General features: G+C 70.7%; 50 protein-coding genes and 2 pseudogenes (1 of these 52 only partly in view). 13 read left to right on the top strand and 39 right to left on the bottom strand.

The window, feature by feature from the left end:
• Positions 1-318 precede the first annotated feature (318 nt).
• Together BT364_RS41790 and BT364_RS28775 are read left to right on the top strand one after the other, a co-directional pair.
• Positions 319-1,230 carry a DNA-binding protein gene (locus BT364_RS41790; protein ID WP_072488156.1) on the top strand — a complete coding sequence of 304 codons (912 nt, stop codon included), beginning with the start codon at positions 319-321 and terminating at the stop codon, positions 1,228-1,230.
• A complete protein-coding gene (locus tag BT364_RS28775; protein WP_072488155.1) occupies positions 1,227-1,874 on the top strand; it encodes an HAD family hydrolase in 648 nt (215 codons plus the stop codon). The genes BT364_RS41790 and BT364_RS28775 overlap by 4 nt, the downstream gene beginning before the upstream one ends.
• A 46-nt stretch (positions 1,875-1,920) precedes the next feature.
• Here the strand turns inward: BT364_RS28775 and BT364_RS28770 are convergent, their stop codons facing one another.
• The 5 genes from BT364_RS28770 to BT364_RS28750 all read right to left on the bottom strand — a co-directional run bounded on the left by BT364_RS28770 (position 1,921) and on the right by BT364_RS28750 (position 9,965).
• Positions 1,921-2,544, bottom strand: coding sequence for a hypothetical protein (locus BT364_RS28770; protein WP_072488154.1), 624 nt, complete (start codon positions 2,542-2,544; stop codon positions 1,921-1,923).
• A gap of 308 nt (positions 2,545-2,852) precedes the next feature.
• Entirely contained in the window at positions 2,853-3,497 is a 645-nt protein-coding gene (locus BT364_RS41785) for an RlpA-like double-psi beta-barrel domain-containing protein (RefSeq protein WP_177328264.1), read from the bottom strand.
• Between the two features lie 278 nt (positions 3,498-3,775).
• A complete protein-coding gene (locus BT364_RS41780; protein ID WP_072488152.1) occupies positions 3,776-7,282 on the bottom strand; it encodes a hypothetical protein in 3,507 nt (1,168 codons plus the stop codon).
• 182 nt (positions 7,283-7,464) lie between these two features.
• Positions 7,465-8,946: a peptidoglycan D,D-transpeptidase FtsI family protein gene (locus tag BT364_RS28755; RefSeq protein WP_072488151.1), complete on the bottom strand. Its 1,482-nt coding sequence runs from the start codon at positions 8,944-8,946 to the stop codon at positions 7,465-7,467.
• Positions 8,947-9,119: 173 nt separating this feature from the next.
• Positions 9,120-9,965 carry an LLM class F420-dependent oxidoreductase gene (locus tag BT364_RS28750; RefSeq protein ID WP_072488150.1) on the bottom strand — a complete coding sequence of 282 codons (846 nt, stop codon included), beginning with the start codon at positions 9,963-9,965 and terminating at the stop codon, positions 9,120-9,122.
• A 240-nt stretch (positions 9,966-10,205) separates the two neighbouring features.
• Here BT364_RS28750 and BT364_RS43385 point away from each other — a divergent pair.
• Positions 10,206-10,580, top strand: a pseudogene (locus tag BT364_RS43385) (CehA/McbA family metallohydrolase); the annotation flags it as partial.
• A gap of 25 nt (positions 10,581-10,605) precedes the next feature.
• Here the strand turns inward: BT364_RS43385 and BT364_RS28740 are convergent.
• The gene (locus BT364_RS28740) at positions 10,606-11,355 is read right to left on the bottom strand and encodes a hypothetical protein (protein ID WP_072488149.1); all 750 of its coding nucleotides are present in this window, start codon (positions 11,353-11,355) and stop codon (positions 10,606-10,608) included.
• A 358-nt stretch (positions 11,356-11,713) separates the two neighbouring features.
• Here BT364_RS28740 and BT364_RS28735 point away from each other — a divergent pair, with 358 nt between their 5' ends.
• Complete coding sequence (locus BT364_RS28735) at positions 11,714-13,561, top strand: hypothetical protein (RefSeq protein WP_256260260.1); 1,848 nt, start codon at positions 11,714-11,716, stop codon at positions 13,559-13,561.
• A gap of 38 nt (positions 13,562-13,599) precedes the next feature.
• On the opposite strand, the gene BT364_RS28730 is transcribed toward BT364_RS28735, so the two are convergent.
• Positions 13,600-14,583, bottom strand: coding sequence for a DMT family transporter (locus BT364_RS28730; RefSeq protein WP_072488147.1), 984 nt, complete (start codon positions 14,581-14,583; stop codon positions 13,600-13,602).
• Positions 14,580-15,191, bottom strand: a complete 612-nt coding sequence (locus BT364_RS28725; protein ID WP_072488146.1) for a TetR/AcrR family transcriptional regulator — start codon at positions 15,189-15,191, stop codon at positions 14,580-14,582. Before BT364_RS28725 ends, BT364_RS28730 begins: the two co-directional genes overlap by 4 nt.
• Positions 15,192-15,421: 230 nt before the next feature.
• Between BT364_RS28725 and BT364_RS28720 the strand changes: the two genes are divergently transcribed.
• Together BT364_RS28720 and BT364_RS28715 are read left to right on the top strand one after the other, a co-directional pair.
• Complete coding sequence (locus BT364_RS28720; RefSeq protein ID WP_072488145.1) at positions 15,422-16,027, top strand: DNA polymerase ligase N-terminal domain-containing protein; 606 nt, start codon at positions 15,422-15,424, stop codon at positions 16,025-16,027.
• Positions 16,024-16,737, top strand: a complete 714-nt coding sequence (locus tag BT364_RS28715) for an HhH-GDP family DNA glycosylase (RefSeq protein WP_072488144.1) — start codon at positions 16,024-16,026, stop codon at positions 16,735-16,737. The genes BT364_RS28720 and BT364_RS28715 overlap by 4 nt, the downstream gene beginning before the upstream one ends.
• A 37-nt stretch (positions 16,738-16,774) precedes the next feature.
• On the opposite strand, the gene BT364_RS28710 is transcribed toward BT364_RS28715, so the two are convergent.
• From BT364_RS28710 to BT364_RS28630, 17 genes and pseudogenes are all read right to left on the bottom strand, one after another.
• Positions 16,775-17,944, bottom strand: a complete 1,170-nt coding sequence (locus BT364_RS28710) for a macrolide family glycosyltransferase (protein WP_072488143.1) — start codon at positions 17,942-17,944, stop codon at positions 16,775-16,777.
• A 226-nt stretch (positions 17,945-18,170) separates the two neighbouring features.
• Positions 18,171-19,736, bottom strand: coding sequence for an APC family permease (locus BT364_RS28705; RefSeq protein WP_072488142.1), 1,566 nt, complete (start codon positions 19,734-19,736; stop codon positions 18,171-18,173).
• A gap of 247 nt (positions 19,737-19,983) precedes the next feature.
• Positions 19,984-21,447, bottom strand: coding sequence for an aldehyde dehydrogenase family protein (locus BT364_RS28700; protein ID WP_072488141.1), 1,464 nt, complete (start codon positions 21,445-21,447; stop codon positions 19,984-19,986).
• Positions 21,444-23,183 carry an N-acyl-D-amino-acid deacylase family protein gene (locus BT364_RS28695; protein ID WP_072488140.1) on the bottom strand — a complete coding sequence of 580 codons (1,740 nt, stop codon included), beginning with the start codon at positions 23,181-23,183 and terminating at the stop codon, positions 21,444-21,446. The genes BT364_RS28700 and BT364_RS28695 overlap by 4 nt, the downstream gene beginning before the upstream one ends.
• Positions 23,184-23,346: 163 nt before the next feature.
• Positions 23,347-24,468, bottom strand: a complete 1,122-nt coding sequence (locus tag BT364_RS28690; RefSeq protein ID WP_072488139.1) for an LLM class flavin-dependent oxidoreductase — start codon at positions 24,466-24,468, stop codon at positions 23,347-23,349.
• A 108-nt stretch (positions 24,469-24,576) separates the two neighbouring features.
• The gene (locus BT364_RS28685; protein ID WP_072488138.1) at positions 24,577-25,374 is read right to left on the bottom strand and encodes an SDR family NAD(P)-dependent oxidoreductase; all 798 of its coding nucleotides are present in this window, start codon (positions 25,372-25,374) and stop codon (positions 24,577-24,579) included.
• A gap of 10 nt (positions 25,375-25,384) precedes the next feature.
• Positions 25,385-26,329 (bottom strand): LLM class F420-dependent oxidoreductase, encoded by a 945-nt coding sequence (locus BT364_RS28680; protein WP_072488137.1) that lies wholly within the window; start codon positions 26,327-26,329, stop codon positions 25,385-25,387.
• 233 nt (positions 26,330-26,562) lie between these two features.
• On the bottom strand, positions 26,563-26,988 hold the full coding sequence (locus BT364_RS28675) for a hypothetical protein (protein ID WP_072488136.1): 426 nt from the start codon (positions 26,986-26,988) through the stop codon (positions 26,563-26,565).
• A 133-nt stretch (positions 26,989-27,121) separates the two neighbouring features.
• Entirely contained in the window at positions 27,122-27,997 is an 876-nt protein-coding gene (locus BT364_RS28670) for an isocitrate lyase/PEP mutase family protein (RefSeq protein WP_072488135.1), read from the bottom strand.
• 487 nt (positions 27,998-28,484) lie between these two features.
• On the bottom strand, positions 28,485-29,447 hold the full coding sequence (locus BT364_RS28665; protein ID WP_072488134.1) for a phosphotransferase family protein: 963 nt from the start codon (positions 29,445-29,447) through the stop codon (positions 28,485-28,487).
• 222 nt (positions 29,448-29,669) lie between these two features.
• A pseudogene (locus BT364_RS28660) lies at positions 29,670-29,912 on the bottom strand (acetyl-CoA C-acetyltransferase); the annotation flags it as partial.
• A gap of 88 nt (positions 29,913-30,000) precedes the next feature.
• A complete protein-coding gene (locus tag BT364_RS28655) occupies positions 30,001-30,630 on the bottom strand; it encodes a TetR/AcrR family transcriptional regulator (RefSeq protein WP_072488182.1) in 630 nt (209 codons plus the stop codon).
• 162 nt (positions 30,631-30,792) lie between these two features.
• On the bottom strand, positions 30,793-32,139 hold the full coding sequence (locus tag BT364_RS28650) for a dicarboxylate/amino acid:cation symporter (protein WP_072488133.1): 1,347 nt from the start codon (positions 32,137-32,139) through the stop codon (positions 30,793-30,795).
• Between the two features lie 436 nt (positions 32,140-32,575).
• Entirely contained in the window at positions 32,576-32,830 is a 255-nt protein-coding gene (locus BT364_RS28645; RefSeq protein WP_072488181.1) for a DUF4229 domain-containing protein, read from the bottom strand.
• Between the two features lie 151 nt (positions 32,831-32,981).
• The gene (locus BT364_RS28640) at positions 32,982-33,509 is read right to left on the bottom strand and encodes a GNAT family N-acetyltransferase (protein ID WP_177328262.1); all 528 of its coding nucleotides are present in this window, start codon (positions 33,507-33,509) and stop codon (positions 32,982-32,984) included.
• Positions 33,510-33,621: 112 nt separating this feature from the next.
• Positions 33,622-34,785, bottom strand: coding sequence for an aminofutalosine synthase MqnE (mqnE, locus tag BT364_RS28635; RefSeq protein WP_072488132.1), 1,164 nt, complete (start codon positions 34,783-34,785; stop codon positions 33,622-33,624).
• Between the two features lie 96 nt (positions 34,786-34,881).
• Positions 34,882-35,337 carry an Lrp/AsnC family transcriptional regulator gene (locus BT364_RS28630; protein WP_072488131.1) on the bottom strand — a complete coding sequence of 152 codons (456 nt, stop codon included), beginning with the start codon at positions 35,335-35,337 and terminating at the stop codon, positions 34,882-34,884.
• Between the two features lie 132 nt (positions 35,338-35,469).
• Here BT364_RS28630 and BT364_RS43380 point away from each other — a divergent pair, with 132 nt between their 5' ends.
• Positions 35,470-35,604, top strand: a complete 135-nt coding sequence (locus BT364_RS43380) for a hypothetical protein (protein ID WP_256260259.1) — start codon at positions 35,470-35,472, stop codon at positions 35,602-35,604.
• An 8-nt stretch (positions 35,605-35,612) separates the two neighbouring features.
• On the opposite strand, the gene BT364_RS28625 is transcribed toward BT364_RS43380, so the two are convergent.
• Positions 35,613-36,287 (bottom strand): UbiX family flavin prenyltransferase, encoded by a 675-nt coding sequence (locus tag BT364_RS28625; RefSeq protein ID WP_072488130.1) that lies wholly within the window; start codon positions 36,285-36,287, stop codon positions 35,613-35,615.
• 138 nt (positions 36,288-36,425) lie between these two features.
• Between BT364_RS28625 and BT364_RS28620 the strand changes: the two genes are divergently transcribed.
• Complete coding sequence (locus tag BT364_RS28620; protein ID WP_072488129.1) at positions 36,426-37,061, top strand: rhomboid family intramembrane serine protease; 636 nt, start codon at positions 36,426-36,428, stop codon at positions 37,059-37,061.
• Between the two features lie 28 nt (positions 37,062-37,089).
• Here the strand turns inward: BT364_RS28620 and BT364_RS28615 are convergent, their stop codons facing one another.
• The 9 genes from BT364_RS28615 to BT364_RS28575 all read right to left on the bottom strand — a co-directional run bounded on the left by BT364_RS28615 (position 37,090) and on the right by BT364_RS28575 (position 46,513).
• The gene (locus BT364_RS28615; RefSeq protein WP_072488179.1) at positions 37,090-37,746 is read right to left on the bottom strand and encodes a DUF4232 domain-containing protein; all 657 of its coding nucleotides are present in this window, start codon (positions 37,744-37,746) and stop codon (positions 37,090-37,092) included.
• Between the two features lie 481 nt (positions 37,747-38,227).
• Complete coding sequence (gene mqnP / locus BT364_RS28610) at positions 38,228-39,145, bottom strand: menaquinone biosynthesis prenyltransferase MqnP (RefSeq protein ID WP_072488128.1); 918 nt, start codon at positions 39,143-39,145, stop codon at positions 38,228-38,230.
• Positions 39,142-40,599 (bottom strand): menaquinone biosynthesis decarboxylase, encoded by a 1,458-nt coding sequence (locus tag BT364_RS28605; RefSeq protein WP_072488178.1) that lies wholly within the window; start codon positions 40,597-40,599, stop codon positions 39,142-39,144. Before BT364_RS28605 ends, mqnP begins: the two co-directional genes overlap by 4 nt.
• 203 nt (positions 40,600-40,802) lie before the next feature.
• The gene (locus tag BT364_RS28600; RefSeq protein ID WP_072488127.1) at positions 40,803-41,678 is read right to left on the bottom strand and encodes a glycosyltransferase family 2 protein; all 876 of its coding nucleotides are present in this window, start codon (positions 41,676-41,678) and stop codon (positions 40,803-40,805) included.
• Positions 41,679-41,698: 20 nt separating this feature from the next.
• On the bottom strand, positions 41,699-42,565 hold the full coding sequence (locus BT364_RS28595) for a nucleoside phosphorylase (protein WP_072488126.1): 867 nt from the start codon (positions 42,563-42,565) through the stop codon (positions 41,699-41,701).
• Complete coding sequence (locus tag BT364_RS28590; RefSeq protein ID WP_072488125.1) at positions 42,562-44,361, bottom strand: B12-binding domain-containing radical SAM protein; 1,800 nt, start codon at positions 44,359-44,361, stop codon at positions 42,562-42,564. Before BT364_RS28590 ends, BT364_RS28595 begins: the two co-directional genes overlap by 4 nt.
• A gap of 13 nt (positions 44,362-44,374) precedes the next feature.
• Positions 44,375-45,583 carry a DegT/DnrJ/EryC1/StrS family aminotransferase gene (locus BT364_RS28585; RefSeq protein ID WP_072488124.1) on the bottom strand — a complete coding sequence of 403 codons (1,209 nt, stop codon included), beginning with the start codon at positions 45,581-45,583 and terminating at the stop codon, positions 44,375-44,377.
• Positions 45,583-46,104, bottom strand: coding sequence for an RpiB/LacA/LacB family sugar-phosphate isomerase (locus BT364_RS28580; RefSeq protein ID WP_072488123.1), 522 nt, complete (start codon positions 46,102-46,104; stop codon positions 45,583-45,585). The genes BT364_RS28585 and BT364_RS28580 overlap by 1 nt, the downstream gene beginning before the upstream one ends.
• Before the next feature lie 106 nt (positions 46,105-46,210).
• Positions 46,211-46,513, bottom strand: coding sequence for a hypothetical protein (locus BT364_RS28575; protein WP_072488122.1), 303 nt, complete (start codon positions 46,511-46,513; stop codon positions 46,211-46,213).
• 261 nt (positions 46,514-46,774) lie between these two features.
• Here BT364_RS28575 and BT364_RS28570 point away from each other — a divergent pair, with 261 nt between their 5' ends.
• The 5 genes from BT364_RS28570 (at position 46,775) to BT364_RS28545 (ending at position 53,104) form a co-directional block, all read left to right on the top strand.
• Positions 46,775-48,100 (top strand): NsdA family TPR-like regulatory protein, encoded by a 1,326-nt coding sequence (locus BT364_RS28570; RefSeq protein ID WP_256260258.1) that lies wholly within the window; start codon positions 46,775-46,777, stop codon positions 48,098-48,100.
• A gap of 363 nt (positions 48,101-48,463) precedes the next feature.
• Positions 48,464-48,859, top strand: a complete 396-nt coding sequence (locus BT364_RS28560) for a PLD nuclease N-terminal domain-containing protein (RefSeq protein ID WP_072488121.1) — start codon at positions 48,464-48,466, stop codon at positions 48,857-48,859.
• A 26-nt stretch (positions 48,860-48,885) separates the two neighbouring features.
• On the top strand, positions 48,886-49,314 hold the full coding sequence (locus BT364_RS28555) for a nucleoside deaminase (RefSeq protein ID WP_072488176.1): 429 nt from the start codon (positions 48,886-48,888) through the stop codon (positions 49,312-49,314).
• A gap of 117 nt (positions 49,315-49,431) precedes the next feature.
• On the top strand, positions 49,432-51,546 hold the full coding sequence (locus BT364_RS28550; protein WP_072488120.1) for a hypothetical protein: 2,115 nt from the start codon (positions 49,432-49,434) through the stop codon (positions 51,544-51,546).
• Positions 51,539-53,104 carry a type 1 periplasmic-binding domain-containing protein gene (locus tag BT364_RS28545; RefSeq protein WP_072488119.1) on the top strand — a complete coding sequence of 522 codons (1,566 nt, stop codon included), beginning with the start codon at positions 51,539-51,541 and terminating at the stop codon, positions 53,102-53,104. The genes BT364_RS28550 and BT364_RS28545 overlap by 8 nt, the downstream gene beginning before the upstream one ends.
• A 6-nt stretch (positions 53,105-53,110) precedes the next feature.
• Here the strand turns inward: BT364_RS28545 and BT364_RS28540 are convergent, their stop codons facing one another.
• The 4 genes in view from BT364_RS28540 to BT364_RS28525 are tightly spaced (at most 50 nt apart) and all read right to left on the bottom strand, a layout consistent with a single transcriptional unit that may run on beyond the window.
• The gene (locus BT364_RS28540) at positions 53,111-53,638 is read right to left on the bottom strand and encodes an SRPBCC domain-containing protein (protein ID WP_072488118.1); all 528 of its coding nucleotides are present in this window, start codon (positions 53,636-53,638) and stop codon (positions 53,111-53,113) included.
• 50 nt (positions 53,639-53,688) lie between these two features.
• Positions 53,689-54,783 (bottom strand): c-type cytochrome biogenesis protein CcsB, encoded by a 1,095-nt coding sequence (gene ccsB, locus BT364_RS28535; protein ID WP_072488117.1) that lies wholly within the window; start codon positions 54,781-54,783, stop codon positions 53,689-53,691.
• The gene (resB, locus tag BT364_RS28530) at positions 54,780-56,570 is read right to left on the bottom strand and encodes a cytochrome c biogenesis protein ResB (protein ID WP_072488116.1); all 1,791 of its coding nucleotides are present in this window, start codon (positions 56,568-56,570) and stop codon (positions 54,780-54,782) included. Before resB ends, ccsB begins: the two co-directional genes overlap by 4 nt.
• Before the next feature lie 5 nt (positions 56,571-56,575).
• Positions 56,576-56,998: the 3' portion of a cytochrome c biogenesis CcdA family protein gene (locus BT364_RS28525; protein WP_072488115.1), read on the bottom strand. It continues 342 nt past the right edge of the window; the window shows 423 of its 765 coding nt (coding positions 343-765); its start codon lies beyond the right edge, outside the window — the gene reads right to left on this strand; it ends in the stop codon at positions 56,576-56,578.

Below are 56,998 nucleotides of genomic sequence, written 5' to 3'. Positions count from 1 at the left end.
CTGGTGCGGCGGGCGTCCGCCGGGTCGTGACAGCCGCGACCCGGTGGACCGCGACGCGGCTGGCCGGGACGTGGTGGGCAGCGACGTAAAAGCTTTTAAGTCTTTGTCTTGAGGACGTGCGAAAAACCGAACCCGACCCGTCTCTGTAACCTGCGGGTACCTGTCACTCGCACGGGTGACATCGGCCAACTCAGCTGGATTTCGGGGCAGCTTGCGGGCATATGCTCACGCCAACACAGCCCCAACGCATGTCGGCCCCCGGCCGGGAGTGAAGATCCCGAACGAGGGCCTGACCACCAAGGAAGAAGCACCTTCCCGATGGATACACAGCAGGTTAGCGTGCCCGCACGCTCCGCGCCCTCCGTTCGCGAGGGCGGCTCGCCGGTGTCCGGCGTCCTCCACGTCAACACCCGCCAGACCAGCCGGTTCACGATCATCGGCAACCACCTCGCCCAGCACCGCGAACTGTCCCTGCTGGCGATCGGACTGTCCACGTACATCCAGTCACTGCCCAGCGGCGCCCGCATCGGCATCAAGAAGCTCGCCGAACGCTTCCCCGACAGCGAGGCCCGTATCGCCGCCGCGTTACGCGAACTGGAGGCCCACGGCTACCTGAGCCGTACCCGCGAGCGGCTGCCCAACGGCCGGGTCGTCACGCGTACTTGCTCCTACAATCAGCCGACCGGCACCGCGCAACGCCACCCGGCCCCGGCCCCGCCCCCGGCACCCAAGCCACGCCGCCAGGCACCCGCACCCGCCCCCGTGGCCGCAACGCCCGCACCCCCGCCCCCACCGACGCCCACACCCCCACCCCCACCCCCGCCGCTCCCCCAGCCCCGCAACCCGCTCCCCCAGTACCTCCGCGCCGCCACCGCGCTGCTCACCGATCTCCACCGGCACACGGCCGAGATCACCCTCACGGAGAAGGACGTCGTCCTCCTCGCCCCCGCCGCCGCCACCTGGTTCGAGCGCGGCGCCACGCCCGCCGCCCTCCGGCACGCTCTCACCCACGATCTGCCCCAGCCCCTCAAGCGCCCCGCCAAGCTGCTCCGGTACCGGCTCACCGCTCTCCTCCCGCCCCCGCCGACCCCGGATCACCCCACGGTCCTGCTCCAGAACTGCGACCGCTGCGACCGGGCCTTCCGCTCCCCCACCCCGGGCGACTGTCGCGACTGCCGAGAAGAATCGGCCGACGATCCGCACGCCCCGTTCCCTATCCTGAGCGGATGATCACTGCTCCTGAACTCGTCATATTCGACTGCGACGGCGTACTCGTCGACAGCGAGCGCATCGCCGTACGCATCCAGGTCCAGGTGGGCGCCGAGCTCGGGTGGCCGCTGACGGCGGAGGAGGTCGTCGAGAAGTTCGTGGGGCGGTCGAACAAGTCCATCGGCGAGCTGGTCGATGCCCGGCTGCCCGGCGCTTCCGCCGCCTGGCAGCAGCGCTTCGAGGACCTCCACCGCGACGCGGTCGAGACCGAACTCGTCGCGGTGGACGGGATCCACGAAGCGCTGGCCGCCCTCACGCTCCCCGCCTGCGTGGCGTCCAGCGGCAGCCACGACAAGATGCGCCACACCCTGGGCCACACCGGGCTCTACGCGCACTTCGAGGGACGCATCTTCAGCGCCACCGAGGTCGCACGCGGAAAGCCCGCCCCCGATCTCTTTCTTCACGCGGCCCGGCGGATGGGGGTCGACCCCGCCGCCTGTGCGGTCGTCGAGGACAGCAAGTACGGTGTGCAGGCCGCCCGTTCGGCCGGGATGCGGGCATTCGGCTTCGCGGGCGGGCTGACTCCGGCGCACTGGCTGGAAGGCCCGGACACCGTGGTCTTCGACGACATGCGCAAGCTGCCGTCGCTGCTGTCCGGGAGCTGAGAGTTCCCGGCCCGCCGCTTCCCGTGTCTCGCGGTGCTCCGGGCCGTCACCACTCCTCGTCGTGGCCGATCACCCGGAAGCTGCCCACGACGCCGTTGTCGATGAACCCGCCGCCTCGAACGGTAGGGGTCACGACACCGTAGGTGCTGCCGTAGGGGCCGACCGTGGCGACCGGAGAACCGCCGTCACAGGCGAACCCCCGAAAGACCTCGACCGCATGCCGGCTGTCGTTGTAGATGCTGAAGCTGCTCGATCCCAGCCCGCTGGCCGCAGGGACGCAGCCTCCCGGATAGGCGGAGTACTCCCGTTCGTTGAAGTAGATCCTCTCCTCCTTCTTCCGGTCGTAGCCGCGGTCGCGCCCGCCCCGGTCCGAGCCCTCGTCGTCGCGCCCGCCCCGGCCGCCGTCCTCGTCGTCGCGCCCGCCGCGGTCGGAGCCCTCGTCGTCGCCGCCCTTGTCCCCCTTGCTCTCCGTTCCGCTCTCACTGCCGAGGGGGGCCGGTGCGGGGGCGGCCTGCCGGGCGGGCGGGGCGGCCCGGTGGGCGGGCTGCTCGGCCCGCTCGGTGGCCGGTTCGGCCTGGGTGGATCTGTCGGTCGAGGCATAGGTGATGCCGGTGGCAAGGACCGCTGTGCTGACTACGGCGGCGGCCACCGTGAAGGTACGCGAGGGCATGTCACTTCTCTCCGTCTCAGAGACGTCGGCCGGACGGCCGACCTGCGGCGAACGTACCGACGGGCCCCATACCTGTCATTTCGGGCAAGTCCAGGGCGTGACGCCACAGGTCCGGTCGGGTACAAAGAAGCCATTCCGTGCATATCCATACCGATGCCGCTGTGCCGCTGATTGCTTCCCCGGCGGCGCGACCGGCCGCGGCGAAGCCCGAGAGCTTCCGGCCACCCCGAAATCCGCACGGCGGGACCCGGCCGACCGGGCCCCGCCGCGTGAGACCTACCGAAAACCTCTACTCAGGAGCGAGCCGACTACTCCACGAAACGCCAGGTGACGTCGATCGTCCCCTGGTCGAGGGAGGCCAGCGCCTCGTATGCGCCTGGCGTCAGATCGAGGCCGTACATGTCCGAAGTACTTGGGCTCGCGTCAAGGACCGTCGCGGTTATGGACTTTCCGTTGTGCGTGACCACGACCTTCCTGCCGCACTGAGGAGACTCGGATGATCCGGATCCGAACATGCGGTGGTCGAGCGCAACAACGAAATCGCTGTCCCTGATGGCTTGGCCGCACGCCCCCGGCACCCCGTTGGCGCTGAAGAAACTCGCTGCTCCGCTGTAGCTCTGCGACGGCTGTTCCGGTGACTCGCCCTGCTCCGGAGGCGGTGTCGTCGTCTGGCCCGGCTCCGGGGGCGGTTCCGTTGTCCTGCTCTGATCCGGGGGCGGCGTCGTGGTGCTGCCCGGCTCCGGAGGTGATGCCGTTGTGCTGCCCGGTTCCGGGGCGAGCGTGGAACGGGGTGACTCGGTCAGGGTGGGGGCGGGTTCCGGTTGCCCTGAAGCGCTCGATGCCGGGACGGGGGTCTCGGTGTCCTCCGAGGCGGAGGCGGTGGCGACGATCACGGCGGCGGAGCCGACGGCCAGCAGTGTGGCCGCCGCGATTTTGGCGATCTTTGCTCTCAACGTGCCCTCTCTGAATGTCACATTCCGGACGACGCGTATGCGAAGCATTCGCGGCGGGGGATGCCATGAACTTTCCTCGCAACCACGCCGCTGCGATCGTCTGCCCACGGGGGCCGACGATCGCAGCGGCCACATGATGACCAATCCCGCTGATGCTCCACTGATGCCCCACTGACGTTCGGCAACAGGCCGCGAACGCCGGGCGCCCGTACGCGCAAGGGCCGGGCGCCGCACCGTCTGGTGCGGGTCGCCCGGCCCTTGCGTTCAGCTCGACTACGTCAGCGGGCAACCGCCTTGGTCGCCTTGCTGGTGGCGGTACCACTGGCGTGGCCGGTGCGGCGGGCGGTCACCTTCACGGTGATCTTCTTGCCGCGCTGGGCGGACTTGAGCGTCAGCGAGGACTTGGTCGCGCCGGAGATCGCCTTGCCGTTCGCGTACCACTGGTAGCCGTACGAGGTCGGGGTGGGCGTCCAGGTGCCGTGGGCGGCCTTGAGGGTGCGGCCCACCTTCGCGGTGCCGGAGATCGTGGGCTGCTTGGTGGCCTTGGGCGCACTGCCCTTGGCGACCCTCACCGAGGCGGGCGTCGCGAAACCGTCGGCGTGACCGGTGCGGTGGGCCGTGACGGTGATGGTGAGGTACTTGCCGAGCAGCGACGCCGGGACGGTGTACGTCGACGCCGTCGCGCCCTTGATGGCCTTGCCGTCGGCCTTCCACTGGTAGCCGTAGGAGGTGGCGACGGGCATCCAACTGCCGTTCGTGGTGGTCAGCTTGGCGCCGACCTTCATGGTGCCGGTGATGTTCGGGGTGGTCGTCACCCTGGGCGCCGCGCCCTTGGCGACCGTGAGCGCCGCCGAGGTGGCCGGGACGTCCGCCGTGCCGGTGCGGCGGGCCGTGACGGTGACGCCGATCTTCTTGCCGAGCAGCGAGACCGGGACGGTGTACGCGGCGGCGGTGGCCCCGGTGATCGGCTGCCCGTCGGCGTTCCACTGGTAGGCGTACGAGGTCGGGGCGGGGGCCCAGGTGCCGGGGGCCGCGGTGAGGCGGTCGCCGACGCGGGCGGTGGTGCCGATGGTCGGCGGTGCGCTGTTGCGGAGCGGGGCCGAGGTGACGGTGAAGTCGCCCCGCGAGTACTCCCCGCCGTTGTGGGTGATGACGCTCGCGCTCCAGGCGCCCTCGGCCGCGCCGGTCAGGTCCAGCTCGGCGGTCAGGGTGCGGCGGTCGGGCGAGACGGAGACCGTGGTCCCGGTGATCTCCCGGCCGGAGTTCCGCAGCACGAGGCGGTGGTCCTTGTGCAGGGCCGTGCCGGTGACCGTGACCGTCGTCCTCGCACCGGAGGCGCCGGTGGCCGGGGTGAGCTTCGTGACGGTCACCCGCTCCATGCCGCAGAGCCCCGGGCAGACCGCCTCGGCCTTGTACGAGGTCCGCGAGGCCTTCTCCGGCAGGGAGAGGACCAGGATGCTCGGAGTGAGCTCCCTGGAGTAGCTCTCGATCACCCTGCACGAGTAGCCGCTGGAGGTGGAGTACGTGCAGCCGTTGTCGAGGCTCGGGTCGTACAGCGCGGGCACCGCCGTATCGGTGGCACCGGTCGTGTCGCTGATGTCCATCGTGAAGCGGTCGCTGTACGCGGTGGGCAGCGCGGCGCAGACGGCGGTGTGCTCCTCGTCGAGGGTGCCGGTGACCGGGCCGTAGCCGTACGCGATGCTCGCGACCTTCTCGCACTCGGCGGCCGGTCCGTCCGGGCCCGCGATGCGCAGGGCGTCGAAGCGGTACGAGTCGGGGGCCTTCAGCGTCGCGGGGACGGTGACCAGGACCTGGTAGTGGGTGGAGCCGGTGACGGCGCACGCCTGGTTCTTGTTGCAGTGCGGGGTGCCGTCGGCGCCGTACACCACCACGTTGGCGGTGCCGAGCGGGTCGCGGACGTCGATGTGCAGGGTGTCCTTGGCGTCGGCGGTGGTGACCTGGCGGCAGCGCAGCTCGCCGGGGGCGCCCATGGTGCCGCCGGCGGAGGGGCCGCCGGGCTTCGTCGCCGGGTTCGCGGTGCAGCCCTTGGCGGTCGCGGTGACGTCGCGGCGGGCCAGGATGTACTCGGCGGGGGTGTCGCGGCCGGTGACCAGCACGGTGTGGGCGACACCCGGGGTCAGCGCGCAGGTCGTCCAGCTGGAGACGGAGGCGCGGGCCGAGCAGATCTGCTTGCCCTGGACGTCCAGGACGGTGAACTGGGCGAGGGCCGTGGTGCCGGGTTCCGCCTGGAGCTGGATGTTCTCCTGGGTGCTGTGGTCGTTCGCCGGAATGCTCAGGCAGCGCGAGAAGACGCCGTCACCGGTGGTGACGCGGGCGGTGGGGCCGGTCGCGGTGAAGTCGCCCGCCGGGAGGGCCGGGCAGTCGGCCGCCGCGTCGGTGCGGTGCAGGACGAGGGTGTACGGGCCGGTCGGCTTCGACTCGCTGTCGGTGGAGACCAGGGCCCGGAACGGGGCCTTGCCGGTGAGTCCGCAGGTCCCGTCGGTGAGGCGGGACGGGTCGCAGCGCTGGATGCCGTCGGCGTCGACGAGGGTCACGTCCGGGTGGGGCGCGGGCCCGTAGAGAGCCTCGAGCACCGCCAGCCGGGCGCCCTCGGGGAGCGGCAGGGACAGGCAGTCGATCTCGCCGCCGACGGTGAACTCGGAGCGGTGCACGCCGAGTTCGACCGGCTCGCAGCCGGTGGTGGCGGAGTGGTCGATGACGAGGGTGGGGGCGTCGGTGAAGACGGTGTAGTCACCGGCGGCGGGGAGGGTGCAGACGTCCCAGGTGGCGCAGGCGGTCTTTCCGTCCCGGTCGTACACGGCGAGCACGGACCGTACGCCGTCGTGGACGGCGTACGCGTCGTAGCGTCCGGCGGCCGGGGCGGTGAAGGTCCGGCATCCGTGGGCCGGATCGGCGGCGGTGGGGCCGGAGTTGTATCCGTTCAGCGCGGGGCGGGTGCAGCCGGCCGGGTCGGAGATTCGGCGGACGGCGAGGGTGTACTCGGCGGGGAAGCCGTGCTCGGCCTCGCTGACCTGCGAGAGGACCCGGTACGGGCCGTCGCCGGGCAGTACGCAGCCCTCGCTGTTGTCCTCGTTGAAGTGCGGGCAGATCCGGGCGCCGGTCTCGTCGGTGATCCACGACAGGCTCTGGCCGTATGCGGACGGCCTGATCTTGTTGGTGATCCGCTCACCCGGCTTGCCCGCGAACGGCTGGCACTGGATGGCCGTCGGCCCGGCCGCCGAGCCGACGACGGGTGCGGTGTCCCAGGACGTGCCGATCTCGGGCGCGCAGCCCTCGGTGGTGGCGAGGGGGACGACGGCGACAGTGGGCCTGCTCGGCTCGGACCAGTCGTTGAACAGCCGGAGCGTGAAGTCGCCCGAGCGGGGCAGTCGGCACCAGCCGGCGCCCCACTCGGGGTCGTAGCAGTCGATCTCCGTCCCGCCGTCGTAGACATGGGTGTACGTGCCGGCGTTGGCGCCGCCGACGAGCACGACCTTGTGCAGCCCGGCGGCCCCGGCCGTGAACGTGAAGCAGGCCGTGCCGTCGCCCGGGATCGTCGGCTTGCCCTCCGCCGGGGCGGCCTCACCGAAGCCGGAGAGCGGCAGGGCGGCACAGTCCTCGTCGGCCGGGGCATCGGCCGCCGTCGCTGCGGGGGCGTACGCCTGCGCGGCGCTCGCGGGTATCAGCAGCGAGAGCAGGACCGACAGCGCGAGCAACAGCGTGGCGTACGCCGCCGATCTGCCTGATCTCCCGGATCTCGCCGCCGTGCGTGGATGGTTGGGCATTCCGCTCCCCCGGACCGGTGAAGTGTGCGCTTCTGCCGGGGGCTTCACGAACGACGCGCAAGCGCGGGAACGCGGGACGGCCCGGGACACAAGCGAGATGTGCGCGACTCGTAAAGATGAGCGCACGTGATCATCGCACACGCGTCCCGGGCCACCCGAGGAATTTCGGTTCCGGTCACGGGCTACTTGCCCAGTACCGCCTTCATCACGCTCTTCGCGATCGGCGCACCCAGCCGGCCACCGGAGATGTCGGACCGGGAGATGTCCATGGCCGTCGGGTCGATGAACACCGCGACCGCCACCGACTTGTCGCCGGACTTGCCGTACGAGACGAACCAGCCGTACGGCACCTCGTCCTTCACGTTGACACCGCGCTGCGCCGTCCCGGTCTTGCCGCCGACCGTGACACCGTCGATGAGGGCGCGCTGGGCGCTGCCCTCCTTGGCCGTGAACTCCATCATTTCCTGGACCTTCTTCGCCGTCTCCTCGGACACGGCCTGGCTCTTGAGCGTCGGCTCATTCTTCTCCAGGACCGACAGGTCGGGGCCGCGCAGCTCGTCCACGATGTACGGCTGCATCAGCTTGCCGTCGTTGGCGAGGGCGGCCGTCACCATCGCCATCTGCATCGGCGTGCTGGTGAGGCTGCCCTGCCCCATGCCCGTCAGCGCGGTCCCGGGCTTGTCCAGTTCCTTCGGGTAGAGGCTCTTGGTGGCGAGCATGTCGCCGAACTCCTCGGAGTAGACATCGGCGTTGAAGCCGAACTTCTCCGCGGTCTCCCGCATCTTCTCGGCACCGACCTTGGACGCCGCGTCGAGGAAGACGTTGTTGCAGGAGTACTGCATCGCGGTCTTCATGGACGCCTTGTTGCACACCGCGTCGCCGGCCTCGCTGCCGATCTTGTTCGTGGAGAGCGGCAGGGGGTACGGGGAGACGGCGTCGGACCGCGCGTCGACATCGGTGACCACGCCGTTCTCCAGGGCCGCGGCCGCCGTGAGGATCTTGAACGTCGAGCCGGGCGGGAAGGTCTCCCGCAGCGGGCGGTTGGCCAGCGGCTTGCTCTTGTCCTTGACGAGCGCCTGGAACTTGTCCCCCTCCTTGAACGAGTTCCCGGCGAAGACGGACGGATCGTACGAGGGGGTGGAGACGAGGGCCAGGACCTTCCCCGTGCTCGGTTCCAGCGCGACGACCGCGCCCCGCGCGCCGAGGTCGGTCAGTCCCTTGTAACCGGCCTTCTGCGCCTTCGGGTCGATCGTGGTGATCACATCGCCGCCGCGCCGCTGCTCGCCGGTGATGATGTCCTTGGCGTGCCGGAACGCGAAGCGGTCGTCCTGGCCGCTGAGGATGCTGTCGTACGTCTTCTCCAGGAGGGACATGCCCTGCGACTGGGAGGCGTATCCGGTGACGGGGGCGTACATCGGGCCCTGCTTGAAGGTCCGCTTGTACTTGAAGTCCGTCCCGTCGACCGCCTTGGAACCGGTGATCGCGTCGCTGCCCACGACGATGTCGCCGCGCGGGGTGGCGAACTGGGTGATCTTCACCCGGCGGTTCTTCTCATGAGTGGCCAGGGGCTCGCTCTGGACGTACTGGAGCCAGTTCGCCCGCAGCAGCAGCGCCATCACCAGCAGCCCGCAGAATATGGCTATGTGCCGCAACGGCCTGTTCATCCTCGATCCACTCCCGTACTCACCCGCATGTGATCCTTAACTGAGGAAGATGCCGACTACGGGCAAATGGTTGCACCCGCAATCAACCGGGCCGTGGCCGGGGTCGTGGCCGTGCCCGTGCCCGTGCCCGTGGCCGTGCCCGTGCCCGTGCCCGTGCCCGCCGGGGCGGTCGTTCAGAGGTACTGCGCATAGCCGTCCAACGCGCGCAGGACCTCCGGTTCGTCCGCCGGGGGCAGCTGCAGCACGACCTCCTCGATGCCCAGGTCCGCGTAGTGCACCAGCTTGCCCGCGCTCGGGAGGACCGCGTACGGGACGACCTGGAGGTGCTTCGGGTCGCGGCCCGCCGCCTCCCAGGCTTCACGGAGCTTCGGTACGGACTCGGTCAGGCCCCGGCCGCCGATGGGGAGCCAGCCGTCGGCGTACTGCGCGATGTGGGCGAACAGCTTGGGGCCCGCCGCGCCGCCGATCAGGGTGCGCGGGCCGTTCACCGGGCCGCGGGGCTCCTGGACCGGCTTCGGGTACGCGTGGCTGGCCCGGACCGAGCCGAACTCTCCTTCGTACGCCGTGGGTTCGTCCGCCCACAGGGCGCGCATCACGGCCATCCGGTCGCGGACGAGGTCGCGGCGGGCCGGCCAGTCCACGCCGTGGTCCGCGGCCTCCTCGACGTTCCAGCCGTAGCCGACGCCCAGGGTGAACCGGCCGCCGGAGAGGTGGTCGAGGGTCGCGGTCTGCTTGGCCAGGCCGATCGGGTCGTGCTGGGCGACGAGCGTGATGCCGGTGCCCAGTGCGAGGCGCTCGGTGACGGCGGCGGCCTGGGCGAGGGCGACGAAGGGGTCGAGGGTGCGGGCGTACTCGGGCGGGAGTTCGCCGCCCATCGGGTAGGGGGTGTCCCTGCTCGTCGGGATGTGGGTGTGCTCGGGCAGGTAGAGCCCGCCGAAGCCGCGCTGTTCGAGCTCGCGGGCGAGCCGCAGCGGCGTGATCGTCTCATCGGTGAGGAAGATCGTTGTGGCGATCCGCATATGAGGACACCTCCGTCGTGATCCGGTGACAGGCCCTGGGGCCCCAACGTATGCCGTGCGGTGCGGAAAGCCGAGCATGCGGGAGGTCAGGGGGACGGGGGAAGCGGGGAGTTGAGGGACCGGCCCGTTCAGGTATCCCGGCGTTCTTCCATGGTTCACCGCCGGCCGTCAGGGTTTCGGGTGCGCGTCGTTCCTTGCCGCACGCGCTGTGCCGCACGCGACACCCGGGGAGCCCTTCGCATGTCCGCATCGCATTCCGCTCACGGCCACCCGATGGCCAGGCGCGGCCTTCTCGTCGGGACGGCCGCCACCGCTCTGACGTTGGGCACTGTGAGCTTCGCCGACGCCACCGCCCCGAACCGGGGCAACGACGGGACGGACCGGACCAGGACCGTGCGCGGCACCCTGCCGGCCGGGTCGCCCGACTTCGTGTACCTGCCGGTCGAAGTACCGTGCGGAGTGCGGGAGATCGCCGTCTCGTACGCGTACGAGAAGACTCCCGTACCGGCCGGGACGCAGAGCAACGCCCTCGACATCGGCATCTTCGACGAGCGCGGCACCGCACTGGGCGGGCACGGGTTCCGGGGGTGGTCCGGCGGGGCGCGCGGCAGCTTCTCCTGGAGGGGTAGCGGCAGGCCGCTCAGGCGCTGGGCAGGGTGCGCAGGCGTATGCCGTGGCGGGCCCGCAGCCGGCCGATCTCCCAGGCCGCGACGGCGGTGGTGGCCAGCGCACCGCCCAGCGACAGCCACAGGGGGCTGTCGTAGCCGTTCTTCACGATGTGGACCGGGAACAGCTCTCCCACGAGCAGCAGCTCCCACGAGAGCACCACGGTCAGCAGCGCGGGCAGCGCCTGATGGATCTCCATGGTGCGGAACATGTAGCGGGCGACGCACGGCACCGACATGCTCACGAATCCGATGGCCCGCAGAAGCAGCGGGAGCCCGGCCAGGAAGGTCAGTCCGCCCACCAGCACGCTTGTGTGGTGGCCGAGCCAGAACGGGCCGATCGCGGTGGCCACGAGCAGCAGCCAGTGGCCCAGGAACATCCCGACCGCGATGGACGGCCCGCGCAGGCGCCCCGTCATCCGCCGCCGGTCCGCGCCGCTCACGAAGGCGAGGAAGGCCGCGACGACCAGGGGCACCGTCACCAGCAGCAGGAAGGGGGCCGCCAGCAGTCTGACCACGCCGGACGCGGCCCAGTTGGCCAGCCAGTCGACGAGCGGGATGTCGCGGGCCCCTACTTGGGGGATCTCCACGAGCATCGCGATCGAGACCCCGAACCAGAACCGGGTCAGCTGGATGCCCTGGATGAGGCGGTCGTCCAGGATCCGTTCCTCCGGCGGCTTCAGGTAGCGCTCGACGATCTCCCGGTCCCGCTCCATCAGCGCCACAGCTGTCCTCCGTCCCCCGCGGAGCCCACTGTCCCCGCGTCCCCCTGTCCCCCGCGCCGCAGGACCTCCGGCGCCGGTGAAGGCGAACAGTGTGTCAGGAAGTCCCCTGCCGAAAAAGGCAGTTGGACAGGTGGCTCGGCAGGACGCCGAGGGAACGCGGCCGCGGGCCGTCCGTGTGTCTCCCATGCCCGGCCGCGGTGAGAAGTTATGGCGCGAGCGGGTCCGTGAGGCGACAATGCCCATCAGAGGTCGTACACGCCGCGCGCCGGGGGAGCGATTCAGGTTGGCAACCGGAGGGTTATCGGCGGGCGGGCCGCCGCCGCAGGCAGCGGGTTCCGAGGTCACACGGCAACTCTGCATGGCGATGCACACCCGCCCGGCGGCCTCCGTCGCGCCCTGGGCCGGGCGGCGACTGTCCCAGCTGGCCGGGGAGATGCTGCGCGACCCGGCACGCTCGGTTCCCTCGTACGGCTTCGACCTGGTGCCGGTCCTCACGCACGCGGTGCGCGCTTTTCGGCGGCGGCTGCTCCGCCGGGTCGCGGTGGCGGCGGTGTTCGGCCTGGTCGCGGTCTGGCAACCGTTGCCGCCCCTGATCCTGCTGGCCACGCTCTGCCTCGCCCGGCTGCTGGGCTCCAACTGGCCACCGCTGACACTGCTCTGCCTGTGGCTTGCCTTCCGGGCACCGAACTTGCTGTTCGTGCTGGTGGGGCCGCAGGATCAGAAGAACAAGTACGAGATTTTGGTACAGAATGCGCCTTTGCTCGTGCTCGGGTCCGCTCTGGCCCTGGTGTACGTCGCCGACGCGGTGGTAGCCCGGTCGGCGCGCGATCGGGCAGGCCGGGAGGGTGGTGCCCGGGAACGGTCGCCCTCCATCGGCCCGAGGGCCCGCAGACGCGTGGAGCGGGTCGGTCTCCAGCAGAACGGCACCGCCTTGCCGTACGACGGCCAGGGCCGGTTCATCGGCGCGGGCCGAGAATCCCGGGGCGCGGTGGAGATCCGCGTGCCGTTGCGTCCAGGGCGCTCCGGCCGGCCCGTCGTGGCGCTGCGCGAGACAGAACTGCTGGCAGGCATCGAGGCCGCGATGAGCACCGTCGGCCGGGGCGCGGGCAGGCCCGACGACCTCACGGAGACCGAGCCACTGCCCGGTTTCTCCGTGGCCCAGGTGCTCGCCCTGCCGGCCGCCCTGTGGCTGGAGCGCGGCCGGGGCGGGGCCGGGGCATCGGAGACGGCGGGTGGGCTGGGCCGGCCCGAGCGGCTGTATCTGCGGGCACAGTGCGTCAGCTGGCAGGGGCAGCTCGTGGTGAGCCTCTTCGTGCACGCGGCGCTCCAGGCCGGTGAATTAGGGCTCACCCTGCGGCCGCAGGTGATGGCACCGCTGCTGCCGCTGCCCGAGCCCACCGGCTCCGCGGTGCTCGAAGGTCTGCGCGCGATGGCGGGACTGTGGGCGAGACCGGTGAAGGAGACCGACCCGGCCGGGGCCGATCCGGCCGGCGCCGACGGCCCGCTGAGCCTGCGTGACTTCCTCTCCCTGCCCACGATTCCCGATGTGCACCAGAGCAGCGATGCGGCACGCCATGTCGAACTCATGCAGGCGGCCGTCCTCGGCGCCGTGGAGGCCCTGCTCGAACGCCACGGCTTCGCGACGGACGCGCTCTCCGACCGGCACACAGTGATCAACAGCATTCAGGTGCTGGGCGACAACAACGCGGGGATCCAGCTCGCGGGCGGTCTGACACTGGCCCAGGTGGCACAGACTGCGCCCACCGCGCCCGCCTCGACCGAAGGAGTACCCATGAGCCCAGGATTTCCGCACCGGAACCCGCCCTCCGAGCCCGCACGGGCCCCGGGGTCCGGCATCAGCATCGGCGGCGACAACACCGGCACCGCGCAGAACGCCGTCGGCCACCGCCTGTCCCACATCACCCAGACCGGCGCCGGCCAGGGGAACGCCCCGCTCGACTCAGTCGCCGCCCTTCTGGCCTCCTTCCGCGCGGACATCGACCGCAATGCGGCCCTGCTGGCGGACCTGGAAGCCCTGCGCGACCAGACGACGACGCTGGCGGGCACCCTGACGGACCCTCAGAGCGAGGGCTTCCGCCCCGCCCTGCGCATGGCGGTCCGTTCCCTGCCCGCGCTGGTGGCCGGGACGGCCGTCCAGCAGACGGGCGAGGCACTGGTGACGGCGATCAGTGAGCTGCTGGGCTGAGCCCCGGTACGCGCACGACGGGACTTCGCGGACAGGGCCTACGCCCGCTCGTCCACGGCGGGGACGGCGGCCGGGGCCACCGCGCCGCGTGCCCGTACGCGGACGGGCCGGGACGGGGCGGTCAGCACGCCCAGGCAGGCGATGACGAGGGCGATGCCCGTCCAGCCGAGGGCCGGGAGGTGCTCGCCGACGACCAGGACCGCGAAGACGGCCGCCACGGCGGGCTCCAGCAGGGACAGGGTCGTCGCGGTGCTGACCGGGATGCGGGACAGGCCGAAGCCGAACAGGACGTACCCGGCGAACATCGGCACCAGCGCCATGTAGAGCCCGACGCCCGCGTTGGCCCAGGAGGCGACCAGCGGTGCGCCGGTGGCCAGCAGGACCGGTACGAGCATCAGCCCGCCGAGGCCGAACACCGCGCCCATGGCCGCCCGCGAGGTGACGCCGCGGGTGATGAGGCGGTGCGCCGCCCACGCGTACACGGCGTACGTCACGCCCGCGACCAGCCCGAGGCCCACGCCCACGACGGTCTGCCGGGCGGAGCCCGTGCCCGCTCCGCTGCCGGCCTGCGCGGCCTCGGCCGCACAGAGCAGCACTGTGCCGGCCAGCCCCAGGGCGGCCCCCGTCATCCACCTCCGGGACAGGCTCCGGCCGTCGGCGAGCCGCTCGATCAGGGCCGATGCCAGCGGGGCCGAGCCGATGGAGACGACCGTGCCGACCGCGACACCGGCCAGGTGCATGGAGGTGTAGAAGGCGAGCGGATACAGCGCCACACCCACTCCCCCGAGGAGCACGATCCGCCCCTGCGCCCTCAGTCGCGCGCGGCCCCGCGCGATGCCGCGTCCGGCCATCAGGGCCTGGAGCAGACCGCCCAGGCCCATCGCGGCGGCGCCGATCGCCAGCGGCCCGACCTCGGGCGCGAAGGTCGCCGCGGTGCCCGTGGTGCCCCAGAGCACCGAGGCCAGCAGGACCGCGAGTGCGCCGAGGCCCGGTCCGGCGGTGCGCCCGGCGGGCCGGGTCACAGGGCGCCCACCAGGGATGCCGCCAGGTCCCGGGCGCTGCGCATGCGTGCGTCGTCGCCTTCGAGGCCGGCACGCACGATGGCCCCTTCGAGCAGGAACGCCAGGTGCTCCGCCATGACCCGGGCCCGCTCCTCCTGGCCGGGCAGCAGCTCCCGGAGGTGGGCGGAGAGCAGGCTCTCGACCTCCTCCTTGTGGCGGCGCACCACGGCCCGGCCTTCGTGCCCATTGGGCAGTTCGGCGGCCGCGTTGAGCAGTCCGCAGCCCCGGAAGCCGTGCTCGTAGGCGAAGTCGGCGTGGTCGGCGTAGGCATCGAAGACGGCCAGCACGGCGTCGGCCGGGCCCCGCACCGCGGCCAGCCGGTGCCGGTAGAGGCCGAGCCACTCCTCGTGCCTGGCCTCCAGGTAGGCGCGGACGAGGTCGGCCTTGGAGTCGAAGTTGTTGTAGAGGCTCATCTTGGCGACGCCGGCCTCGGCCGTGATCGTGTCGATGCCCGTCGCGGCCACGCCGTCGGCGTAGAACCGGCGCGCGGCGGCGTCGAGGATCCGCCCGCGCGCCGCCCCCCGCCGCCGCTTCACCGGCTGCTTCTCCTCGGCCTTCGCCTCGCCCATGCCCGCTCGCCTCCTTGATTGGGTAGGTCAGTCTACCCAACAAAGAGCTCGATACCAGCCCCGGGCGAGCCGACACCCGGCCGCCGCGCACAGGACCGGCCCTGCACCACCGCCGGACCCGCGAATACCCACGGCCGGGCCGGTGCCGGTACCCGTCCCGGTGCGCCTCGCGACCGGGGGCGTCACAGTGGAAGGAGCACCGGGCAGGGGCTGCCGTAGGAGGTGTCCGGATGAATGCGACCGGCGACCACGAGGACCGGACGCGCAACGGCGACCGGACGGGCGACGGGGCACGGACGGGCGCGGCGCCCTGCTTCGTCGTACAGATCCACCAGGCGCGGCACATGCACTTCGACTTCCGGCTGGAGGTCGGCGGCGTACTGAAGTCCTGGGCCGTGCCGCGCGGCCCCTCGGAGAACCCGCGCGAGCGGCGGCTGGCCGTCCCGACCGAGGACCACCCGCTGGAGTACCGCACCTTCGAGGGCGTCATCGCGAAGGGCGAGTACGGCGGCGGCACGGTGATCGTCTGGGACCAGGGCACCTACCGGCCGCTCAGCCACGACCGGTCGGGCGCGCCGGTGCCGTTCGAGCAGTCCCTGGAGGACGGGCACGCGACGTTCTGGCTCGATGGGACCAGGCTGCACGGCGAGTTCGCCCTCACCCGCTTCAAGGGCGGCGACGCCCCGGGCGAGGAGGTGTGGATGCTGATCAAGGCCAAGGACGGGCGGGCCACCCAGGACGGCCCCGAAGCGCCGGACCCCTACCTCGCGCGTTCGGCCCGCACCGGCCGCACCCTGGCCCAGGTCGCGGCCGAGGAGGGAAGCGGGTCCCCGTGACCGCCCGCGACACCGTGGAGGTCCTGCTCGCCCGCTACGGAACCACGTACGCGGCCGAGGCCGGGATCCGGCTGCGGAACACCCCGCAGCCGCTGTACCAGCTCCTCGTCCTCAGCGATCTGCTGAGCGCCCGCATCCGCGCCTCCGCGGCGGTGTCGGCGGCGCGTGCGCTGTTCGACCACGGCATGCGCTCGCCGCACCGGATGGCCGCGGCGAGCTGGCAGCAGCGGGTGGACGCGCTGGGCGAGGGCGGCTACCGGCGCTACGACGAACGGACCGCCACCCAGCTCGGCGACGGGGCACGGCTCCTGCTCGACGAGTACGGGGGTGATCTGCGGCGGCTGCGCGCGGAGGCCGACGGCGACCTGGACACCCTGCGGGCCGGGCTGCGCCGGACCCCGGGCATCGGCCCGGCCGGCGCGGACATCTTCGTACGCGAGGTGCAGGCCGTATGGCCGGAGACGGCGCCGTACGTGGACGGGAAGGCGCTCCAGGGAGCCGAGCGGCTGGGGCTGCCCGCCTCCCCGGCGGAGCTGGCGGAGCTGGCGGAGCTGGCGAGGCCGGCGGTGTCCGCCGAGCCGCCCCGGCCGGCGCGAGGGGCCGGCCGGGGCGAGCGGACGGACGGGCGCGGGATCGCCGTGCTCGCGGCGGCCCTGGTGCGAGCCGCACTGGACAAGCACATCGTGGACGACGTCAGGGCTCACGCCTGAGGTGGTCCCGTGCCCGAGGGGGACGGGGAACAGCGGGTCAGCCCAGCAGCTCCTCGATGAGGTCGGCGGCCCGTGGGGTGCCGCCCTCGGCCCGCGCGGCGGCGCGCAGCAGCGCGGAGCGGCGGGCCACCTCCGGATCGGCGACGAGTTCGGTCAGGGCGGTCCGCAGGGCCTCGGCGGTGACCTCGTCGGTGTCGATGCGGCGGGCCACCCCGAGCTCGACGAGCCGGTCCGCGTTGGTGAACTGGTCGGCGGCCTGGGGGACGGCGATCATCGGCACACCGGTGAACAGTCCCTCGCTGCTGCCGCCCATTCCCGCGTGGGTGACGAAGGCGTCGGCCTGCTCCAGGATCGCGAGCTGGGGCACCCAGGAGTGCACCTCGACATTGGACGGGATGGCGCCGAGCTCCGACGGGTCGGTGTACTTCCCGATCTGGAGCACGACGTGCCAGCCGGGCAGGTCGCCGTAGGCGGCCAGGCACTGGCGGTAGAACTCCGGCCGGTTCGTGAACGCCGACCCCAGGGAGACCAGCAGCACGTTCCCGGCATCGGCGGGGCGTGTCCACGCCCCCGCCCTTGTGCCGAAGCAGGGGCCGACGAACGTGACCGTGCGGGTGTCGACCCGGTCGGCGTGCGGCTGCATCGCCTTCGGGATCGTCGCCAGGGTGTGCGCGGGCCGGCCGCAGAAGGCGTCCATGTCGGTGGTGGACGCCCCGCAGTCGGCGAGCCACCGGGTGAACCTCGCCCGGTACGCGTCGGCGCCCGGCAGCTGCCACAGCTGCGCCGCGACGTCCTGGTCGTAGCCCTCCCAGCCCACGTAGGTCGGGGACAGCTGCATGAGGGGGCGGTCCTGCGTCTCCGCGAGGACGCGCGCGGGGTAGGCGCCGATGTCGTAGAGATACAGGTCCGCGGGGTCGCGGTCGTAGACGGCACGCAGCTGCGGGAGCGCCTGGACCGCGTCGTCGAGGAAGACGCCCATCGCGGCGACGGGGTCCTCGGGCCAGTCGTTGTCGGCGACCGGCAGCGCGGAGGCGTAGGGGACGAACTCGGCGCCGGTGGCCTCGATCAGCCCGGCCACCGCCGGGTCGTTGGCGTAGGTCACCCGGTGGCCCCGGGCCACCAGCTCGCGGATGATCTCAAGGCTCGGCAGGACATGGCTGACGGCGGGGATGCCGATCATCGCGACATGGGCACGACGACGTGACATGGAGAATCACTCTTTTCAGGTCTACGGAGAACAGGACACAGCGGTCCGGTGCGCCGGCCACGGGCGGAAATCACCGTGGGCGCACTCGGACTCGGCGGGACGGGGTACATGCCCCGCCCGCGTGTCAGCCGTAGATCTGATACATGGAGTACATGCCCGGGACCCTAACCCGTCCCCGTACCCGCCCGCACGCGGTTTTCGGCGAGAGCCCCGGCCGCCGGGGCTCTCAGTCCTCGACGACCAGCGACGGGGTCTCCTTCGTCAGCACCTCGCCGCGGAAGAACGCCGGGCTGCGGCGTTGCATCACCAGCATCAGCACCACGCCGAGCACCAGCAGCCCGACGCCGATGACGAACACCGAGCCGACCCCGAAGACCGCCGAGCCGGAGCCGTACGCCGGGTCCCACATGTCGTAGAGGGTCTTGCCGAAGACCGCGGTGAGCAGGATGCCGCCGACGCCCGGGAACAGGCCCTTGAAGACCAGGTCGCGGAAGGAGCGGGTCAGGTCGGCGCGGAAGAACCAGACGCAGGCGAACGCCGTCAGCGCGTAGTAGAAGCAGATCATGAGGCCGAGCGCGTAGATCGTGTCGACCAGGACGTGCTCGCTGACCAGGGTCATGACCGTGTAGAAGACACCGGTCGCGACGCCCGCGGTGATCGTGGCCCTCCCCGGGGTACGGAAGCGCGGGTGGACCCGGGCGTACGAGGCGGGCAGGGCCTCGTAGGTGGACATCGCGAGCACCGTGCGGGCCACCGGGATGAAGGTGGTCTGCAGGCTCGCGGCGGCCGAGGCGAGCACGGCGACGAAGAGCAGGATACCGAGGCCGGGGCCCATGACCGGGCCGGCCAGCGCGGCGAAGACGTTGTCGGAGGTGTCGGGGTTGGCCAGGCCCAGACCGGAGGTGCCGGAGCCGACGGCCATCTGGGCGGCGACCCCGGTCGCCAGGTAGGAGCCGACCAGCACGACCATCGCGATGAGCGCGGCCCGTCCGGGGGTCTTCTCGCTGCCGGTGGTCTCCTCGTTGGCGGTCAGACAGGCGTCCCAGCCCCAGAACATGAAGATCGACAGCGAAAGACCGGCGGTGAACGTGGCGAAGGACTGCACGGCGAACGGGTTCAGCCAGGACCAGGAGAAGTCGAGCGACGAGGCGAACTCGCCGCTGTGCGCCTTCTGCACGGCCATCGCCACGAACACTGCGAGGACGACCAGTTGGAGCCCCACCAGTGCGTACTGGACGCCCTTGGTGGCCGTCATCCCCCGGTAGCTGATCGCCGTGGCGACCGCGATCAGGGCCAGACAGGTCACGATGTGGACGGGTTTGCTGTCGTCCAGGGCGGCGATCGAGTCGTTGCCGGTGATCTCGCCCGCCAGGAGCCAGAAGTACGAGGTGGCGACGCCCGCCAGGTTCGACAGGACGATGATCGTCGCGATGACCAGGCCCCAGCCGCACATCCAGCCGACGCGCGGGCCGAACGCCTTGACCGTCCAGGTGAAGGAGGTGCCGCAGTCCGGCATGGCCTTGTTGAGCTCGCGGTACGCGAAGGCGACGAGCAGCATCGGCAGGAAGCCGGCCAGGAAGACGGCGGGCATCTGCAGGCCGACCTCTCCCGCGGTGGAGCCGAGGGTGGAGGTGAGGCAGTAGACGGGGGCGACGGTGGAGATGCCGATGACGGCGCTGCCCATCAGGCCGACGGAGTTCCCGCCGAGGCCCTTGCCGCGTACCCCGCTGTCGGCCGGGGCGGAGCCCCGTGCCGCATCTCCGGCCTGTGGCCGCACGTCCAGCTGAGTCATGAAAAGGACGATAAACGCTACGATTTCCACATCCGGAGGATGAGACTCCATCGTCTCACCCTTGAATTCCAGGCAACAATACGGAAAGACCTTGATTAATTGAAGGCCATTCGCGAATAACGCCTTCCGATGAGAGGTCGAGGCGCGCTCGCAGCACCGTACGAGAACCGCAGCGCTGTCCGTTTTGCGGTGGTTCAAAATTTTCCGTGGGTGTCCGCTGAGCGGACACCCACGGCAATGTGCCGGTTCAGCCGGGCCAGACGATCGACTGGAGTTCGCTGTACGCGTGCAGGGCGTACGAGCCGACGTCGCGCCCGACACCGCTCTTCTTGAACCCGCCGAACGGGGCCTCCATGTTCCGCCCGACGGTGTTCACGCCGACCCCGCCGGCGCGCAGCCGCCGGGCCACCCGGAAGGCGCGGGCCACGTCCGAGGACCAGACGTAGTCGATCAGTCCGTAGTCGCTGTCGTTGGCGAGCGCGACGGCCTCCTCCTCGTCGTCGAAGGGGACGACCACGACGACCGGGCCGAAGATCTCCTCGCGCACGACGCGCATGTCGTTGGTGCAGTCGGCGAGCAGGGTCGGGGCGACATAGAAACCGCGGTCCGGCCCGGCCGGGCGTTCGCCGCCCGTGACGACCCTCGCCCCCTCCTTCCGGCCCAGTTCGACGTACGACTCGACGCGGTCGCGGTGGGCGGCCGAGATGACCGGGCCGACGACCGTGCCCCTGGCCGCCGGATCGCCCACCTTCAGATGGGCCGCGTACGCGGCGAGCTTCCCGAGCAGCGCGTCGTGGACGCCGCGCTGGACGAGGACCCGGGTCGGGGCCGTACAGATCTGGCCGCTGTAGAAGGAGAACGTGGTGCCGATCCCCGCCGCCGCCGAGTCGAGGTCCGCGTCGTCGAGGACGACGGCGGCGCCCTTGCCGCCCAGCTCCATCAACTGCCGCTTCATGCCCCGCCCGCACACCTCGGCGATGCGTTGCCCGACGGCCGTGGAGCCGGTGAAGCTGACCATGTCGACGTCCGGTGAGTCGACGGCGGCCTCCCCCGCCTCGGGGCCCGATCCGGTGACGACATTGACGACGCCCGCCGGGACGCCCGCCGCTTCGAGCGCCTCGGCCATCCGGTAGACGGAGAGCGGGTCCTGCGGGGCGGGCTTCACGACGACCGTGTTGCCCATCGCCAGCGCGGGGGCCACCTTGCCCGCCGGGTTGGCCCAGGGGTTGTTGTACGAGGTGATGCAGGTGACGACGCCGACCGGCTGGCGGACGGCGAGCGCCCCGAAGACCCCGGCCCGCCCCATCGGCCCGGCCTCGTTGATCTGCGGCGCGACCGCCTCCTCCACCGGCTCCAGGGCGCCCCTGGCGTACCGGCGGAAGCGGGCGGCGCCGACGGCGACCTGCATCCCCCGGGCCGTCGCCGTGGTGGCGCCGCTCTCCGCGCGGGCGAGCGCGGCATGGCCGTCGAGGTCGCGCAGCATCAGACCGGCGGCCCGGTCGAGGATCTCGGCCCGCTCCTCGGGGCGGGTGCGCGACCAGGCGGCGAAGGCCTCCCGGGCCGCTGCCGCCGCCGCGTGGACCTGCTCGCGGCTCGCCTCGGGGGCGAGGCCCACGACCTCCTCGGTGGCCGGGTCGATCACCTCGTAATGGCCGTGCTCGGGCTCGGTCCACCGCCCGCCGATGAACAGACGCCTGCTCCCTGCGCTCATACGGTGCTCACCGTCCTGGTGTCGCGCCCGGAACGGAGCACCGTTCCCGGGACCGCGCCGGTCACCTTGTCATCGCGCAGCGTCTCGACCCCGTTGACCCGGACCGACACGATGCCGATCGCCCGGGAGTCGAGCCGGGGGCTGTCGCCGGGCAGATCGTGGACGAGGGTGGCGGGCCCGGCGTCGATGCGCTCCGGGTCGAAGAGGACGAGGTCTGCGTGGAAGCCCTCCTCGATCCGGCCCCGGTCGCGGAGCCCGAAGAGCCGGGCGGGGTCGTCGGTGAGCATCTTCACGGCCCGCTCCAGGGGGACGAGCTTCCGTCCGCGCAGGCAGTCGCCGAGGAACCGGGTGGTGTACGGGGCGCCGCACATCCGGTCCAGGTGCGCGCCCGCGTCGGAGCCGCCGAGCATGACGTCCTCGTGCTCCCAGGTCTCGCGGCGCAGCGCCCAGGAGGCGGGGTCGTTGTCGGTGGGCATCGGCCACAGCACCGTGCGCAGCTCGTCGGCGGCGCAGATCTCGACGAGGCAGTGGAAGGGGTCCAGCCCGCGCTCGGCGGCGATGTCGCGCACGACGCGGCCGGTCAGTCCTGCGTTGGCCTCGCTGTAGGTGTCGCCGATGACGTACCGGCCGAAGTCGGCGAGGCGGCGGAAGACGCCGGCCTCCTTGCTGTCGGCGCGGCGGAGCATCTCGGCGCGGGTGGCGGCGTCGCGGAGCCGTTCGATGCGCTCGGGGACGGGGAGGGCGAGGATCTCGCCCCAGCCGGGTATGAGGTTGAGCGCGCAGAAGGTGCCGAGCGACATGTTCATCGGGGTGAGGATCGGCATGGTGAGCGCGACGATCCGGCCACCGGCCCGGCGGGCCCGTTCGCTGGGCACGAGCTGACGCGGTACGCGTTCGGGGACGGCGGCGTCGATGGTGAGGACGTTCCAGTTCAGCGGGCGTCCGGCGGTGGCGGTCATGTCGACGAGCAGCTCGATCTCCTCGTCGGAGAACTGGTCGAGGCAGCCCGCGACGATCGCTTCGAGCTGGGTGCCCTCGTGTTCGCCGACGGCCCGGGAGAGGGCGAGGAGCTCCTCGGGCAGGGCGTGCCGGGAGGCGACGGGCTGCCCGTCACCGTCGGAGTGGGTGGCGGACTGGGTGGTGGACAGCCCCCAGGCCCCGGCGTCCATCGCGTCGTGGAACAGGGCGAGCATGGCGTCGAGCTGTGCGGGGGTGGGCTGTCCGCCGATCGCGTCGGCGCCCATGACGTGCCTGCGCAGGGCGCAGTGCCCGACCATGAACCCGGCGTTGACGGCGATCCGCCCTTCGAGGGCGTCGAGGTACTCGCGGAAGCTGGACCAGGTCCAGTCGACGCCCTCCTCCAGCGCCTTGAGGGCCATGCCCTCCACCCGCGACATCATCCGGCGGGTGTAGTCGGCGTCCTCGGGGCGCTCGGGGTGCAGCGGGGCGAGGGTGAACCCGCAGTTGCCTCCGGCCACGGTGGTGACGCCGTGGTTCATGGACGGGGTGGCGTACGGGTCCCAGAAGAGCTGGGCGTCGTAGTGGGTGTGCGGGTCGACGAATCCGGGCGCGAGGACGAGACCGGTGGCGTCCTCGGCGGTGACGGCCTCCTCGGTGAGCGTGCCCGGTTCGGCGACGACGGCGATGCGGCCGTCACGGATGCCGATGTCGGCGGGGTACGAGGGCCCGCCGGTGCCGTCCACGACGGTCGCTCCGCGGATGAGGTGGTCGAGCATGACGGGGTTCCCTTCTGTGGTGGGTGGGTGTGCGGCCGGGGTGCGCACGGCCGCGGTACGCACCCCGGCCCCACGGAGCGGCGGTCCGGGAAGACGCCGCTGGTCCGAGCGGGGGCTCCGCCCCCGGGCCCCCGCTCCTCAATCGCCGGAGGGGCTTGTTCTCTCAGGCCGCGTCACGGAAGCGGGAGGTCCGGTGGACCGGGTCCGTGTCGATCTTCGGGATCACGTGCTCACCGATCAGCTTGATCGAGTTCAGCGTGTCCTGACGGCTCACCCCGATCGGCAGCCCGAAGCTCAGCTGGTCCGCCCCGGCCTGCTCCCACCGCTTGCACTGCGCCAGCACCTCGTCCGGATCGCCGCAGATCATCAGCTCCTCGGCGATCAGCAGCTCGATGATCTCCTCGGTGTACTCCGGGAGCAGCTCGGGCCACTCCGGTATCCCCTGCGGCCGGGGGAACGTGTCGTGGTAGCGGAAGAGCAGCGACTGCAGGTAGTTCAGCCCGCCGCCCACCGCGATCTCGACGGCCTTGGCGTGCGTTTCGGCGCAGATGGCCGTGGAGGTGACCATGACGTTGTCGTTGACGAAGTCCCCTACGGGCTCGGCCTCCTTGACGGCCGTCTTGTAGGACTCGACGACCCACTCCATGTCGGAGACCTTCTGCACGCTGAAGCCCAGCACGCCGAGCCCCTTCTTGCCCGCCATCGCGTACGAGGACGGCGAGCCGGCCGCGTACCACATCGCCGGGTGCGACTTCCCGTACGGCTTGGGCAGGATCTTGCGCGGCGGCAGCGACCAGTGCTTGCCCTGGAAGCCGACGTACTCGTCCTGGAGCCACATCTTGGGGAACTCTGCGATGGTCTCTTCCCAGAGTTCCTTGGTGTGGTTCATGTCGGTGATGCCCGGCATGAACCCGAGGATCTCGTGGCTGCCGGCCCCGCGCCCCGAGCCGAACTCGAAGCGTCCCTCCGACAGATGGTCGAGCATGGCGACCTTCTCGGCCACCTTCACCGGGTGGTTGACCGGGGCGAGCGGGTTGAAGATGCCGGATCCGAGGTGGATGCGGTCGGTGGCGTGGGCGAGGTAGCCCAGGTACACGTCGTTGGCCGAGAGGTGCGAGTACTCCTCCAGGAAGTGGTGCTCGGAGGCCCAGGCGTACTTGAAGCCGGACTTGTCCGCCTGGATGACGTACTCGGTCTCCTCGATCAGCGCCTTGTGCTCTGCCCCGGGGTCGACCTTGGCCCGTGCGGCGGGCACGTACCCCTGTACAAAGAGCCCGAATTCCAAGGGGGTTCACCGTCCTCAATCGTTTCTGACACTCCGTCAGATCGTGATGCGTCCGACTGTTCCACCGGCACCCGTACCCGTCAATACCTGACGCACCGTCAGGTTGCGTCAGAACAGGCTGACGCCCGCCAGCCATCCCCCGTCGATGACGAACGGCTGCCCGGTGATGTACGAGGAGTCCTCCGAGGTCAGGAAGAGCGCCAGCGCCGCCACCTCCTCCGGCTGCCCGATCCGGCCCAGCGGGACGAGCTTGCGGTACAGCTCGGCCACCGCCGCTTTCGACTCCTCCGGGTCCGCGGCCGGGTCCAGCGCCGCCGGGTTGGTCATCGCGGTGTCCACGGCCCCGGGGCAGACGGCGTTGACCCGTATCCCCTTCGCGGCCAGCTCCACCGCCGCCACCCGGGTCAGCCCGAGCACCGCGTGCTTGGTGGCGGCGTACGCGCCCACGAACGCCATGCCCGTGAGCCCCGTGTACGAGGCGGTGTTGACGATGGTCCCGCCGCCCGCGGCCTCGATCTCCGGCGCGACGTTCTTGATCCCGAGGAACGCGCCCACCTGATTGACCTGCACCACCTGCTGGAACTCCTCCAGCGGGGTGCTCACCAGCTCGTTGAACCGGAGGATCCCCGCGTTGTTGACCAGCCCGTCGATCCGCCCGAAGGCGTCCTTCGCGGCGGCGACCGCGGCCTGCCAGTCCTCCTCCCGGCTCACATCGAGACGGACGAACCGGGCGACGTCCGCCCCCAGCTCCTCCCGTATCTCCTTGGCCAGCGCCTCGCCCTGCTCGTCGAGCACATCGGCGATCACCACCCGCGCGCCCTGTGCGGCGAAGAGCCGCGCCTCCTGCTCGCCCTGCCCGCGTGCCGCACCGCTGATGAGTACGGTCCGCCCGTCCAGCTTGCCCATGACCTGACTCCTACCTGTCGAGATGGGGTGCGACCTCGCCGGCGAACACCGCCATCTGGTCGGTCAGTTCGCTGCGGCTCCGGCTGCGGAACCGCACCTGGATCTGGTGGACGCCCATGGCCCGGTACACGCGCAGCGACTCGGCGACGGCCTCCGGCTTCCCGGTGAGGGTGCGCCGCCCGACGGACCAGGCCGGCTCACCGACGTACAGCGGCTCGGTGATCGCACCGATGACGATCGGTGCCTCGATCCCGGCCGCCTCCCGCAGCTGCTTCAGCCGGGCGATCTGCGCGGGCAGCTTCTCCCGGGGGTCGCCCTGCGGCAGCCAGCCGTCGCCCCGCACGGCCGCCCGGCGCACGGCGGCCGGCGAGGAGCCGCCCACCCAGACCGGCACCCGCTCCTGGGCCGGCCGGGGCAGCTGCCCGAGGCCGCCGAAGGAGAACCGCTCCCCCGCGAACTCCGGATACTCCTCCGGGCCGAGCGCCGCCTTCAGCGCGTCGATGGTCTCGTCGAGCGCTGCGCCCCGCCCGTCGAAGTCCGCCCCGAGCGCCTCGAACTCCTCCGGTACGTGCCCGGCCCCGACCCCGAGGATCAGCCGGCCGCCGCTGAGGTGGTCGAGGGTGGCGTACTGCTTGGCGGTGGCCAGTGGGTGGCGCAGCCCGACGACGGCGACATGGCTCATCAGCAGGACCCGCTCGGTGATCCCGGCGAGAAGGGCGAGGGTGGCGACCGGGTCGTACCAGACGGTGCCCATGGCATCGGCGAGCCGGCGCGGGATCGCCACATGGTCGCAGCTCGCGAGGTAGGCGAATCCCGTCCGGTCGGCGGTGCGGGCGATCTCGGCGAGGTCGGCGGGGCCGGCCGCGGCCTCCCACTCCTCCGCGAAGATCGCGCTCTGCGACTGGATCGGGAGCTGCATTCCGTACGACAGCGGCCCGGTGGTCGCGATCGGCATCGGGCAGCCTCCTTCCGTTGCACCGGAGGAATCTGACGCATCGTCATCTGACGAGTGCGGGGCCATCGTCGTACGTGACGATGCATCAGACAAGGGGCGCGCGCACCCCGGCACACACCGGCGTCCGGCCGGTCATCCAGCACGCCGCACTCCGCCGCCGCCAAACCGAGGAACGATCCGCCGTCCGACCCGCGCGCGCCGCGTCGGCTGCTGGCGGCCCCGCGCGCGCCGCGTCAGGAGTCCGCGTCGCCCTCGTCGTCGTCCCCGCCGGTCGCCGCGCTCTCGGGGGCCGCGGCGGCGCCGGGGGCCGTCGCCTCCTCTTCCTCGTCGTCCTCGCCCTCGCGCTCGTCCGGGGCGGCCTGGACACCCACGCCCTGCGAGGCCTGGACGTTCTGGTCGATCGCGCCCCCGCCGCCGTCGTGGTCGCTGCCCGCCGTGCCCTTGCTGAGCGGGCCCAGCACATTGAGCGTGCGGTCCACCTCCAGCCAGGAGTCGGCGTTGGAGTTGTCGATGGTGATCAGGGAGGGTCCGTGGTGCGTCTCCATACCGCCGTCCGGGGCGTCGGCCCAGGCGGCACCCGCGGCCCACTGGCCCTGGCAGAGCGCGCCGAGGACGACCGAAGCCAGGGCCGCACGCGCCCTGGACGAGGTGAGTCCCATGTGTCCGTGTCCTTCTTTCGCTGTGGTTCCGGCACCGGGGCCCATGGACCGTGGGGGTACTCCACGGGCCCCGGCCGTTCGGGCGGGGCGGATACGGCCGGGCACTCCCCCGCTCCCGGCGCGCAGTACCGCGTCAGACGGTCACGGCCACGGGCTCGGGCTCGGGGACCGGGTGATGCCTGCTGATGTTCTTCTCCAGCAGCTCCGTCGAACGCTGCACCCCGATCCCCTCGGCGGGCACGAACTCGGGAAGCCGCCCGTCGGACCGCTTGAGATCCGTCAGCGCGCTGTCGATGGCCGCGTGCGCGGCGAAGAGGCAGGGGGTGCTGTAGATGGCCACCTGGCATTCCAGGTCGGTCAGTTCGGAGAGCGAGAGCCGGGGCGACTTGCCGCCCGCGATCTGGTTGAAGAGCAGCGGCTTGTCACCGACCACCTTCCGGATGCGCTTGATCCACTCCACGCTGCGCACCCCGTCGACCAGAACGACGTCGGCGTCCGTCTCGGCCAGCGCCTCGGCCCGGCGCAGGATGTCGGCCTCCTCCGTGGCGTCCGTGCGCGCCACGACCACCAGGTCCCGCCTGCTCTCCAGCACCAGGTTGAGCTTCTCCAGGTACTCCTCCAGCGGCAGCACCTGCTTGCCGTCCGCGTGACCGCACCTGCGGGGACGTTTCTGGTCCTCCAGGATGATGCCGGAGGCGCCGATCCGCTCCAGCCGCTGCACCACGTGGCAGGCGACCTCGGGATCGACATAGCCGTCGTCGATGTCGACCAGCAGGTGGTGGGAGGGGAAGGCCAGCCGCAGCCGCTCCACGAAGGCCACCATGTCCGGCCAGGCGATGAAGCCGATGTCGGGGAGCCCGTAGTGGGAGGCGGCGAAGCCGAATCCGGACACGAAGAATCCGTCGTAGTGCCGGGCCACGACGGAAGCCGAGTACATGTCGTAAATACCGATGAGCGGAGTCGTTCCCGGAGATCGGACTTCTTGCCTCAATGCCGTTCCGTAGCGCACAGCGTCTCTCCTTGACCAATGGATGAACGGGTGTTGAGCGATGCCGTCCCGGGTGCTGCGGGCTCCGTCGACGCCGGGACCCGGAGTCACTGATGGCGTGGGGGCGGGAACACCACGCGCAGACTCGCCCGCAGAAAGAGGCAGCGGCGTTCCAGCCGCACGGGACGTAAAACCGCCCTCTCGCGAAGACGCGTATATCTATACAACCGTGACTGTGTCTTTACCTCAGGACACGCCGCTTTTTACCCTGTGTACGAGGCCTCTCGGGCGTGCGCCGGGGCCTGTTGACGGCGCACGGAATCCAGCGGTTGTTTCCTTTCGGATCATCCGAAACAACAACTCGGGAAAACACAGAATGCCTTGCGCAGGAGCCGTGTTGACGTCCTACGAGACTTCCGGAGCGGCAGCGCGCAAGGCTGCCGTCCGGCTTTTCCCGGACCGCTTCAGCAGTAACGTTCCGCCTTTCCGGGGACCACCGACGGCAGGCCTATCGGTCGAACTGTTCGAGAAGGCTCTCCACATAGTTTTCCAGGCGCCCCGCAAGCACCTCGGGTGTCAGGTCGGTCCGTCCCAGCTCCCGCCACGGAGCCGCCAGCTTCTCCGCGTCCGGGGCGTAGGCGAGCGCGTCCAGCAGCCGCCAGTACAGGTGGTCCGCCGCGCTCGCGGCCGTCCGCCCGCCCGCCGCCTCGTACCGCCCGGCGAAGCTCATCCCGGCCGGGACGCCGTGCAGCAGCGCCAGCGCCGTCGAGCAGTGCGCGACATCCAGGTCGGCCGGGCCCCAGGAGGTCTCGACCCAGTCGACGACCCCGCTGATCCGCAGTTGCGCCCCCGCGCCGCCGAAGAGCACATTGCCCGGATGGAAGTCGCGGTGCAGGAACTTCGGTACGTACGCGGGAGGTTCGCGGCGGATCACGTCCACCGCCCGCCGCCACAGCAGCGGCCGGCCGGTGGCGTCGGGCACCCGCACCCGGTCCGGCGCGGTCCACGCCTCGTAGTCGCGCGGACGGGTCGTACCGGTGACCGCGACCGCGTGAATGCCCGCCAACTGCCCGGCCAGCAGCCCGATGCGCTGCTCCGCCCCCGCATCCTCGACCCGCACCTCACCGGGCAGCAGGGTCATCAACAGCGAGGGATGGTCGCAGTGTTCACCCCGGGCGTCGACGGCCACGCACCGCGCCGCCGGGACGTCCGTACCGGCCAGCAGCCGCAGGATGTCCGCCTCGCGGGCGAGCAACCCCGGCGCGTGGCGCACGTAGAAGGGCTTGACGAAGGACCGCAGGGCCAGCGAACGCCCGCCCTGCGGACCGGAGATGTCCAGCCGCCGCATCTGCGAGCTCCACCCGCCGAGCAGCCGCCGCGCGCCCTCGATCCGCTCCCCCGGCGCCAGGTTCTTCTCGACCCATACCCGCGTCGCCGCCCAGCCGGGTCCGCCGTCCGCCGCTTCACCCATACGGGGAGCCTAAGACCGACCGGCAATTGGGGGGTGGGTGAAGGAGCGGGGCTGGGTGCGTGCAGCTGCAAGGCGGAGGACTGAGGCAACGCAATGGGGTCTCCCCTGCTCGAGCGAAGCCGAGAGCTTGGGGAAGTTGTTGATTGACGACAACGCGGCAGATGTGCGTGCCCAGCCCCGCGACGCCGCCCCCCCTATTGCCGGTCGGTCTCAGGGCTGCGGAGCGGCGACGACCGCCTGGAGGCCGGTGCCGCAGGCCTGTTGGACGTCGTACGCGGGGGTGCGCGGGTCGAGTGCCGAGCCGAGCACGGTCTCGCGGGCCAGGCCGAAGTCGCGGCTGTGCTTGAGCACGGCGCCCGCGGCGAACTCGCCGACCCGCTCCCCCCGGAGTCCGAACCGCTCGACCGGACCGTCCAGGGCGGCCGTGAGCAGCTGCTGGTTGGAGGCCCGCGCGTACGGGCCGACTTCAGGGCCCCCGTCCTGCTGCCCGCCACCGTCACCTACGCGGCGGACGCCACCGGCTTCCAGCTGCGCGGCAACGGCCGCGTCCACCTCACCGGGCGGACGGGCCCGGCGGCTGCCAGGGGCGGCCGTTCATGAGGTTCTCCAGTCCCGCCCAGGAGAAGTTCATCAAGGTGGCCGCGGCCTCCTTCGCCGAGACGCCCGGGGTCTCGTTCGCCCACCCGGCGAGCGACTCCGCGGCGCCCACGAGCGCCTGCGCGAGCCCCGACACGTCACGGTCGGGCAGCGCCGGATCATGGTGTGCCTCGCGGGCCGCGGCCCCGATCAGCTCCGTCACGAAAGCAACGATCTCGTCCCGCATCACCGTCACCTCGTTGGCGAAGGGCTCGCCGTGCGTGCGGGCCTGGCGGTGCAGCACCGCCCACCCGTCCGGATGCTCCGCCGTGTGCGTGAAGAACGCCCGCAGCCCGGACCACAGTTGCCGATCTGCCGGCAGCCCGGGCTCCGCCCCCGCCCGCACCGCTTCGACCAGCGCTTTCGCCTCGCGCCGGATACAGGCGGTGAAGAGCTCCTCCTTGGAGTTCAGATACAGATAGACGAGCGGCTTGGACACCCCCGCCAGCTCGGCGATCTCGTCCATCGAGGCGGCCCGGTACCCGCGCTGCCCGAAGGTCTGCACGGCGGCGTCCATCATCTGCTGCTCACGCACGGCCCGCGGCATCCGTTTGCTCTTCACAGCACCCACGTCGACTTCCTCCCGCCCCCCGGTGTGCCACTCCCCGGTAAGGGTACGGCGCGGGCCTCCGCCCCGTCGTACACGCCGGCGCCCCCGGTCCTGCCCGAAGGCGGACCGGGGGCGCCGGCGTGTGTCGTGCGTGAGCGGTTACGCGGCGACCGGCACCCGCTCCGGCTCGGTGTCTCGTACCTCGTCGCCGTCGACCGGGGAGGACGAGGCCGAGTTGTACGCGTCGTGGTCGAGGATCTTCTCGCGGGCCGAGACGATCACCGGTACCAGCACCTGCCCGGCCACGTTCGTGGCCGTCCTCATCATGTCCAGGATCGGGTCGATGGCCATGAGCAGACCGACGCCCTCCAGCGGGAGGCCCAGCGTCGACAGGGTGAGGGTCAGCATGACCGTCGCGCCGGTGAGGCCGGCGGTGGCCGCCGAACCGATCACCGAGACGAACGCGATCAGGATGTAGTCGCCGACACCGAGCTGCACGTCGAAGATCTGCGCGATGAAGATCGCCGCCAGCGCCGGGTAGATCGCGGCGCAGCCGTCCATCTTGGTGGTGGCGCCGAACGGGACGGAGAAGGAGGCGTACTCCTTCGGGACGCCGAGGCGCTCGGTGACCTTCTGGGTGACCGGCATGGTGCCGACCGAGGAGCGGGAGACGAAGGCCAGCTGGATGGCCGGCCAGGCGCCCTTGAAGAACTGCACCGGGCTGAGCTTGGCGACGGTGGCGAGCAGCAGCGGGTACACGCCGAACAGCACCAGGGCGCAGCCGATGTAGACGTCGGCGGTGAACGTCGCGTACTTGCCGATCAGGTCCCAGCCGTAGTCGGCGATCGCGTAGCCGATGAGGCCGACGGTGCCGATGGGGGCGAGGCGGATGACCCACCACAGGGCCTTCTGGAGGAGCTCCAGGACGGACTCGCTGAGGGTGAGGATCGGCTGGGCCTTCTCACCGAGCTGGAGCGCGGCGATACCGGCGACGGCGGCCATGAAGACGATCTGGAGCACGTTCAGCTCGGTGAACGGCGTGATCACGTTGTCCGGGATGATGCCGGTGAGGAAGTCGAGCCAGGAGCCCGCGTGCTCCGGCAGCTTGCCGTCCTTCGGCGTGAGGCCCGTTCCGGAGCCCGGGTTGGTGACCAGGCCGATCGCGAGGCCGATGGCGACCGCGATCAGCGAGGTGATCATGAACCAGAGCAGGGTGCGGGTGGCCAGCCGGGCGGCGTTGTTGACCTTGCGCAGGTTGGTGATCGACACCAGGATCGCGAAGAAGACGAGGGGCGCGACGGCCAGCTTCAGCAGCTGGACGAAGATGTGGCCGACCTTGTCGAGCGTGGTGTAGAGCCAGCCGATGTCGTACGTACGCGTGAGCCAGCCGAGTACGACACCGAGGACGAGACCGGCGACGATCTGGGCCCAGAACGGGACCTTGGGTATACGGAAACCGGAGCCGGACCGACTGCCGGCAGCGGTGGACGCGGGGTTCGCGGACACGGACACACTCCAGATGTGACGCATCGGGGCGCACGGGGACGACTGTGCGGGGGACGGGGGTGCGGCGCCCGCGTCAGGGGCGGCGCCGCTGCATGGTGCCGTTCAGACCTTGCGGCAACAGACCGCGGACATACAGCGGCAGAGGTCGACATGCAGGCGCTCCACGAGCGGGACGCTCGCGGCGTGTCGATGGCGCACTACTGTCTTCATGTCGAACACGTTAACACTTGAACTTTGAGAAGCTCAAAGCTCTCCTTTGACCCCGACGGGCCCGCGGCACCGCCGCCCTCGCACCCCGGACCGCCCCGGGCGCCCGCGGGAACGACAAAACCCCAGCACAGGAGCAGGCGCTCCGGCGCTGGGGTTTCGATGGAAATCTCTACGCGTGTGAGGAAGCTTACGTAGTCCTTATGCAGCCCTCACGCCGTCGTCACCGTCACGGCGTGACGTGGTCCTCGCGGGTACGGTTCGCCTCAAGGCGCTCCTTGGCGCGGTCGACCTTGGACACGATCTGCTCGGACATCTCGTCGCGCTGCTTGCGCAGCAGCACATAGCTGAGCGGCGCGGACAGGACCAGGGCGAGCAGAATCACCCAGACGAGATTGGAGCCGTTCGTCCCGGAGGGCAGCAGGCCGAAGTGGACGGCCACGGCCGCGACGGCGAAGCAGCCGACGAAGATGCTGAGGCGCATCGCGGTGTACCGAATGGTCGCGCTCGGCTTGGCAGCGGACACAGTTGGCCTCTCTCTCAACGCATGACGGTCCTTCGATCCTGCCCGACCAGTGAAGCATGCCCCGGAATCGATCAGTTCGGAGGGCTCCGCCACAGGGGGTGGGCGTGGCTCAGTGACCGAGCGGCAGCAGCATGATGATGTCGTCGCGGTCGTCGCCGTCGGCCACCCGGATCGCGTCGGGCACCCGCCCGACCTCCTTGTATCCGCACGAGGCGTAGAAGCGTTCGACGCCGATGCCGCCGCGGCAGGTGAGCCGGACGGCTTCGATCCCCTCGATCCCGCGGGCGGCCCGCGCCGCGGCGTCCATCAGATCGCGCCCGTAGCCCTTGCCCTGGTGGCGGGGGTGGACCATGACCGTGTAGAGCCAGAGCCAGTGGGTCATCAGCCGGTGGGTGTTGAGAGTGAGGAAGGCGGTGGCCGCGACGGTGCCGTCCTCGTCGCGCCCGATCAGCAGGCGGGTGCACCCCTCGGCCATGGCGACCAGGTGCTTGACCAGCTCGGGCCGTATGTCCTCGGTCGTGACGGGCGGTACGAAGCCGACCGCACCGCCCGCGTTGGAGACATCGGCCCACAGCTCGGCGATGCCGTCCCGCAGCGTGCGGTCGAACGTCGGATCCAGCTCGAATGTAAGTGTCATAGGAGCAGATTAACTATTACCTATCCTTGGCCTCAAACCGTGTCCGGTACGCGAGAAAGCCCCGGCCGAAGGCCGGGGCTCCCGTGAAACCGAACCGCTGACGACGCGCGAGTCAGACGCGCATCGGCTGCGGCGACTCGCGCCGCCCGGCGTCCGGGCCCGGGTACTCGCGGATGATCTCGTACCGGGTGTTGCGCTCGACGGGCCGGAAGCCCGCGTCGCGGATCAGGTCCAGCAGATCCTCGCGGCCGAGCTTGTTCGGCGTGCCGTAGTTGTCCGCGTCGTGCGTGATCTTGTACTCGACGACCGAGCCGTCCATGTCGTCCGCGCCGTGCTGGAGCGCGAGCTGGGCGGTCTGCACGCCGTGCATCACCCAGAAGACCTTGACGTGCGGGACGTTGTCGAAGAGCAGCCGCGAGACCGCGAAGGTCTTCAGCGCCTCGGCGCCGGTCGCCATGGTCGTCCGCGCCTGGAGCTTGTTGCGGACCTTGCCGTCCTTCATGTCCACGAAGTCGTGCTGGTAACGCAGCGGGATGAAGACCTGGAAGCCGCCGGTCTCGTCCTGGAGCTCACGCAGCCGCAGCACGTGGTCGACGCGGTGCCGGGGCTCCTCGATGTGCCCGTACAGCATGGTCGCCGGGGTCTTGAGCCCCTTCTCGTGCGCCAGGCGGTGGATGCGCGACCAGTCCTCCCAGTGGGTGTCGTGGTCCACGATGTGCTGGCGGACCTCCCAGTCGAAGATCTCCGCGCCGCCGCCGGTCAGCGACTCCAGGCCGGCCTCGATCAGCTCATCCAGGATCTCGGAGGCGGAGAGCCCGGAGATGGTCTCGAAGTGGTGGATCTCGGTGGCGGTGAACGCCTTGAGGGAGACCTGCGGCAGGGCCTCCTTCAGCGCGCTCAGCGAGCGCGGGTAGTAACGCCACGGCAGGGTGGGGTGCAGCCCGTTGACGATGTGCAGCTCGGTGAGGTTCTCGCCCTCCATCGCCTTCGCGAGGCGGACGGCCTCCTCGATGCGCATGGTGTACGCGTCCTTCTCGCCCGGCTTGCGCTGGAACGAGCAGTAGGCGCACGACGCGGTGCACACATTGGTCATGTTGAGGTGCCGGTTGACGTTGAAGTGCACGACGTCGCCGTTCTTCCGCGTCCGCACCTCGTGCGCCAGGCCGCCGAGCCAGGCCAGGTCGTCCGACTCGTAGAGGGCGATGCCGTCCTCACGGGTCAGCCGCTCCCCTGCGCGGACCTTCTCCTCCAGCTCGCGCTTGAGCCCGACGTCCATGCGGCTGCCTCCCAGTTGTCGACGTGCTGTGCGTTTCCCGGTGCCGGTGATACCGGGCGAAACCCCCGGTCCCCCGGGGGCCCCACCACGTTACGCCTACGACTCGTCGGGAAGTTCTCCGACCCGGTTCTCCCACTTGGTGGAGAGCACGATCGTGGTGCGCGTGCGCGAGACGCCCCTCGTGCCGCTGAGCCGGCGGATGGTCTTCTCCAGACCGTCCACGTCACCGACGCGCACCTTGAGCATGTACGAGTCGTCGCCCGCGATGAACCAGGCGTCCTCGATCTCCGCGAGGTCCTTCAGGCGGCGGGCGACGTCCTCGTGATCGGCCGCGTCGGAGAGCGAGATACCGATCAGGGCCGTGACCCCGAGCCCCAGGGACGCGGCGTCGACGGTGGCGCGGTAGCCGGTGATGACACCGGCGCTTTCCAGCCGGTTGATGCGGTCGGTGACGCTGGGCCCGGAGAGCCCGACGAGCCGTCCCAGCTCGGCGTACGAGGCCCTGCCGTTCTCCCTGAGGGCCTGGATGAGCTGCCTGTCCACCGCGTCCATGTGACTGAAACCTTCCATTGTTCAGCAGTATCGCGAGTCTATGTGTAGAATCTAAGGCATGCAGGCTTCATCGCCTGCAAATCTTCCCGAACATCCAAAAAATGCTTTCGAATCTTCAGGAGTGAGGAAACCGTGTACACGATCGAGATGGCCTACGCCCGAATGCGCGAGCTGCAGGACCTGGCCAACCGCTCGCGTGCCCACCAGCCCGCCGCCGCGCACCGGGTCGACCGGACCCGCAAGCCGCGCGCCATGAAGAAGCGCTGACCACAGGCTCAGCCACGGGAGTCACGGGAGCCGCCACCGAGCTCCCCCTCCCACCGGCGGTACAGGTCGTGCGGCACGCCCGCCGCGTCCAGCACCCGCCCGGCGACGAAGTCCACCAGATCCTGGATGTGCGTCGCCCCCGCGTAGAACGCCGGAGAGGCGGGCAGCACCACGGCGCCCGCCTCGTCCAGGCTCACCAGATGCTTCAGCGTCTGCCCGTTCAGCGGAGTCTCCCGCACCGCGACGACCAGCTTCCGCCGCTCCTTGAGCGTCACGCTCGCGGCCCGCTGAAGCAGATCCTTCGAGAGCCCGAGCGCCACTCCGGCCACACAGGCCGTCGAGGCCGGGACGATCAGCATCCCCTTCGCCGGGTACGACCCCGAGGACGGGCCCGCTCCCAGATCACCGGCCGCCCAGTGCCGTACGCCCTCGATGTCCACGTCGAAGGTGTGCGGCTTCCCGTCCGCCCCGCGCGCCAGCCAGCTGCGCAGATCCTCCTGCCAGTGCCCGTCGCGGAACGCGATCCCGGTCTCGTCCAGCAGCGTCAGCCGCGAGGCCCGGCTCACCACCAGATCGACGCTCTCCCCCGCGGCCAGCAGACCGCGCAGCACGGCGGCGGCGAATGGGGTGCCCGAAGCGCCTGAAACCCCGACAATCCAAGGCTGTCGCTGGTGCTGACTCACTGAAGTCCCGGAATCCACACTCCTGAGCCTATCCGGCGGTACGGAACCGGAACTGAGCAAGGTGCCTCGGGCGTTCCAGGGGTGGGAACAGGGACGGCGGGCAACCGCAGGAACGACAGGGGACGGCAGGGGGGCACGATGGCCGCATCGTGGGACCGGTCCGCGCCGGCGTGGACCGCGGGCGACCGCGCGAAGACCGCGGCCAAGCTGATGCTGGGCTGGGTGGCGTTCCTCTGGCTGCTCGAAGCCGTCGACGCCGCGACCGGCCACGCGCTGGACTCGTTCGGGATCGAGCCCCGCCGGGCCGGCGAGCTGCTGGACGTGGTGCCCGCGTCCTTCATCCACTTCGGCTTCGGCCATGTCGCCTCCAACAGCGTGCCGCTGCTGGTCTTCGGCTTCCTGGCGGCGCTGAGCGGCGTCCGCAGATTCGCCGCCGTGGCCGCGATGATCATCGTGGTCGACGGGCTCGGCGTCTGGCTGGTCTCACCGGACGGTTCCAACACGGCGGGCGCGTCCGGGCTGGTCTTCGGCCTCTTCGGCTATCTGCTCGTCCGGGGGTTCGTGGACCGCAGGGCGCTCGACACAGCCGCCGGTCTGGTGGTCGGCGCGATATGGGGCTCGTCGATCCTGGTGGGGCTCTCCCCCGCCAGCACCTCGGTCAGCTGGCAGGGCCATCTGTTCGGGCTGGCGGCGGGCGTGGCGGCGGCGTTCGTCTTCCGCCGCCCCGCGCGCGGCCGGAGCACGGTGCCGCCCGCCCGGCCGCTCATACCGTAGAGCCCGGACGGAGCCCGTGGTGTCCGGGTCAGCCCTCGCCCTGACCGGCGCTCCCCATCGGGCCGACCTTCACCTGGGAGCCGGAGCCGTCCGTGACGGGCAGCGTGGCGGCGCCCGGCCAGTCGAGGGTGACCGACTTCGTCTCGTCCGGCGGGGTCACCACCAGCCCCGTGATACGGATGCCGGAGCCGCCCGACGTGTTGATCGGGTAGTTGATGCCGAAGTACACCGACTTCCCGTCCTTGAGGGTCATCGGGGTGGCCTTCTCACCGGTGCGCTCCGCGGACAGCGACCCCGAGCTGGTCTTCAGGTCGACGCCCGCGTACCCGGAGAGCACGCAGTCCCGGCCGCCGCCGTTCTTCAGCTCAACCGCGACGGTCCCATCGGTGTCGCCGTCGATGGTGCTGTCCGTCGCCGTGATCTCCAGCTCGTCGGTGCGGCACTTGCCGACCTTGCCGTTCTCGTCGGAGCCGGTCCCGGCGGCCGTGCCCTGCCCGCCGGACCCCTTCCCGGCCGAGTCCTTCCCGCCGCCCTGGTCCGAACCGCCCGAGCCCGAACCGCCGCCCGCGGAGGACGCGGACGACGGGGCGGTCTGTCCCATGTCGTCCTCGCCGTTCTGACAGGCCGTGAGCGAGAGACCGGCGACAACGGCCAGGGCGGCGAAGGTGAGCTTCTGTACGCGCATCATTTCTTCCTCAGTGTCGGTGGGGGGTGTCGGCCGCTCGGCACGGTCGGTACGAGCGAGCGATTCTGATCACCAAGAGCCGACCGGCCCGGCGACCCGTTCCGCCCAACCACCCGCTAATACACCCCTGTTACACGCACAGCCAGGCACAACGCGCACCACCACCGGACACCCCCCGCCCGCACCCGCCCCCGTGCCGCACCCGCTCCCTGCCGCCGTCGGGCAAGGGAAACAGGGGCCGGACACGGCGCGCCGCACCGCGCCGTGGCACGCCGCCGGCCGGCCGGGACGACGGTTCCCACCACCGTTCCGCACCCGCTCGCGACCGCCGCCCGCTGGGACGGACCCGTGACGCGGCGGTCCTTGACCACAACAGGTGACCTGCCTCGTCAACCCGCCGCGCCCGGGGCAGCCGTCCGTCGAGGATGAGGTCCTGGATCCGCCGGACACGACCCCGGGCCGGACACGACCCCGGACAGGCTCAGACAGTCAGGCCCCGCACCAGCAGGTCCAGCAGCGCGCACGCGAAGAGCGCGATCCCGATGAAGCCGTTGACCGAGAAGAACGCCCGGTTCAGCCGGGACAGATCGTGCGGCCGCACCACCCGGTGCTCGTACACGAACGCGACGGCGACGATCGCCATGCCGATCCAGTAGAACAGCCCGGCCCGAGTGGCCAGTCCGAACCAGACCAGCAGCCCGGTCGTCACCACATGGCAGACCCGCGCGCCCCACAGCGCGGCCGGGATGCCGAAGCGGGCCGGCACCGAGTGCACCCCGTGCGCCCGGTCCGCCTGGACGTCCTGGCAGCCGAAGATCAGGTCGAAGCCGCCGATCCAGATCCCCACCGCGAGGCCGAGGATCACCGCGTCCCACGACCAGCTGCCGGTCACCGCGAGCCAGGCGCCGATCGGCCCTATGGCCTGCGCGATGCCGAGGATGGCGTGCGGGTAGTGGGTGAACCGCTTCCCGTACGGATAGACCACCATCGGCACGACGGCGACCGGCGCCAGCGCCAGACAGAGCGGGTTCAGCAGCGCGGCGGCGCCGAGGAAGAAGACGACGGCGACGAGCGCCCCGGTCCACGCCGACTTCACCGAGACCGCCCCGGTGACCAGCTCCCGGCTCGCGGTGCGCGGGTTACGGGCGTCGATCTCCCGGTCGATGATCCGGTTGCAGGCCATCGCGAAGGTCCGCAGCCCCACCATCGCGATCGTGACGAGCAGCAGGGTGCCCCAGTGGATGGACCGGTCCGCCTGGAACATCGCGGTCAGGGCGGCGATGTACGCGAAGGGCAGCGCGAAGACCGAGTGCTCGATCATCACGAGCCGCAGGAACGCCTTGACCTTGCTGTTCGGATGTACGGGCCCTGAGCCCAGTGCTGCTTCGGCGGCGCTCACAGTCCGTATTCCTTCCACCGGCGGTCGACCTTCGCCGCCGTCCCGGGGTCGGACTCGACCATGTTCGGCCAGCCTCCGTCCCGGGTGTAGCCCTCCTCGGGCCACTTCTTCGTCGCGTCGATGCCCGCCTTGCCGCCCCAGAACTGCTGGTAGGAGGCATGGTCGAGATGGTCGACGGGGCCCTCGGTGACCGTCAGGTCCCGCGCGTAGTCCGTGTTGCCGAGCGCCCGCCACGCCACCTCGTGCAGATCGTGGACATCGCAGTCGGAGTCCACGACCACGATCAGCTTGGTCAGCGACATCATGTGCGCACCCCAGATGGCGCTCATCACCTTCTGGGCGTGCTTCGGGTACTTCTTGTCGATCGAGACGATCGCGCAGTTGTGGAAGCCGCCCGCCTCCGGCAGGTGGTAGTCCACGATGTCCGGAACGATGATCTTGAGGAGCGGCAGGAAGAACCGTTCGGTGGCGCGTCCCAGCGGCCCGTCCTCGGTCGGCGGCCGGCCCACCACGATCGACTGGAGCAGCGGACGCTTCCGCATGGTCACGCAGTCGATGGTCAGTGCGGGGAACGGTTCCTGCGGCGTGTAGAAGCCGGTGTGGTCGCCGAACGGGCCCTCGGGAAGCATCTTCCCGGGCTCCAGCCATCCCTCGATGACCACTTCCGCCTGCGCCGGGACCTGGAGCGGCACGGTCTTGCAGTCGACCATCTCGATCCGCTTGCCCTGGATGAACCCGGCGAAGAGGTACTCGTCGATGTCCCCCGGCAGCGGCGCGGTGGAGGCGTACGTCACCGCGGGCGGCGCGCCGAACGCGATGGCGACCGGCAGCCGCTCGCCGCGCTTGGCGGCGACCTGGTAGTGGTTGCGGCTGTCCTTGTGGATCTGCCAGTGCATCCCGATGGTGCGGCGGTCGTGGCGCTGGAGCCGGTACAGCCCCAGGTTCCGTACGCCGGTCTCCGGGTGCTTGGTGTGGGTGAGGCCCAGGTTGAAGAAAGAGCCGCCGTCCTCGGGCCAGGTGAAGAGTGCCGGCAGCAGGTCCAGGTCCACGTCGTCGCCGGTGAGGACCACCTCCTGCACCGGGGCGCTCTCCTGCTTCACCTTCTTCGGCGGCACGTGCACCATCGAGCCGAGCTTGCCGAAGGCCTCCCGCACCCCGACGAAGCCGTGCGGCAGCTCCGGCTTGAGCAGCCCGCCGATCTTGTCGCTGATGTCGGAGTAGGACTTCAGCCCGAGCGCCTTGAGCAGTCGCTTGTCGGTCCCGAAGACATTCATGGCCAGGGGCATCGAGGACCCCTTGACGTTCTCGAAGAGCAGCGCGGGGCCGCCCGCCTTGTTCACCCGGTCGACGATCTCGCCGACCTCCAGGTAGGGGTCGACCTCGGCCTTGATGCGCTTGAGCTCGCCCTCGCGCTCCAGGGCCCGGAGGAGGGAACGAAGATCGTCGTAAGCCATGCCGTCCAGTTTGTCATCACCGTTGGCGATCACCTGGGGTGCCCCACCCCGGGTGCAGTGCGCCAGTGCGGGGCGATGGACACGGCGTCGGCCGGGTAAACAAGCGCACGGTGACCTCGCGGAGTCCGTCGGCGAGTGCTTCCAAGCAGACGGTGAGGGCGTTGACGCTCATCTTGTTCTGCCGGGGAAGGGGCAAATTGTCTTCAGAGGATGGGCGGCCTACCTGCGAAGGTGAGTCGCGCCACGGTGCCCCAGCTCATCGGTGACCGTTCACCCTGGCCGCCGCGCAGGCCCTCTCTGAAGCCGTCAAGGGAGGCCCGTAGCGCGGCGCGGTCGCGGAACCGCCACAAGGTCAGCAAGACCCAGGTGGCGAGGTTGAGCGGTACCAGGAGCAGGGGCAGGTTCCGACGCGCCAGCCAAACCCGGTTACGGGCATTGAGCCGGTAGAACCTTGCGTGGCGGGCCGGGTCGGTCGCTGGGTGGTGCACGATGATCTCGGGCAGATACCGGCCGGTGCTGCCGTGGTCCCACAGCCGCCAGGCCAGGTCGATGCCCTCGTGAAAGAGGAAGAAGTGACCGGGCCAGCCTCCAGCTGCATCGAACGCTGAGCGGCGGACCATGACGACGCCTTCCGCCATAACGGTCACGATGCCGGGACGTGCGGGGTTGGCCCGCAGCCGGGGCACCCAGCGGCGCAAGGTGACCCGTGTGTCCGGATCGCAGATGCGCGGCTGTGCGTACGCCAGGCCGAGGTCACGCTCCAGCTCGGCGGCGAGACAGGAGAGGACGTCGGCGGTGGGCAGGTGGGCGTCGTTGTCGAAGAAGAACAGGTAGTCGCCCTCGACGTTCGCCGCCCCGACGTTGCGGCCCTCGGGGATGCCCACGTTCTCCGCGAGGTCGACAGCCCGCACGCCGGGCGGTACCAGCTTGGGCGGGCAGCCGTTGCCGACCACGACCACGTCCAGGTCGACACCTTCCTGAGCGAGAAGCGAGGACAGGGCCCGAGGAAACTCCTCGGGCCGATCGTTCATCGTCAGGACCACTGCCCCGACGGTGGGGCGGGTTGCGCCAGTGCTCACGAGGATGGGTCCTTTGCTGGTCAAGCACGGGCGCGCGTGCCCGCCACCTTCACGTCACCTTGCCGATGACCTACCTTAGCCCCGCCACCGAACCCTCCAGGGGCGGCGCTGAGAGCGCTCAGGGCTGCCTCCAGCGCCGTGTGGAGAGCGGTGTCGGTGTTGGTGTTGGTATTGGGCCGGTCCTCGCGTGGTCGGCGGTCCACGAGAGAGTCGGCGACGGCGAAGACGGCCGCCGCGTCGACGTTGCGGTGCTCAGCGACGGCGAAGACCCCCGCGGCTTCCATGTCGGCGGTGAGGGTGCCATCGCTGCCGTAGCGGGCGACCTCGGCGGCGGTCTCCCGGTATGGGGCGTCCGTGGTCCACCCGGCCCCCCGCCGCACGGCCACGTCCCGGGCGTACAAGGTCTCGACGAGGCGTTCGGTCAGACTCCGGGACGGCCGGACGTGCGAGCCGGGGGCCAGGTAGTGGTGGGAGACCCCCTCGTCCCGTAGAGCGCGGTCGCACACCACCAGCTCGCCGGCATGCACGTCCGTGCGAAGGGAGGCGGCCGTGCCGACGGTGATGATGCGCCGGACGCCGAGGGCGACGAGTTGTTCCACCACCAGCACCGCCGCCGGAGCCCCTAGGCCGAAGCCGCCGCACACGGCGAGCCACCGGCCCCGATGCTTCAGGACATACAGATCACCCCGGACCCAGGCCAGGCGGCGGCCGCAGTAGCTGGTGGCAGCGTGTTCCAGCATGCGTCGCTGGTAAACCAGGACCGCTCCGCCGAGGCCCGCCAGCGTCGCAGTCGGCTGCCGTGCCTTCACGTAAGCGGCGTGCTCGGCCGGATCGGGCACCGCCGGAAGGGCGTGTTTGCCGGGGTACAGCGGGAAGCGTCCGTTCACGCGCGGGCTTCCCTCTCGGCGAGCGCGGCCGCGAACTCCCGCTCGGCCGCCGGATTGACGTGGTTGACCGTGTGCCACGGCAGCACGGGTTCGTCCATGTGACGGAGGTGCCTGTCGTAGTCCAGGCCCCGCTTCTCCAAGGCAGCACCGAGCTGGTCCTTGGTAATGGCGCTCAGGTCGGTACCGGCGTCGTAGAGATCTTCCAGGACGTGGCCCATGCGCCGGTCGCCGCGCGAGCAGACGACCTCCAGGTGCATGCGGCTCGCCCCGAACTGCTCCACCCGGTAGTGCTGCTTGTACTCCTCATCCCCGACGAGCTCCCGCAGCCGGGCGGCGATCTGGTCGCCGTATTCCTGGGCCAGGTCCGGGTCCGCCATGCGGAGACGCTGACTGAGTGTGCCGGGCTTGGGCATGAACTGGTGGAGCTTGACGATGACCGTGCCGTCCGGGTGGCCAAGCCGCTGGCGGACGTCGTGGGCGTAGTCGGCGATCGCGTACCGGTCGGCGGGGCGTTCACCGGGTGCCCCGACGATGAAGTACAGCATCACCGTGTTGACGTGCTCGCTCTCGCGGCACAGGTCGATGGCCTTGTCCACGCGCTCGCGCTTCTGTGTCTTGCCGTACAGGGCGACGAGGTCGGGGGCGGCCCACTCGGGAGCGATGGTGATGATCCCGCGAGCCTTGCCCAGGTTCAGTTCGGTGAACAGGTGGCCGAAGTCGCCGAGTTCAGTGACGGCTTCGAGGTAGTCGGCGCTGATCTCGTCGGCGCGGATGGAGCCGATGATTGTGGTCACCTTCTCCCCCTCGGCAGCCGCGCGTTCGGCGTAGGCGCGGATGTGCTCCAGCAGTTCCCGCCGGTTCTTGTACTGAGTGAACGTCGGGGCGCTGATGATGATCTTCCGCACCTTGTGTGCTTCGAGCCGGTCGACGTAGTCGGTGAGCATGTCGAGCGGGGCTTGCCGGAAGGCAGGGACGCCGAGGTTGCAGAACCCGCACGAGTGGAGGCAGCCGAGCACCGGGTGCAGGCCGGCGGCAGTGCCGTCGGTGACCGGGTAACAGAAGTGCGCAGAGTGCAGGTCGTCGACGGTGAGGTACTGGGCGTCCACCCGGTCCGGAACCGTGAGCCTGGCTGGCCGGATGGCGCTGACGCCGCCGCCGGGCAGGAAGTCGCACTCGTACATCGATGGAACGTATAGGCCGGGCAGGCGGGCGATCAGCTCGTGCAGCGGGGTGGCGCCGAGGTCCGTGCGGTGGGCGTGGACGATCCGCAGCAGTTCGGGAAGGGATTGCTCGGCCTCGCCGAGGGCCACCGCGTCCAGGTAGTCGGCCAACGGCTCGGGGTCGGCCAGGCCGCTGTTCCCGCCCACGACGAGCGGGTGCACGCCGGGTACGCGGTCGGCGGTGCGGCGCGGAATGCCCGCCAGGTCCAAGAGGCGGAGCACGCTGTGCAGGTCACCGGAGTTGACCACGGAAATGCCGATGACGTCTGCCTGGTTGACCGGTAGCGGGGATTCGATGCTGCGATACGGCACCCCGTTCGGGGTGGTGAGCTGGTTGCCGTCGCGGATCAGGCACTCGTACTGAATGGCGCGCTCGGCGACGGCAGGGACATCCGCACTGCGGTTGATCAGATCGCGCAGCGACATGGGCCCGTTGCACATCAGGCTGTAGGCGTGGCCGAACGGCATGAGGAATACCATGCGCAACAGCCCGGCCGGGTCCTTCGGCTCGTACGGGTCGACGACGGGGATCTCCCGGGCGAGGATGCCGTCGATCTCCTGCTGAAGCTGGGACATGCGGATCGCCCTCTCAGTCGGTGGCGCGGTGGGTGCGGGCAACGTCGGCGGTGGCCCGGCGGATGGCGTCGCAGATCGCCGCCTCGTCGCCGGGGCTCATGCGGGGGTGGAGGATCGGGCACAGCAGGCGGGCGGCGAGCCGTTCCGCACGCGGGCAGTGCTGGCCGCTGGCGTGCTCGCTGATCAGGCCGTGGCCAAGGTAGGTCACGGGGTCGCTGATGATGCTGCCGACGCCGTACGTCGCGGCGAGGACGTTCATCAACTTGTGGCGGCCACCGCCGGCCCACTCGTCCGGGACGAGAAGGTTGTACCGGTAGTACAGGTGCTGCCCGCCGCCGAGTGCCGGCGGGAGGGTCAGCTCGTCGATGCCTTCGAGGGCCTGGGTACGGCGGTGGGCCCGGCTGATGCGGGCGGAGTTCATGTCGTCCAGACGGGATAGCTGCACGATGCCCACCGCGGCCTGGATCTTGGACATCATCTGGTTGGTGCCCCAGTGGTCACGGCCGCCGTAGGCCCGCAGTCGACGCAGCCGCTCAGCAAGGGCCGAGTTGTTGGTGGTGACCACGCCGCCCTGACCGAAGGTGGTCATGAGCTTCTTCGACTCGAAACTGAAGACCGTGGCCCAGCCCTCCACACCGACCCTCGCCCCGGTGGGGGTGCGGCCGCCGCACGCCCGCGCGGCGTCCACGATCACGACCGGCGGCCCGTGAACGGGATGGGGGTGTCGGTCGGCGAGGTCGAGGAGCGGCCGCACATCGGCCACCGCCCCGTTCCAGTGGGTGAGCAGAATGGCCCGCGTACGTGGGCTGATGACCCGCTCGGTGTCGGCCACATCCAGGTTGAGTGTCACCGGCTCGGGCTCGGCGAGGACCAGACGGCCGCCCTGTCCGATGACCGCGATGTGTGGACCCACAAAGTTGATCGCGCAGGAGATCACCTCGTCCTCTGGCGCGAGCCGCAAGTAGCGCAGAATCATCTCCATGGCGGTGCCGCCGGAGTTGAAGGCCACGGCGTGGCCGGCACCGGTGTGGGCGGTGAACGCCTCCTCGAAGGCGTCGGTGTACGGCACGGCCTTCCAACCCGTCCGCCAGTCGTCGGACTCGGCCAGCACCTTCCGTACGGCATCGTGCTCGGCGTCGGTGTACCAGCCGCCCTGTGCCGGCTCGACCGGCCATCGCAATGCCTCGATGTGGCGGGGCACGGTGGCGGGGTTCGTGGGCATCAGGAGTCTCCTTCCGAAGGCAGCACGGCGAGCGGGCCGGGCTGGTGCTGGTGCTGGTGCTCGAAGACGCTGATCGCGCGGACCTTCACGGCGGCGGAGGAATCGGCGTCGAAGCGGTGGGTCAGCCATTCCGCAGTCAGGCGGCGGGCCGGCCCGAGCCCGATGACGCCTTGTCCAAACGCGAGCACTTGGGCGTTATTGGAGAGCACCGAGGCCCGCACCGACAGCGAGTCGTGGGCGGTGACGGCTCGGATGCCCTGGACCTTGTTCGCGGCGATGGCCATACCCAGGCCGGTGTGGCACACCAGCAGGGCCCGGTCTGCTTTACCATCGGCAACGAGTCGTGCGGCGACCAACGCGATGAGCGAATAGCTCCCGCGGATCTCGTCGTTGACCCCGACGTCCGTGACGGAGGCCACGAGTTCGCTGGCGTGCAGGTCTTCGGTGAGTGTGTCCTTGTAAAGGCGGCCCGCGTCGTCAGCGCCGACGACGATGCGCAGCCGGTTCGGTTCCGCGCTCATGCGCGTCCTCCTCGGTCGGTTGAGAGACAGGGATGGGGCGATCAGGTGGCTGCGATGAACAGCACGGCCACGGCCAGCCCCGGACGGGAGTCCTGCGCGGCCCCGCTCACCGCTGGTCCCCCTGCTGGGCGGCGGCCGCGTAGCGGGACAGGTGGTCGACGGACTTGGCGAGCAACCGCAGGTTCACGGCCGGGTCGTGCACCTCGTCCTGGGCGACCGCGCGGGCGTGGCGGACAGTGTTCGTCGCGATGTCACGGGCGCGGAGGTCTGCGAGGCCGGCCGCGAACACATCGGCAGGGCCCGCCAGGGCGGCGATGCAGGCGCGGAGGCGGGCGCGTACGGCGTCGGCGGCCTCACCTGTGGGGCGTCCGTTCGCCAGGTCGAGCGCGAGACGGACATCAGCCGCCATGGTCGCCGGGGTAATGGGCTCTTGGCGCGGGCAAGTTGAGGGAGCCCCGACGCTTTCAGTGGGGCTGCTGTCGGTGGGGTGCACGGGAGGTGACCGCCCTTTTCGTTCGATGGCGTCGAATCTTCGGTGTGGTGGTGAGTCAACGGCCAAGCACGGACGGTGAGGAGGTGCCAGGCTGTAGGCCAGTCGTAGGCCCGTGTAGGCCCGCCGTGAGGACCTGTACGTCCCCGGCGCCGGAAGAAGTCGGAGGAAGGGGTGCGGGTGCACGAGAGCCCAGAGATCGGCGAGCTGATCCGGCAGGCGTGCGAAGCACGCGGCTGGGGACCGACCAAGCTCGCCCGCGAGTTAGGAAACGCCGAAGGCCGAGGCCCACACGGGCTGGACCGGCAGTCGGCCCGGCGGTGGATGGCGGGTAAGCGCACCCCCGTCTACTGGCTGCCGTACATCGTTGAAGTCCTCGACCTGAACATGGAGGCGGTGCGGGTCACGCAATCTGCCGGGCCCGCAGGCCCGGACGCGGATACCGTGGCGTCAGTCATCGAGTTGGGAAGGAGCGACGTGCTTCGGCGGAACTTCCTCGCCGCGACGAGCGCATACGCCCTTGGCGCTCTGAACCTGCCGGACCCGGAAAGCATCACGCGGCGGACGAACCGGACCGGTGCCGTACGGGTCGGCACCGGCGAGGTCGCCGCCATCCGGCAGATGACGAAGACCCTCGGCGACGCGGCTGCCGAGCTGGGAGGAGGCCACGCACGGCACCTGGCCGTGCGCTACCTCGTCGACGACGTCGGCCCGTGGCTGGAAGGCACGTACACGGAGAAGACCGGCCGGGCCCTCTTCGCCGAGACATCCCAACTCGTGCACTTGGCGGGATGGATGGCCCAGGACGAGGGCAACGAAGGCATGGCCCAGCGGTACTACGCGCACGCCTATCGGCTGGCCGCCGAGGCCGGCGAACCCGAGCTCGCCGCGACGGCTCTGCGTGGCCTGGCCGTGCAGGCGATCGAGCTCGGCCCGAGGTTCCACGGGGTGGCTCTGCGGCTGTCGGAGCGGTGCGTGGAAGAGGCCAGGGCGCTCGACGACCCGCGGGCCGTGTCGTACTACCGGACGACGCTGGCGGACGCCGCCGCACTCGACGGGGACCGTCGGCTGGCCACACAGGCGCTCGCCGCCTCCCGGACAGCGATCGAGAAGACGCCGGACGCCCCGCCGGGACACTCTTGGGCGTCGCACTTCAGCATCGGCCGATGGGCCCACCACTCAGGCATGATCCTGGCCCGGCTCGGCGACCTCGACCAGGCGACCGAGCACCTGCACCAGGCACTGGAGATCCACGGGCTCGACCGGCGCCGCAGCCGCGCGATCGTTCTCGCCGACCTTGGGCAGGTGCACCTTCGAAAGGGCGATCTCGATACGGCCCTGTCTACGTGGACGGCATTCCTGGACTGCGCGGACGGCATCCGCTCGGTGAAGATCGCCGAGGCCGCGAACGACATGCACGTCCGACTGGACCGGTACGGGCACCTGCCCGAGGTCGAGGAGCTGCGGCAGCGGACGGGAGCCCTGCTGCCTGCCCAGGACACCTGACGGAACCTGCCGGAGAAACGCGGACGACACGGTGCCCGGTCTTCGCTGCCCATTCCACGAACCGGGCGGTCTGCCGCTCCAGGTCTGTCTGCTGGTCGTGGGAAGACCCGGGCGTACAGGCCCACGCCACCGAGGACATCGACAGCTTGGTCGGCCTCGATGTTCACCCGGATCGTGCGTCGGCCCACCCGCTTCGCGGGCACTGGCAGAAGGGGTTCCCGAGGCGCACTTCCGCACCGGCCCCGACCTGCTCGCCGCCCGTTCCCACCTGCTCGCCGCGGGACGCAATTGACACCGGTTACTCTGGGCCCGAACCGGGGCGGGACAAGCCCCGCCAACTCTCCGCAGGGGGACCTTTCCATCATGTTCCGGGCCCTGATCTATCTCCTGCCTCTGGCGCTGACGATCTACGCGTTCATCGACTGCCTGAACACCCCCGAGGACGAGGCCAAGCACCTGCCGAAGATCGCCTGGGTCTTCATCATCCTGCTCTTCTGGATCGTCGGCCCGATCGTCTGGCTGGCCGCGGGCAAGATGCGCCACGCGCCCGCCGGAGGCCGTACGCCGTCCGAACGGCACCGCAACCACCGCTCGCAGTGGGTGGCGCCGGACGACAATCCGGAGTTCCTGAACGCGCTGAAGGAAGAGAACAAGAAGGACGAGTCGCTCCTCAAGGACTGGGAGGCCGATCTGCGCCGCCGCGAGGAGGAGCTGAAGCGCCGTGAGAACGGCGAGAGCCCCAGCGCCTCCGGCGAGTAGCTCCCACGACCGTGAACGACGCGGACATGCTCGCCACCGCCCTCGCCGAGGCCCGCACGGGTCTTGCCGAGGGCGGCGTTCCTGTTGGCGCCGCCCTGTACGGACCGGACGGCACCCTCCTCGGCCGGGGCCGCAACCTCCGTGTCCAGGACGGCGATCCGTCGCTGCACGCGGAGACGGCGGCCTTCCGCGCGGCCGGGCGGCAGCGCTCGTACCGCGGCACGACGATGGTGACGACGCTCTCCCCGTGCTGGTACTGCAGCGGCCTCGTGCGGCAGTTCGGGATCTCGCGGGTGGTGATCGGCGAGGCGCGGACGTTCAGCGGCGGGCACGACTGGCTGGCCCGGCACGGGGTGGAGATCGTGCTGCTCGACGACGCCGAATGCGTCGCGCTCATGCGGGATTTCGTACGCGACCACCCCGCCCTCTGGAACGAGGACATCGGCGCCGGCTGATCCTGCCGCCCCACACCTCCAGATCGTTCGAAATTCCTCTCCACTGCCCAACACCCGGGCGATATCCTCGTGTTGACGGTGCGGCAGACCGGATGGAGCGTCGACGCTGGGGGTGCTGTGGAGAGAGAGCTGTACGGGCGCGAGGCGATTTTCGGCAACGACGGACTTGCGGCGCGCCTGACCGGCCTCACTCCGTACGGCTCCGCCCGGGTCGTCTACGAGCACCGCGACGATCCCCCGGTGACCGTGCTGACCGGCGGCCGGGGCATGGGCAAGACGGCCGTCCTCAAGCAACTGCGCCATCTGTACCGGGAGATCACCCCGGTCGCCCTGGTCGACTGCGAGGCCGTCGTGGCGCCCGAGGACGCGGGCCCCGGCTGGACCCCGGTCACCGGCGCGCTGCCGGAGTTCGCCACCCAGCTGACGGCCAAGGTGCATGCCGCGCGTCCGGTGCAGTTCCCCCGGCTGAGCCTCGGGCTCGTGGCGGTCGCCTCCATCTCCTGGACCCGCGAGGACGAGACGCGGGCCCGGCGGGATCTCCAGTCGCTCGGCCCGCTGCTGGCGACCGTCGACGGCCGCGGGGACGCGGCGACCGGCTGGGTCACCAAGGTGCTGACCAAGCTGGCCGCCAGCGCCTTCGACTCGGTGGCCCCGATGGCCGGGATGATCGCGGAGGCCACGGTCGAGACGGTCCTGGAGGAATCGTTCAGCCGCTTCCAGCGCCGTTCGGCCGACTGGTACGGCGGCTACCCGCACGCGGGCGGCAACGGCCGGATCGGACTGCGGCAGCTGGCGGTCGACTTCGAGCGCGGCGGCGATCTGCGCCGCCGGGCCGAGGACCATCTGGTGCTCGCGCTCGCCGCCGACCTGGTCGCGGCGTACGGGGGCCTGGCCTGGGGAGCCCGCCGGGGCCGCCCGGTGCTGCTCGTCGACAACGCGCACACGCCGCTGGGCCGGCAGCTGGTGGAGCCCCTGCTGCGGCAGCGGGCCGCCGGGGTGCGCGACCGGATCGCGGTGTTCGCCTCCTCGCGGGTCCGGGACCACGAGGGGCTGAGCCATGCGGTGCGGCGGCGGCTGCCGGAGGTGGCGCACGCCTCGCACTGGTCCAGGGGTACGGGGGTGACCTCCGGGATCCTGGCCGTGGAGCTGACCCCGCTGGGCCCGGAGCAGGTGCGCTCCGCGTTCGACCGGTACGACCGGTCGGGCCGGATCCCGGCCGGGCTGGCCCGTGGTGTGCACCGGCTGACGGGCGGGCGTCCGCTGGCGGTGGAGCTGCTGGCGCTGGCGGCGGGCGAGGCGCCGGAGCCCGCCTCGCTGGTGCCGGGGTCGCTGCTGGACTGCATGGTGGAGGTGCGCGAGGACCGGGCGCCCTCCCCGGTGGCGGACGAGCTGCTGGCGCGGCTGCTGCCCGGGCCAGAGCAGCGGCTGGACTTCCTCAGCGTGCTGGCCGCCGCGCACGGCGAGGACTCGGCACGGCTGCTGGCGGAGAGCCGGCTGGGCCGGGGGTCGCCGGACGGCGATGTGGCGTTGCGGATGCGCGATGCGCTGCGGGCGGAGGACTGGCCGGTCGGGCCCGGCCACTTCGTCGCCGATCCGCTGCTGCGGGCCTTGCTGCTGCACCGTCTGCGGTTCCAGGACGGCGACCATCCGTCCTACGCGGTGTGGCAGGCGGTGCACGTCTCGCTGCGCGGGGCGTACGGCCCCGGCGGCCGCCGCCCGAGCGTCCCGCATCTGCTGCACCAGAAGCTGGTGCTGGGCGACGCCGAGGCGTGCGTGGGCCATCTGCGGCTGCGGTTCGACGAGCCGGACGTGACGGTGTGGCTCGACTCGCTGCGCTTCATCGCCTCGGCACCGTACCCGCGCACGCGCGGATCCGCCGGCCCCGATCCGCGGCGCGCGGTCGCGCTCGGCCGGGCCGACAACGCGCCGCCGCGGGGGCTCGAACCGGCGGCCGCCGAGCTTCATGTGCAGCTGCGCCGGCTGCTGCACGCCGTATGGCTGCTGTCCGATCCACTGGCCCTGCCGGACGAAGAGGTGATCGACAAGATGGCGCACGAACTGCGGCAACTGTCCGGCAGGCATCCGACGGGCAACAGCCTGCTGTGGGACGCGGCGACGCACTGGCCGCAGGACATCAGGGCCTGGCGTCCGCTGTCCATGTCACCGGGGGAACCGGGCACGGGCGAGGGCAGGCCGGGGCGGCGGCGGGGGAACGGCGGCCCCGATGCGTAATCCACTGCGTTACCGCCTCTGGTACACGGCCCGGCAGAAGGTCGTCACCTCGGTCGTGGTCGCCGCCCTGGTGATCACGTCCGGCTGGTACGGCATCGGCCGGCTCACCGCCCCCGAGGACCGCTCCTGCGCCCGGGGCGTCGAGCGGCCGCAGGGCAGCGACGAGTGCATCGGCGTCTCCGGTGACGGCTACGACTTCGGGCGGCCGAAGCTGTCCGAGGTCGCCGCGGCCATCGCCCGCGAGAACGACAGTCTGAAGGCCGGCCGGTACGCGACAGTCGCGCTGCTGCTTCCGCTGACGTCGACGGACGAGGCGATGCAGACGAAGATGCAGCGCGAGCTCCAGGGCGCGTTCGCCGAGCAGTACCGGGCCAACCATCTCTCCAACGAGCAGGTCCCTAAGATCCGGCTGGTGCTCGCCAACACCGGGAAGAACAACCTGCTGTGGCGGCCGGCGGTGGACCGGCTGAAGACGATGACCGGCGCCCCGGACAACCTGCGGGCCGTGTCGGGGGTCGCCACCAGCAGTACGCAGGTCAAGTCGGCCGTCAAAGAACTGACCGCCGCGCACATCGCGGTCGTCGGCACCACGATCACCGCCGACGACATCGCCAACGGCGCGAAGGGCGACCCGTTCCCCGGCCTGGCCCGGGTGTCGCCGACCAACCGGGACGAGGCGCGCGCCCTGGCCCACTTCGGGCAGGTGAGGAAGGACAAGGCGCTGCTGGTGCAGGACACCCGTACCGGGGACCACTACACGGACACACTGCGGGCCGCCTTCACCTCGCTGGTGAAGGGCACCCGCTACCAGCCGGAGCTGTTCACCTCGCGCAGCGACCCCAACGACGAGGGCACCACGGCCAACACCTTCCAGCAGATCACGCACCTGATCTGCGACACCGACGCGGAGACGGTGTTCTTCGCCGGACGCCACGTCCAGCTGCGGCAGTTCATCAATGCGCTCGGGGCCCGCGGCTGCCAGAACCGCGCGTTCACGATCCTGACCGGTGACGAGGGCTCGTACCTCGGCAGCGACAAGAAGCTCGACCGGAGCGCACTGCGCCGGAAGGTGACCGTCCGCTACGCCTCGCTGGCGCACCCGGACACCTGGGCGGCGGCGACGGGGAAGGGCCGGGCGGCCACGGGCGGTTCCCCGGCGGACTACCGCGCCTTCCTGGACCTGCTGGCCACGGTGTCGAAGAAGCCCGCGGGCCCGATCGGTCCGACGGACCACGAGGCCCTGACCGACGGCCAGGTGATCATCGCGCACGATGCGATGACGCTGGCGGTGCAGGCCGTCCGGCAGGCGACCCCGCAGGACAAGCGGCTGCCGCAGCTCGCGGACGTGGGCGAGCAGTGGCCGCGGGTGAAGGGCTCGCTGCGGGTGTCGGGGGCCAGTGGCTGGATCTGCCTGGACAACCACGGCAACCCGTACAACAAGGCGGTTCCGGTGGTGGAGCTGGCGCCCGAGGACGCCGGTCAGCGGTTCGTGTCGATCGCCTGGCCGGAGGGCACGCCGCCGGACGAGAAGTGCCTGCTGCCGTCCTCGGCGCCGTGACGCGTTTCACCGCTCGGCCGCCACGTACTCCTCACGCAGCCCGGCCCACCGGACCGGGGTCCACTTCGACCAGTCGGCGGGGTATCCGTCGAGCGCGTCCACGAGGTAGCCGAAGTGGTCGTGCCAGCCCGCCAGGCAGTCCAGGCGCAGCTCGTCGTCGCCCCGGAACCCATTGGTGAACCGCAGCAGCACATGGTCGCCGCGCGGGGGCTCCAGGTGGAAGCGGATGCGGCCGTGGAGCCCTTCGAGGGTGTACTCGGCGACCCGCTCGACGTCCCAGGCGGTGACGGTGCCGGAGGCGACCGTGGCCCGGCCCTCCTGGTCGGTGTTGAGCCAGCGGAGCGTGATCGCTCCGCCCACGCGCGGTTCGAAGGGGTCGGCGGCGGCGAGCCAGCCGCGCAGCCCCCCGGAACTGGCAACGGCTGCCCACACCCGCGGAACGGGGTGGGGCAGCCGTAGCGTGAACCTCAGAGTGTGCAGGTCCCCATGGGTTTCGCTGGTGCCGGGCTCGATGACGGGGGTCGCATCGGTCATGGTTCCAGCGTGGCCCGGTGGTGCGGGATCCGCACCCGTGCGGAAGGTTCTCAGACGCCGGCGTAGGAGTGCTTGCCGGTGACGAAGATGTTCACGCCGTAGTAGTTGAAGAGCCAGCAGCCGAAGGCGATCAGCGCCAGGTAGGCGGCCTTGCGGCCCTTCCAGCCCGCGGTGGCGCGTGCGTGCAGGTAGCAGGCGTACGCGACCCAGGTGATGAAGGACCAGACCTCCTTGGGGTCCCAGCCCCAGTAGCGGCCCCATGCGTCGCCCGCCCAGATGGCGCCCGCGATGATCGTGAACGTCCACAGCGGGAAGACGGCGGCGTTGATGCGGTACGAGAACTTGTCGAGCGAGGCGGCGGCGGGCAGCCGGGAGAGCACGGACTGGGCGAACGAACCGGGCTGCCCGCCACTGGCGAGCTTGTTCTCGTAGCTGTCGCGGAAGAGGTAGAGCAGGGTGGCGACCGCGCCGAGGTAGAAGACGGCGCCGCAGAGGATGGCGGTGGAGACGTGGATCCACAGCCAGTACGAGTGCAGCGCGGGCACCAGCTGGTCGCTGTCGGTGTAGAGCCATGTGGTCGCGATGCCGAGGTCCAGCAGGACGGTGGTGACCAGGAGCAGCCCCATCCAGCGGACGTTCTTCTTCAGCGCGAGCAGGGTCAGGTACGCGCCGACCGCCACCGTGGAGAAGGTGATGGAGAACTCGTACATGTTGCCCCAGGGGGCACGCTGCACGGACAGTGCGCGGGCGATGACTCCGCCGGCCTGCACGAGGAAGGCGAGCACGGTCATGGAGACCGCCATCCGCCCGTAGAGGTCGCCCTTGAACGTGCCGCCGGCCGCGCCGGGCCCGTCCGGCACGTCGCGGGTACCGGCCGCCGAGCGCGTGACGACCTTCGGGCGGTCCAGTACGGCGGTGCCGCCGCCCTTCTGCGCGACCTGCACCTTCACCGAGCCACCGGCGCCCGCGCCCTCGGCCCCGGCCCCGGTCAGCGCGGCGGCGGTGCGGCCGACCTTGCTGCGGCTGCCGAACACCCATTCCGCGATGTGCGCGAAGAACGCCAGGGTGTAGACGGCCATCGACGAATAGATCAGTACATTGCTGGTGTGCGCCAGGTTCTCGTTGGTTGCGGCGGCGAGATTCACTTCTCAGCCCCTTCGGCAGGTTCTTCGGAGGATTCTTCGACGGAGTCGGAATCCGGTTCGGGGGATGAACCGGGCTCGGTATCGGTGCCGGGCGCGGTATCGGTCTCGGGCGCTGTGGGCGCCGAGGCGATGAGCGTGACCGCGAGATCGGCCAGCTCCTCGGGAAGCTTCGCGGACTCGCTGCGGCCGAGACCCGCCATTTCGACGACCGTGACGCCGTCCGCACCGGGGGTCACCCGCACCCAGACCCGGCGCCGCTGGATGAAGAGCGAGCCCGCGAGTCCGGCGATCGCGGCGACGGCTCCGGTGAGCGCCCAGCCGCTGGCCGGCTGCTCCGAGATCTGGAAGCTGGCCCACTCCTGGATGCCTTCGAAGGTGATGGAGCCCGCGCCGTCGGGCAGCTTCATCGTCTCGCCGACCAGCAGGCGCTGCTTGAGCTGCTTGCCGTCGGCGTCCTTGAACTCCGTCATCTTGGTCTTGTCCAGCTGGTACACGTTCTGCGCCAGCCCGGAGTCCGGCCCGAGGTAGCCGTGGAAGCCGTTGAGGGCCAGTACGGGCATGTCGGGGGCCGGGAACTGCGAGAACATCGTGCCCTTGCCGCTGCCGGCGAAGGTCGGTACGAAGAACGCCTGGAAGCCCAGCTGGGTCTTCTTGCCGTTCTTGTCGCGGTAGCCGTCGAAGACCTTGATCGCACCGGTCGAGGTGACGTTGTTGTCGATGGGCAGCAGCGGCACCGCGTTGCGGTAGACCTCCTTGCCCTTGCCGTCCTTGACCGAGACGACCGGCGCGTAGCCGTGCGCGTTGAGATAGACCTTGGTGCCGTCGACGACGAGGGGCTCGTTGACCCTGATGACGGTCTTCTGCGGCTTGCCGTACGCGCCCTTCTCGTACGTCACATGGGCCTCGTAGGTCCTGGGCGTACCGATCTGGGGGCCACTGCGCTCGTACGTGCCGGTGAACTTGTCGAGCGTGAAGCTGAACGGGGCGAGCGAGTCGGCGTCGAAGAGCGAGCCGGACTTGAAGTCGTCGTACTGGGTGAGCGTGTTGGAGAAGCCGTCGCCCTCGACGATCAGCTTGCCGCCCTCGGACTTGAAGAGCTGCCCGAAGGCGAACGCCACCAGCATCACGATCAGGGCGACATGGAAGACCAGGTTCCCGGCCTCGCGCAGATAGCCCTTCTCCGCGGCGACCGCGTCGCCCACGGTGTGCGCGCGGTAGCGGCGCTTGCGCATCATCGCGAGCGCGGCCTCGCGGACCTGCTCGGGCTCGGCCTCGGTGCGCCAGGTGGTGTACGCGGGCAGCCTGGTCAGGCGCTTGGGGGCGCCCGGCGGCCGGCTGCGCAGCTGGCCGATGAACTGGCCGGTGCGCGGCACGATGCAGCCGATGAGCGAGATGAACAGCAGGATGTAGATCGCGGAGAACCACACCGAGCTGTAGACGTCGAAGAACTGGAGCTTCTCGTAGATCGGCGAGACGGTGGTGTGGGCCTTCTTGAAGGTCTCCACCTTCAGCTCGTCCACGCTGTTCTGCGGGATCAGCGAGCCGGGGATGGCGCCGAGCGAGAGCAGGAAGAGCAGGATCAGCGCGACCCGCATGGAGGTGAGCTGCCGCCAGAACCAGCGGGCCCAGCCGATGACGCCCATGGCGGGCAGGCCGGCCGCGCTCTCCTCGATCGGGGCGGTGGAGAGCTGGGAGCCGGCGGCGCCCAGCTCGCGGGCGTTCTCCCGGTCCCGCTCGTCCGGGCGCTCGCGCTCCGGGGCGGGGGGGTTGGACTTGGTGTTGCTCATGGAACTCAGATCCCCACCGTGAAGCCGTTGGACCAGCCCTGCAATTGCTGCATCATCGTGCCCCACACACCGGTCAGCAGGAGCAGACCGGTCGCGATCATCATGACGCCGCCGATGCGCATGACCCATGCGTAGTGCCGCTTGACCCAGCCGAACGCGCCGAGCGCCTTGCGGAAGGCGACTGCCGCGAGCACGAAGGGCAGACCGAGCCCGAGGCAGTACGCGACGGTCAGTATCGCCCCGCGTCCGGCTGTGCCCTGGTTCATCGCGAGGATGCTCACCGAACTGAGCGTCGGGCCGAGGCACGGGGTCCAGCCGATCCCGAAGAGGGCGCCCAGCACGGGTGCGCCCGCCAGCCCGGTCACCGGCCTCTTGTGGATACGGAACTCACGCTGCGTCATCCAGGGCATCAGGCCCATGAAGAAGAT

The sequence above is a fragment of the Streptomyces atratus genome (genome assembly GCF_900119365.1).
GTDB classification, from domain to species: domain Bacteria; phylum Actinomycetota; class Actinomycetes; order Streptomycetales; family Streptomycetaceae; genus Streptomyces; species Streptomyces atratus_B.
Note: the sequence above shows the minus strand (reverse complement) of the source record. Positions and strands in the feature narration are given on the sequence as shown.

Bases quoted from the DNA above. Each gene is read 5' to 3' on its own strand.
- BT364_RS28750 (WP_072488150.1), bottom strand. From the start codon at position 9,965: ATGCGGATCGCCACAACGATCTTCCTCACCGATGAGACGATCACGCCG.
- BT364_RS28645 (WP_072488181.1), bottom strand. From the start codon at position 32,830: ATGCGCCTCAGCATCTTCGTCGGCTGCTTCGCCGTCGCGGCCGTGGCC.
- BT364_RS28620 (WP_072488129.1), top strand. From the start codon at position 36,426: ATGGCCGCATCGTGGGACCGGTCCGCGCCGGCGTGGACCGCGGGCGAC.
- BT364_RS28725 (WP_072488146.1), bottom strand. From the start codon at position 15,191: ATGGGCGAGGCGAAGGCCGAGGAGAAGCAGCCGGTGAAGCGGCGGCGG.
- BT364_RS28710 (WP_072488143.1), bottom strand. From the start codon at position 17,944: ATGTCACGTCGTCGTGCCCATGTCGCGATGATCGGCATCCCCGCCGTC.
- mqnE (WP_072488132.1), bottom strand. From the start codon at position 34,785: ATGGACGTCGGGCTCAAGCGCGAGCTGGAGGAGAAGGTCCGCGCAGGG.
- BT364_RS28685 (WP_072488138.1), bottom strand. From the start codon at position 25,374: ATGGGCAAGCTGGACGGGCGGACCGTACTCATCAGCGGTGCGGCACGC.
- BT364_RS28585 (WP_072488124.1), bottom strand. From the start codon at position 45,583: ATGCCCACGAACCCCGCCACCGTGCCCCGCCACATCGAGGCATTGCGA.
- BT364_RS28675 (WP_072488136.1), bottom strand. From the start codon at position 26,988: ATGGGACTCACCTCGTCCAGGGCGCGTGCGGCCCTGGCTTCGGTCGTC.
- BT364_RS28655 (WP_072488182.1), bottom strand. From the start codon at position 30,630: ATGCCGCGGGCCGTGCGTGAGCAGCAGATGATGGACGCCGCCGTGCAG.
- BT364_RS28720 (WP_072488145.1), top strand. From the start codon at position 15,422: ATGAATGCGACCGGCGACCACGAGGACCGGACGCGCAACGGCGACCGG.
- BT364_RS28770 (WP_072488154.1), bottom strand. From the start codon at position 2,544: ATGCCCTCGCGTACCTTCACGGTGGCCGCCGCCGTAGTCAGCACAGCG.
- BT364_RS28605 (WP_072488178.1), bottom strand. From the start codon at position 40,599: ATGGCTTACGACGATCTTCGTTCCCTCCTCCGGGCCCTGGAGCGCGAG.
- BT364_RS28665 (WP_072488134.1), bottom strand. From the start codon at position 29,447: ATGGGTGAAGCGGCGGACGGCGGACCCGGCTGGGCGGCGACGCGGGTA.
- BT364_RS28590 (WP_072488125.1), bottom strand. From the start codon at position 44,361: ATGTCCCAGCTTCAGCAGGAGATCGACGGCATCCTCGCCCGGGAGATC.
- BT364_RS28575 (WP_072488122.1), bottom strand. From the start codon at position 46,513: ATGGCGGCTGATGTCCGTCTCGCGCTCGACCTGGCGAACGGACGCCCC.
- BT364_RS28545 (WP_072488119.1), top strand. From the start codon at position 51,539: ATGCGTAATCCACTGCGTTACCGCCTCTGGTACACGGCCCGGCAGAAG.
- BT364_RS28680 (WP_072488137.1), bottom strand. From the start codon at position 26,329: ATGCCGATCGCGACCACCGGGCCGCTGTCGTACGGAATGCAGCTCCCG.
- BT364_RS28580 (WP_072488123.1), bottom strand. From the start codon at position 46,104: ATGAGCGCGGAACCGAACCGGCTGCGCATCGTCGTCGGCGCTGACGAC.
- BT364_RS41780 (WP_072488152.1), bottom strand. From the start codon at position 7,282: ATGCCCAACCATCCACGCACGGCGGCGAGATCCGGGAGATCAGGCAGA.
- BT364_RS28755 (WP_072488151.1), bottom strand. From the start codon at position 8,946: ATGAACAGGCCGTTGCGGCACATAGCCATATTCTGCGGGCTGCTGGTG.
- BT364_RS28615 (WP_072488179.1), bottom strand. From the start codon at position 37,746: ATGCGCGTACAGAAGCTCACCTTCGCCGCCCTGGCCGTTGTCGCCGGT.
- BT364_RS28695 (WP_072488140.1), bottom strand. From the start codon at position 23,183: ATGCTCGACCACCTCATCCGCGGAGCGACCGTCGTGGACGGCACCGGC.
- resB (WP_072488116.1), bottom strand. From the start codon at position 56,570: ATGAGCAACACCAAGTCCAACCCCCCCGCCCCGGAGCGCGAGCGCCCG.
- BT364_RS28540 (WP_072488118.1), bottom strand. From the start codon at position 53,638: ATGACCGATGCGACCCCCGTCATCGAGCCCGGCACCAGCGAAACCCAT.
- BT364_RS41790 (WP_072488156.1), top strand. From the start codon at position 319: ATGGATACACAGCAGGTTAGCGTGCCCGCACGCTCCGCGCCCTCCGTT.
- BT364_RS28560 (WP_072488121.1), top strand. From the start codon at position 48,464: ATGTTCCGGGCCCTGATCTATCTCCTGCCTCTGGCGCTGACGATCTAC.
- BT364_RS28735 (WP_256260260.1), top strand. From the start codon at position 11,714: ATGGCGATGCACACCCGCCCGGCGGCCTCCGTCGCGCCCTGGGCCGGG.
- BT364_RS28705 (WP_072488142.1), bottom strand. From the start codon at position 19,736: ATGACTCAGCTGGACGTGCGGCCACAGGCCGGAGATGCGGCACGGGGC.
- BT364_RS28640 (WP_177328262.1), bottom strand. From the start codon at position 33,509: ATGACACTTACATTCGAGCTGGATCCGACGTTCGACCGCACGCTGCGG.
- BT364_RS28775 (WP_072488155.1), top strand. From the start codon at position 1,227: ATGATCACTGCTCCTGAACTCGTCATATTCGACTGCGACGGCGTACTC.
- BT364_RS28700 (WP_072488141.1), bottom strand. From the start codon at position 21,447: ATGAGCGCAGGGAGCAGGCGTCTGTTCATCGGCGGGCGGTGGACCGAG.
- BT364_RS28555 (WP_072488176.1), top strand. From the start codon at position 48,886: ATGCTCGCCACCGCCCTCGCCGAGGCCCGCACGGGTCTTGCCGAGGGC.
- BT364_RS28630 (WP_072488131.1), bottom strand. From the start codon at position 35,337: ATGGACGCGGTGGACAGGCAGCTCATCCAGGCCCTCAGGGAGAACGGC.